The organism is Hadarchaeum sp. (SeqCode) (assembly GCF_038871235.1).
Taxonomy (GTDB): domain Archaea; phylum Hadarchaeota; class Hadarchaeia; order Hadarchaeales; family Hadarchaeaceae; genus Hadarchaeum.
Genome location: NZ_JAVZIN010000008.1, coordinates 1 through 55,281 on the forward strand (window position 1 = coordinate 1; position 55,281 = coordinate 55,281).

Consider the following 55,281-nt stretch of genomic DNA (forward strand, 5'->3'; position numbering starts at 1 on the left):
TGGCCCGGCTTCCCTACCTTCCCTTCGGGATGCCGGTGGGCGCTATATTGGTCGCGCTGGGTCTGATCAGCATGGTCGTCGGGGTCCTCATGGCCCTCATGCAGCGGGACTTTAAGCGCATGCTCGCCTACCACGTCATCAGCCAGAAGGGCTACATGGTCCTAGGCATCGGCCTTGGCACTCTGGGGGCAACTCTAGGCACTCAAGGAGGTCTCTTCCACCTTCTAAACCATTCAACTTACAAAGCCCTACTGTTCATGTGCGCCGGAGCCGTCCTTTACCAGACTAAGAGCCAAAAGTTCGATGAGCTGGGTGGGTTGGGCAAAAACATGCCCATTACCGCTCTGACCTTCCTCATCGGCGCCCTTGCCATCTCCGGGATACCTCCTCTGAACGGCTTCGTCAGCAAATATATTATTTATCTAGCCGGCCTCCAAGCGGGTATGCCTTGGGTAACCGCCATCGCTGTGCTGGTCAGCGGTCTGACGCTGGCCAGCTTCATGAAGGCCTTCAGCTCAGTATTCCTGGGTCAGAGGCCGCGGCATCTGCAGGGTACTATGGAGGCTCCCAAGCCCATGCTCTTCGCCATGATTGCAATGGCTGTGATCTGCGTGGCCATAGGTCTGGTTCCAGACCTAGGATTCAATATCGTGGGTCCGGCGGCGGAAGCGGCTAAAAACGTGGTTAGCTATGTAAGTCAAGTGCTGGGGGGAACCTGATGTTTGACCTGATCTGGCAACCGATAATCGTCACGGCCGCAATCTTGCTCTGCTCGCTGGCCACCTATGGGTTAATTGCGATTGGGAGAAAAACCACCAAACCCCAGCCGACCCCGGAGAAGATGAAGAACTATGCCTGCGGAGAGGAACTGGAGCCTGAGGAGATCCACGCTGACAGTGCTCAATTTTTCTCCGCGGTGCGCCGGGTTCTGCGGCCGTTTTATCGCTACGTTCAAGCCGCCCACACGGGTGAAGTCAACACCTATCTTCTCTGGATACTTGTTGGCTTTGTAGTCATCCTAATAGTAATCCTGCTCACAGTGTGGTGAAATTATGGGACTGACAACCTACTTCAGGAAAAAATCACCCTGGCTGTTACACTTCAACTCAGGAGGGTGCAACGGCTGCGACATCGAGCTGCTGGCGGCTCTCACCCCGAGGTATGACGTTGAGCGCTTCGGGGTCAAGCTAAAGGGCTCGCCAAGGCACGCCGATATCATGGTGGTCACCGGCCCAGTCACCAAACAGACGAGGGAAAGGCTAATCAGAGTCTATGAACAGATGCCTGAGCCTAAAGCAGTAGTAGCGCTTGGTTCTTGCCCGGCATCAGGATGCGCCTTCCACGATTGCTACAACACCTTAGCTCCGCTAGATAAACACATCCCGGTGGCCGCATATGTGCCTGGCTGTCCGCCGAGGCCTGAGGCAATCATTTTTGCTCTAGTAAAAGTGCTGGAGGGCATGGGAAAATGAACGCGCAAGAAGTGGCTGATCTCATCAAGCCGGAAGTGGACGAGATTAAGATCATCAGCGAGAGGTGTCTCTTCGCCTCAAGCGACAAGAAAAGGTTCCTGAACATCCTGAAGTCACTGAAGGACAACGGCGTCACCCATATCTCCACCATCACCGCCCTTGACAACGGCAAATCAATCGAGCTGATCTACCACTTCGACTGCAAGCCAGCTCTGCTGAACCTCAAGATCTTCTTGCCGATGGATGACCTGAAGATACCAACCATAACCGACCTTTTCCCCGGCGCCGTGCTTTACGAGCGCGACATCATGGAGATGATTGGTGTAATTGTGGAAGGACATCCTGATCCCAGGAGGCTGTTCCTGCCCGAGGACTGGCCCCAGGGCAAATATCCGCTGAGAAAACAGAAGGAGGAGAAAAAAACATGACGATGGTAGTGCCCATAGGACCGCAGCACCCGGCACTAAAGGAACCCGAGTACTTCAGATTTGAGGTCAAGGGCGAGGAGATAGTTGATGTGGACATCTACTTCGGCTATGCCCACCGCGGCATCGAGGAGACCTTCGCCCGGCGCAACTATAAGCACAACATCTACCTCTCAGAGAGGATCTGCGGCATCTGTAACATCTGCCACTCGACCTGTTACTCCATGGCGGTTGAAAGGGTCGCTGGGATTGAACCTCCTGAGCGGGCCAAATACGTCCGCTCGCTGATCCTAGAGCTGGAGAGAATTCACAGCCACCTGCTCTGGCTTGCTGTGGCGGCACACCAGATCGGCTTTGACACCCTTTTCATGCTGGCCATGAGGGACCGGGAACACGTGATGGACATGCGGGAGATAATCTCGGGAGGCAGGGTCCACTCAGCAACCAATGCCATAGGTGGGGTGAGAAGGGACGTGACCCGGGAGCAGATACCCAAGCTGCTGGAAAAGCTGGATAAGGTGGAGAAGTCAGTAAAATACTACATCAATCTTTTCCAGACCGACCGAACGATAAGGTCCCGCTGTGAAAACGTTGGGGTTCTCACGAAGGAGGATGCCATCAAGCTCTGCGCCGTTGGTCCGGTAGCGCGCGCCTCAGGGGTGAAAACCGACATCAGGGTGGAAGACCCCTACGCCGCCTACCCGAACCTCTCCTTTGAGGTCATCACTGAAACCGACGGGGATGTCATGGCCAAGGGAATGGTCAGGTTAAGAGAGATGGTAGAATCCGTTAAAATGGTGCGGCAGATCTTGAAGGAGATGCCGAACGGTCCACTCAGGGTGCCTGTGGATCTGAAAATATCGCCCAACGAGGCCGTGCAGAGGGTGGAGGCGCCGCGCGGTGAACTCCTTTACTACATCAGGTCAAACGGCACTGAAATTCCTGAGCGGGTGCGCGTCAGAACCCCCACCTACGCCTCAGCACCGTCCCTGAAACCGATGTTCGTGGGGGGAACGGTGGCAGAAATCCCAATCGTTCTCTGGAGCCTCGATGTCTGCTTCGCCTGCAACGATCGGGTGACTCTGGTTGATGTGAACACAGGCAAGGCCAAGATTGTCACCATGGAGGAACTGAAGAGGTGGCGCAAGTGAACTTTATCGATATCCTCCAGTTCATTTACAACTCGCTTGTCTTTCCCGGGCTACTCTTCGCTTCCATAATCGGTCTGCTGTACGTTGGGATCGACCGAAAGGTGACTGGACACCTGCAACACCGCATAGGCCCACCGATATGGCAGGAATTCCTCGACTTTGGAAAGCTGATGACTAAAGAAGACATCACACCTGCTGCTGCGATCAGACCCGTCTTCGCGGCCGCACCTTTGTTCGCCTTGGGCTCGTTGGCGGCGGTAATGCTACTCTTGCCTGTGGTCTCGGCCCAGCCTGCGCTTTTGCTAACTGCGGATCTCATCGTTATCATTTACCTGCTTAATCTTCCGGCCATCTCAATGATACTGGGTGGATATTCCTCCGGAAGCCCGTTCGCCATCGCTGGAGCAGGACGCTACATCGTACAACTCTTGGGCTACGAGTTCGTCTTCATACTGTCGATTGCAACCATAGCCGTGAAAGTTGGAACTCTCAATCTGACGGATATCATCAACTATCAAAGGACGAGCGGGTGGCTGTTGCTAGACTGGAAACTTCTGCCGGCGATTATAGCCATGCTCATCGCGGCCCAAGGAAAACTGCTCCGCACACCATTCGATATACCGGAGGCCGAGAGCGAGATCGTCGCCGGTCCACTCACTGAGTACTCTGGCCCCAAACTGGCCATCTGGAGAACCGCATACAACGTGGAAACCATCGCAGTGGCTGCCCTTTTGGTCTCCCTCTTCTTGGGTGGTCCAACTCCATATATTTTTGGAAGCATACAGATACCAGCCATCGTGGACTTCCTCATCAAGACATTCTTGATAGTGATGCTGACCACGATAGTGAGAAACATCGTGGCTAGAGTGAGGATCGACCAAGCACTGAAGTTCTACTGGACCTTTGGCACACTTCTCGCCGCAATCAGTCTAATACTCGTGATGGTGGTGCCCTAATGGTGAAAATACTGCCCAAGGTTCTGGCCAACCTTTTCCGCAAGCCCTTCACGGTGAAGTACCCGTATGAAAAGGTAGAGCCCGCTGATGGTTACCGTGGAAAGCCATCAATAACCAGAGAGAAATGCATCCGCTGCTGGCAGTGTATCAGAGCCTGTCCAGATAGGGCAATTAGCATCGACAAGGAAACTAAAACCCCAGTCATCTGGCTGGGCAGATGCACCTACTGTGGAGAGTGTGCCGAGGCCTGCCCAACGAAAACGATCGTGATGACAAAGAACTTCGAGTTCTTGGACCAGTACGAGAAATAAGGCGCTAATTAGAACTGTTTAAATAGCTCAGTCAGAATTTTCAGAACCATATTCATAGAGTTTTTCACCGCTTCGCACATTTTTGAACCTAGACCGACCTGTCCTGGCTGAATCCCCAACAAGACTACCTCCGCCCCCGTCTGCTCCTTAAGGTAGCCCGTCAGCACGGAAAGAGGTATGGTGTGTGTGGAAACTGGGCGACCGGCGATGGCCTCGGGATCAGCAACAATCATATCTCCAGCCCTAGCGCCGAAATCAGCCGCATCAATAAGTATGATATGGGATGGTCTGAAACGCCGGATCTGAGAGGTATAGTTCTCAGGAGCCACACCACCCTCTAAAAGCAAAACTTTTGGTGACTTTATACGGTTACGCAACTTCCTGACTATCTCAACGCCGACAGCATCATCTCCCCGCAAATCGCTGCCGACGCCGACGATCGCTACCCGCGTGGCCCGATTTAAAAATGAGGACAAATCCACGACCAAAATTTCACCTGACAAAATTATCGTAAATTAAATCCTCTCGCTTTGCCCCAACCCGCTTCAGTGCTGAAAGTGCCCAATCAATCTTCCCAACCTCTGAAATCCGGTGGGCATCTGAACCAATGCTGAGCTTTACCCCCTTTTTAAGACAAAGCCTGATGAAAGCATCGTCAGGCACTTTATATTTCACGTTAACCTCCATCGCCACATTTTTCTCCGCCGCTAGGTCGACGAAGCCCTCAATTTCCTCCCACGAGAGGCTCGGCAGCAGATCTACGTTGAAGAAAAACGGGTGACAGAAGACATCAACCCTTTGTCTTTCTATCGCACGAGTTGCACGGAAGAGGTATTCATGGGCATTATCACTCAAGTGAATCTTCCCAATATCGTGAATCCCTATCAAGAGAATGTCGATTTTTTTGACAAAATCATCCTCCACATCTAAACTGCCATACCTGCTGACCACGTTGGCTTCAATCCCGGCCAAAACAGGTGTTTCGACATCCTCAGCGACGATTTTTATATCCTCGAGCATCTGCGTCATTTTCTCCCGACCCACACCAACGCTGAGCTCAGGACCATGATCGGTGAAAGCTAAGGCCTCCAAACCCCTGGTTGTTGCCGCCTCGACCACCTCGGCATGGCTGCAGGTGCCATCCGAATATCGAGTATGTATGTGAAAATCGAACTTTTTTAGCATACTAAACCAAAACCGAATTGTACCTAAAAGGCTTAATTATACCTACTGAAAGGATGTTTCAGAAAGAAATTTTAAAAACGGGTGAAGCGGGATGGTGGAAAATCAAAGCGATAATATGTCGAAGAGAATAACCCTTTCGCACGGCGCTGGCGGAAAAATTATGATGGATTTCATAAAAAACATCATTTTGAAGGAAATTAACCTCAAAAGCGCCGGAGAGGTGGGGCTTGACGCTCTTGACGACGGAGCCAGTATTTCCCTAGGTGACAAGACCCTGATATTCACTACCGACTCGCACACGGTAAAACCACTATTTTTTCCCGGAGGGGATATCGGAAAGCTGTCTGTATCGGGAACAATAAACGACTTGGCAATGATGGGGGGGAGGCCGCTCGCCATGGCCTGTGCAATAGTGGTGGAAGAAGGATTTTCCATCGCCGATCTGGAACGAATATTTCGCTCAATGAACATCACTTCCCAAGAAGTTGGTTGTCCCCTAATCACAGGTGATTTTAAAGTTATGGAAAAGGGATCGCTAGATGGGATGATTATAACTACCACAGGTGTAGGTCTAGCTGATAAAATCATCACCGATCGGGGGTTGAAACCGGGAGATAAAATCATTGTTACGGGAACCATCGGTGACCATGGGATGACAATAATTGCTCAGAGAGAAGGGATAAATCTAGCCACGGATTTGGTCTCCGACGTTGCACCCCTGTGGGAAACTATTGAGGCCGCTCTGAAGGTGGGTGGAGTAACCGCAATGAAAGATCCCACGCGAGGGGGCCTAAACGGAGCTTTGAATGAGATGGCGGAAAAGGCAAGAGTGGGCATAATCATCAAGGAAAATGAAATCCCAATTTTAGATTCTGTCAGGGCTGCTAGCGAAATGCTGGGTATTGATCCTCTCCAAATCACCAATGAAGGAAAGGCTGTTATATCTGTGGAACCGGCAAAGTGCGACTTAGTGCTGGAAGCAATTAAAAAAACCAAATATGGTAAAAATGCTAAAATAATAGGTGAAGTGATAGCAGATTACCCTGGAGATGTGATTCTTGAAACCAGCGTTGGAGGTAGAAGACTATTAGAAACCCCAATCGGGGACCCAGCTCCAAGAATATGTTAATATACATTAATTGACAAATAATGACAAAAATAGAAAATTAAATATTCAGAAAAATATGTACATAAGTGGGCAATAGACAAATATAGACATATAAAAACGTGAGACTTCGGGCAACTGCTCACTGTCATTAAAAAATTATTAATGGGGGCTTTTTGGCCTTTCCAAATGCTTTTAAATAAATTTATAAAGGATGAACATTGGAATCATGATCCAATAAAAATCTAAAAATAGACAAAACTGGACAGATGTAATTAAATTTATATATTTAGACATAGATTGACAAATGTGGACATATGGAAAAAATGTATACGCTGAAAGAGGCAAGAGAAATCCTTAGGGTGTGTACTAAAACCATCCAAAGGTGGGATAAACAGGGAAAAATAAAGTGTATTCGCACTCCAGGAAATCGTCGACTCATACCAGAAAGCGAGATTTTAAGAATAATTGGAAAAATTACTCCTTTAAGTGAAGAAAAAGAAGAAATTAAAACTATAAAAGTCAAAATTGGGCCAAAAAAAGAAACATCACCTCTTGAACCTGAAACGCAAGCTGAAAAGGAAAAAATTGAAAAACCCGCGAAAACCGAAAAGATCCAGCAGTCGGCACCACCAGAGCCAAAAATACCTGAACAGCCGCCCAAGCCCAAAGAAATGACACGATACGCGATACTCGACGCTCTTGAACCATCCGGGCTGGCTATCCGCTCTGCATTTGGCGACCTTTTATCCGCAGCCATTCTTCTAAAAAAATTTACTATCAAGGACCTATCTGCAAAGGCCCGTTGTCCTGAAACCGTAGCAAACATGTTTTGCCAGCGCATGAATTCGCTCGGCTATATAACTGAAAAAGATGGGGTTTTTGAAATGCAGATTGAGGTTATTAAATGACAACTTTTGATGAAAAAATCGGGAGAGATCAACGTTTTGAAGCCTTTATTCAGCGCTGGGGGCTAAAAAAAGACCCTTTTAGTTTTGAAATACCATCAATTGACTCTTTTGCGCCAACACAGCAAGAAGACATCAGAAAAATTAAACAATTACTCTTAGAAGGTAAAGTTGGGGTGCTCACAGGCGACTTGGGAATGGGTAAAACCACTCTTTGCGAATTCATTGTTTCGGCTTTAAGAGAAGAAAGCCTGTCAATAACGGATCCCTCCAAACAAACCATACCTGTCCTCGTCCATGGTGCGGCCTACAAATCGTCGGGAGAAATTATCCGGGCGATACTGCTCGCGCTGGAAATGCCTGTGGATAAAGACGACGCTAGTCTTTTTGACGTTTTAAGAAGATGGCACCACGATCACCAAGAGCGCCTGATCATCATAATTGACGATATCCCGGAAAGCGGCGCAAATGTGCTTGAAATAGGTGAGTTTCTGCGCGTTCTTTCAGATATCCAAAACATATCCATCTTGATCAACGGAGAAAAAAATCAGATGCAGCGATTTTTGGAGAAGGTTCCATCGCTCAGGGATAGAGTCCAACTATACGTAGAGCTTAAACCAATGAACAAAGAAACTATAAAAGACCTCCTAAAACTGCGGTTAAGGGCCGCCGGATGCTTGAATTACGACGCTTTGATAACTCCTAACGGATTTGACGCGATTTACAAGCTGAGCAATGGCAATCCACGGTTGGCGCTTAAGGTCGCCGACAAAGCGCTACACCTGGCCGCAGCTTTAGATGTTCCAATAAATGAAAGAGTGGTGAAAAAGGCAAACAAGGTTTCCTTCTGGAGGCGTCTGTTCGGATAGGGCCGGTAAACTCTCGGCGGCAACTATTTATTTTTGTTTCCTAAAATAGGAAACAAGGAGATGACATCATTGGAAGCCGAAAAAACGCCAAGGGCAACAGACTGGCTTCGTGATAACCTCCTAGTAAAAGTTCTATTGGAGCGATCACATTTAGACGAAAAAACCTTGAAAGCAATGCTGCTCTACTATTGGTCTGAGAACCCAACTTTCGAAATTATTGCCAAAAAACTCAAAATAAAAAGATCTGGGGCCTGGAAAAGGTGGAAAAAGGGCCAAGAAGCCATAATGCGCTCATTTTACACGATTGAACTGGCGATCTACTCAGGAATTCTGGAAAGGGAAACCGCAGAAATCCTGATTGATGACCTAATTGACTACAATGAACTGGCCAAAGGAGCCGCAAATGTTGAAGAAATCAGGGATAGGATTGAACGCCGGATGGTTCAACTGGTTAGGAATCTGCGTAGCTAAAAAAATTATTCAACCAAATTCCTCGGCATCGAAAGGTATTTATTGGTTCCAAAACGAGGAAAAACTACAAACAGACTAAGGAGGCAAAAGACTATGGCAGAACAAAAGACCGCCGAGAATGTGGTTTTTATTGGAGTGAAACCAGTGATGAACTACGTTTTGGCAGTAATCACACAGTTCAACCAGGGCATCAACGAAATTACCCTCAAGGCACGAGGTAAAGCGATTAGCAGAGCTGTCGATGTCGCAGAGATCGTCAGAAACAGATTTTTGCCGAACATGGTGGTTCGAAACATTTCAATAGGAACCGAATCCATGCAAGCGGAAGGCGGCACCACAAACGTTTCAACCATAGAGATAGTGCTCGGAAAGGGGCAATAAACTCTTTCCGTGCCTTTTTATTTTTTTACCCAAATCTCCACAGCTAAGCGTGTTTTATTTGAATTAATTTAAAAGGTAAGGAGACTAATCACTATTGATCAGCTTGCAGACGCCGATTTGCAAAATATGCTTGAAGAGCGGCATCCTCTGCCAAGGCTGTAGCCAGAAACTTAAAGAGGGAAAGATATCAAAATTAGAACTCAACATCTCGCTGGCTCTTTTCGAACTTTCAAAGAAACATAAAGAACTGGATCAACTGATTTTCAAACGCGCGGTCGATTCCGATGGATTGATCATTCTGGTGGTTGGGGCCGGACAGATACCACTTCTCATCGGAAGGAGAGGCAGGATAGTTCAAGAACTTGAAAACATCCTGAAAAGTAAGGTTCGGATAGTTGAAGAAGGATCAACGGAGAAAAAACTTATTCAGGACCTTTTAACGCCCGCCGATGTGCTCGGAATTAACATCCTCTATACCAAATCCGGAGATGAATACAGGGTCAGGGTGCCACGACAACACATGCGGCGTTTGCCAAAAAACAAGGAAAAACTTGAAGCAGCTCTGAGCAAGCTAACTAATAAAAACTACACTATAATATTCGAGTAGTGATTTTATGCAGCTCGATGATCTTGGCAACTGGAGGCGCACTCATAAATCCAACGAGATACGCGAGGAACTAGATGGCCAAGAGGTCATCCTAATGGGGAGGGTCGGTGACATCCGTGACCTAGGTGGAATCAAGTTCTTAATCCTGCACGACATCAGTGGCTCAGTCCAAATTACGGCGACAAGAAAAAAAACTGATCCTAAAATACTTTCAAAGCTGGATGCCCTTACACAGGAGTCCTCGGTTGCCATCAAGGGAAAAGTCGTTAGAGGTAAACAAGCGCCTCGAGGTGTCGAGGTCGTCCCATCCGAAATCAGAATACTCAACTTGGCCTCCACGCCACTACCTCTAGACCCAAGCGGCAAAGTTAAGGCCAACCTAGATACTCGGCTCGATGCCAGAGGGCTAGACCTTCGTAGGTCGGAAGCAATTGCGATCTTCAAGATTCGCAACCAGGCGCTGCAGACGATCAGGGAATATTTGATATCGCAAGAATTCATCGAGGTCCAGACCCCAAAAATCGTGGCCACCGCGACGGAAAGCGGTGCTGCTCTTTTCCCCATATCTTATTTCGAAAAAGAGGCCTTTCTGAGCCAGAGCCCCCAGCTTTATAAAGAGGTGCTAACTGGAGCATTTGAAAGGGTTTTTGAAGTTGGGCCAATCTTCCGGGCTGAGGAACATGACACTCCGAGGCACCTTAACGAGGCGACCTCAATAGACATTGAGGCTGCATACATGACCGCCGATGACGTGATGAAAATACTGGAGGAATTAGTCTGGCGGGCTTTTGACAGCGTGAAGAGGAACTGTGCCGAGGAGCTTAAGGTGCTTAACCATCATTTGGAGACCCCAAAGAAACCCTTCCCACGCATTACCTATGATGAAGCACTTGCGAAACTAAGCCAAGAGGGAGTTGTGCTAAACTGGGGCGATGATTTACCCACGCCTGCGGAAAAGAAGCTGGCTGAAATTGTCGGGGGCGCCTTTTTCATTGTCGACTGGCCGCTCACCGTGAAACCCTTTTACACCATGCCAAAGGGCGACAAACTGAGCGACGCCTTTGATCTCATGTACGGGGAATTGGAACTGGCCTCCGGAGGCTCGCGCATTCATTCGGAAGAAATGCTAATAAAACAAATGAAGGAAAAAGGGCTGAACCCGGAGAATTTTGAATCACATCTTTTAAATTATCGCTACGGGTTGCCACCCCACGCCGGCTTTGGACTCGGACTTGACCGATTGACAATGGTCCTGACCGGTGCCGAAAACATTCGGGAAGTCGTGCTGTTTCCGCGGGATAGAAAGAGAATAACACCTTAAACAGGGCTATTTCCCCTTGATTTACCTTGACCTGTGGAAATTGCCCTGATGCCACGGCCTACGAGACCCTGCCGGCCATGGCCCTAAAACAGAAGTTGGACCATCAGAAAGAATTAACAATTAAAAGAAAACAGTTTCTTGTGAAAATGTATGATATCCGAAGGCGAGCGAATAATTCTAATCGACGAAGAAGGCAGAAAATACTTGGTCCAGGCCAGCCGACAAAAACATCACACTAAATTTGGTGTGATTGACTTAGCCGAAACAATCGGGAAAGAACCGGGAACCCGGTTAAAATCCCATCTTGGTAAGGATTTTATAGTGCTCCGACCTTCAATTGTGGATTTCCTGCAAAAGCTACGCCGGGTTCCACAGATCATGCTACCCAAAGATGCCGGACAGATAGTCGCCCATACTGGAGTTGGTCCTGGTAGCAGGGTGGTCGACGCTGGAGCTGGCTCTGGGGCGCTATCCATTTTTTTAGGCAACTTGGTGAAGCCAAACGGATGGGTTATAAGCTACGAGGTGCGGGAAGATTTCGCCAAAATAGCTGAGGAAAACATCAGAATGGCGGGGCTCAGCGACATCGTGAAGGTAAAAAACAAGGATATTTATCAGGGTATTGATGAAAGCGAGCTGGATCTGATCACACTGGACCTTCCACAGCCAGAGCTGGTGCTTCCTCACGCCCACCGAGCTCTGAAACCGGGCGGATATCTCGCTGCCTTCACGCCTTGTGTAGAACATCTGCAAAGACTATACCGGGAATTTGCTAAATTTAGCTTCACCAACATCAGCACGATCGAGTGTCTTGTCAGAGAAATAGAAGTAAAAGCTAACTGCACCAGACCAAGCACACGTATGATCGCCCACACGGGTTATCTGACGTTCGCGAGACGCATTTAATCAAACACAACCTATGGTTTTCGGCAAATCCTAGGAAAATTTTCCATCAGACTTTCTTGAACTTGAAACCATAGTAAATGACTCCATCTTCATTATCGGAGCCTATGCGCCGAAAAGTCAATTCCACTTCATCTCCTATTTTCACATCATTGGGGTCGCAATCCACCACCTGCGTCGTGAGCCTAGGACCATCCTCAAGCTCCACTATGGCTAGAACGTAGGGGACCTGATCCTCAAAACCCTCCGGGGCCACATGGACCACACCATAAGAGATTATTTTGCCCCGGCGGCTCAGCCTGTAGGGCTCAAGTTTTCCCATCCTGCGGCACTGCGGGCAGATGTAGCGCGGAGGAAAGAAGACCTTGTTGCAGTTGCCACACCTGGTACCGATGAGATTATACCTATTTGGAATTTCCCTCCAGAATCGCGGCGCGGCCACTCAATCACCCCTTTTGAAGATATGAACCACCGCGGTGCCACCGGTCCCGCCCACGTTATGCGTCAGACCTATCTCGGCACCTTTAACCTGTCGCTTTCCCGCCTCCCCGCGCAGCTGGTGAACTATCTCCACAACTTGGGCGATCCCAGTAGCTCCAACTGGATGGCCCTTACCCTTGAGGCCTCCGCTGGTGTTTATCGGAATCTTCCCACCTATCTCAGTCTGCCCTTCTTCTGTCAGCTTTCCTCCCTCGCCCTTTTTACAAAAACCGAGATCCTCTATCGCCATGATCTCCGCTATGGTAAAGCAGTCGTGGACTTCTGCCACATCAATATCATCCGGCCCGACCCTAGCCATCCGGTAGGCCATCCTAGCCGCCTCAGTAGTGGCCCTCAAACCAGTAAGAGACTGCCGACTGTGGAGGGATATTGTATCACTGGCCTGTCCCGTGCCTGCAACAATTACGGGTACCCTATCCATCTTCCGCGCCTTCTCAGCAGGTGCCACAACTACACAGGCCGCGCCATCGGTGATTGGCGAACAATCCAACAGTTTAAGGGGGAGAACCACAGGAGGGGATCTCAGAACATTCTCAACTGTGATTCTCATATGATACTGGGCGCAAGGATTCATACAAGCATTGCTGTGGTTCTTGACCGCCACCATTGCCATCTGCTCCTCGGTCGTGCCAAATTCATACATGTGGCGGCGGGCCATTAGCGCGTAAAGTCCGGGAAAAGTCCCCCCGGCGTAAACCTCCCATTCTTGGTCGGCCGCCGTTGCTAAGGCACCAGTGGCCTGCTCGGTCATGACATCAGTCATTTTCTCGATGCCTGCGGCCACGACATAATCATGAACCCCTGAGGCAACTGAAATGACCGCCTGTCGCAGGGCCAAACCACCAGAAGCACAGGCCGCCTCAACTCTGGTGGCCGGTATTGGCACCAAGCCAGCATGATCGGCGATTAACGAGGCAATGTGCTCCTGACAGATGAATTGCCCGGCTGACATGTTTCCGATGTACATGGCGTCTATCTGCTTGCCATCGATATTGGCATCCTCTAAGGCCCGGGCTCCGGCCTCAATAATCATCTGACGGAAAGAGAGGTCCCAGAGTTCACCGAACTTGGTTATCCCAACGCCAATTATAGCCACATCGCGCATCATCTCACCAAAAGGCCTTTGTACTTGGCATATGTTGAGTAATCAATGTAAATCTTATCGTTGAGAAATTGCTCTACCTTAGGTGCCAAGTCACGTTTTTCCTCTATCGCCTCCTTAACCCGAATGCTAAAGGCATCACTTCCGGCACCTGAACCGTATGAAACGACCAAAATCCTGTCGCCGGGTTTGGCTTTGTCAAGAACTGCCGCCAGACCTATCATCGTGGACCCTGAATAAGTATTGCCTATTTTAGGGACAACAAGTCCACAGGTTATCTGCGCCTTGGAAAATCCGAGTTCTTCGGCTACCTGATAGGGGAACTTTCCATTGGGTTGATGAAAAACAGCGTGGGTAAAGTCCTGTGGTGTGAGTTTCAGCTGACGAAGAATGCCGTGAGCGGCTGAAACAACATGCTTGAAATAAGCTGGCTTTCCTGTGAATCTTCCACCATGCTTAGGATAAGGTCGCATCTCCCGGCGCCAAAAATCCGGTGTGTCTGTGGTGTATGAATAGGTTCCCTCTATCTCCGCCAACGCTTCACCGTCATTCTTTCCGATGATCACCGCACCGCCTCCGGCAGCGGCCGTATATTCTAAGGCGTCTCCTGGAGCCGCTTGTGCCGTATCGGCTCCTATAGAAATCCCGTATTTTATCTGCCCCATCTCAACCAAACCGGCGCAGGCTTGGATCCCAGCCGTCCCGGCCTTGCAGGCAAACTCCATATCGGCCGCGGTGAGGTTCGGAGTGGCCTCAATGGCCTCGGCTACTATGGTCGCGGTGGGCTTTACTGCGTAGGGGTGTGACTCCGACCCGACGTAAACAGCCCCGATATCTTGGGGATTTATCCTCGCCCTTCTCACCGCGTTCCGAGCCGACTCGACTGATATAGTCGCAGTATCCTCATCGGGTGCAGGAACAGACTTTTCTTCCACCATCAAACTCTGCTTAACCCTGAAAGGATCCTCACCCCAAACCTTGGCAATATCGTCCAGCCGGATGCGGTACCTCGGTATGTAAACACCATAGCCCACTATGCCAACATTCACCCTGAATCACCCGATTCCATCCCATTCTTTTTTACCCTGATTTAACCGTTTAAAAAGCTTTTGTTTGTCGTTAAAAACAACGTCATTTGTCGTAAAAATTTAAAATTTCAGGGGGAGCATTTTCTTAGTTCTGAGAGCAGCTCATTAACGGTTGGAACCTTTGCTACAACAAGGGGTAGTTTAAGTATCTCCGCAATTTTTACGCCGACTTCATCTACTGCCTTTAAATCGCCGTGGAGAACCACCATGCCCGGAGTTATCCCAATAACCTTGACCGCCACCAAAGGTGACCGCCCTGTGGTCACGCCGGTGAAAACAAGGGCGCGCTCAGTAGTCAGGCCGTAGAGGCGCCTGAAATCGTCGGCCGAAAGGGCCAGTATCGCCTTATGGCTATCGATAACTGTGTAGCCGAAGATCTTTCTATCCAAGAGGTCCTTGTTTGCCACCACCTCCCCCGCCACGGCCTTGACTATTGCCCTGCCGTCAACTGGTATGGTATACTCTCTGATTTCAAGGACAACGTCTGGAGGTAACTGGGTGCCAAAAACTTGAGAAAAAACATGAAACATTTTTCCGCCGTGTTGCTCGTCGACCTCCAGCAGCGCTTCAACGATCCTCTTTATAGTTGCAGCCCCGGGAGATTTTCTTCTACCGGCTTCGTAGTCACTAATGACTGAAGGGGAAACCCGCATCACCTTGGCTAAAGCGGGCTGGTTGACGCCGAACCTCTCCCGCCACAGTTTAATGGCCAGTCCGGGTGAATCCGACAGAGTGATGTCGCCGGCTATCCAGCGGGCAATCCTGTCCCTAACTTCTTCGGCCATAAAATTCAACTGATTTTAATAGGTGTAAACTTTTAAAGACTAAGGCTTCACAGCCAACTTGAAAACATCGGCTTTGGTGATTATCCCGGCCGGTTTTCCGTGATCCATGACTAAGATTGCTGGTGCATGCTCAAGAATCGAGTAGACTATACCCACGTCGGCATCCTTGGGGACTGTGGGAAAAGGTTTATCCATTATCTCACCCACATTGCGGCGCAGAAGTCTGGACATATTCTCCCCTGAAGCGATTCTCTGTACAACGCTGGTCTCAGAAATGGAACCAACTTGAACATCCCGATCTAGAACAGGCAACTGGGAGATGTCGTGAGCTTTCATCGTCTTGATGGCCGTTGCCACCTTGTCGCTGGGTCTGGTGAAAACGATCGGGGTTGACATGATTCGTTCAACCAAAATCTGCTTTGTCGGCGCGCTCGCCTGCTCCAGCACCTTCGATATTCTCTCCAAGGTTGAAAATCTAGGATCCGCCTTTCCCGACTCTATTTTGGCTATGTAGGCCTGAGTGACGCCCGCCAATTTGGCCAGCTTCGACTGGCTGAACCCTAGGCGCATTCTCATGGCTCTGACTTCAGACGGCTTGATGATGCCCATACAAACCCTTCATTCCTATGAGTTATATTATCTGAGAAACCTATAAATATAAACGTGACCTGTTAAAATCTAAATTCACGGGGCATGACTTGATGAGAAATATAATTGTTGAGGAAATCAAACAGGTACCGCTCGTGGAGCAAAACTTGGAAATAGTTGAAAGGAAGGGAATTGGGCATCCGGACTCGATTTGCGACTCTATACTTGACCGTGTTTCGGTTGAACTATGTCAAGAATACCTGAAAAGATTCGGCGCCATCATGCACCACAACACCGACAAGTCCCTTCTAGTGGCGGGGAAGGTGGAAACGAGGTTTGGCGGGGGCGAGGTTAAGGAGCCCATGCTTTTGATCTTCGGCGACCGGGCCACCGATGAGGTTGAAGGCGAAAAAATAGATGTGGCCAAAATAGCGATTGACGCGGCAAAAAAATGGATCAAGAAAAACCTCAGATACGTTGACCCTGACAAACACATGCGCTATCAGGTGGAATTAAAACCGGGTTCGGCGGCATTAACGGATATCTTCAGGAGGAAGGGAAAAGTCCTCAGTGCCAATGACACCTCGGCAGCGGTTGGCTATGCTCCCATGACTCCAACCGAGGAGATAGTTCTCAAAACAGAACACTATTTGAACTCAAAAAAATTCAAAAAAGAATTCCCGGAATCCGGTGAAGACATTAAAGTGATGGGGTTCCGAAAAAACAACGATCTATCACTGATGATCGGAATGGCCTTTGTCGACCGTCACGTCAAGGACGAGAAAGATTACTTCAGGAAAAAGGAGGAAATCTTAGAGAGGACCCGTCATTTTGTGGAAGAAAACTCAAACTTTGAAAGGGTGGATCTCAAGCTCAACACACTCGATACTAGAGGAAGAGGAGTAGATGGAGTTTACCTTACCGTTCTAGGTACGAGCGCCGATGGCGCCGACTCAGGCCAAGTCGGCAGGGGCAACCGGAGCAACGGTGTCATCCCATTAAACAGACACGTTGGATCAGAAGCTGCGGCTGGGAAAAATCCGGTAAGCCACGTCGGTAAAATCTACAACCTTCTGACGCACAAAATAGCCAGCGAGATTTACCGCGAGGTTAATGGGCTGAAAGAGGTCTACGTTTGGCTCGTAAGCCAGATAGGAAGCCCCATCGACCAGCCCGCGATAGCTGCGGCAAGGGTTCTCACCGAGCCGGGCGTTAAACTGGACGACGTGAAAAAACAAATCTCTGAAACTATTGAGAGGGAACTGGAAAAAATTGACGAGTTCACCAAATGTCTCTCCAGAGGGGAGTTCCCCGTCTGTTAAAAACAGGCAAAAAATTTTTGCCCCGCCGAACTCTTAAGATATGGTGATTACATTTTTCAGATACTAAAGCGGGACGGCATGGGTAGGATTGGTAGGGTCTCCACCGTCCACGGAGATTTTACCACACCCACGCTGATGCCAGTCATTGATCCCACCGACATTGTCCTGAAACCCAAAGACATGAAGCGAGAGTTCGGCACAGAGCTGATAATAACCAACGCCTACTTAACCATGCTCCATTTCGGAAAAAATCCCGCATTAAAAATTCATCAGCTCTTGGATTACGACGGTCCGATCATGACTGACAGCGGCGGCTACCAGATCCTTCGCTATGGAAACATTGATGTCCCGCCGGAGGAGATAGTTGAATACCAAGACTTGATCTCACCCGACATCGCTACCATACTGGATATCCCTACCGGAGTAAATGCCTCACGAGAGTATGCTGCGGAAACAGTCCGGGTTACGCTTGAAAGGGCAAGACAGGCGGCACAAATTCGATCCAATCCTGAAGTTATGTGGTGTGGTCCCGTTCAAGGCGGCCTCTATACCGACTTGGTGGAGTATTCAGCGAGAGAGATAGGTAAGTTGGATTACCAATTTCACGCAATTGGCAGCCCTGTGGAGTTATTGAACGAGTACAGATACGCCGAAATCGTGGACCTAGTCATGGCAGCGAAAAGAAATCTTCCGCTCGACCGCCCTGTTCATCTTTTTGGCGCTGGGCACCCGATGATGCTGTCGCTGGCCGTAGCTATGGGGTGCGATCTCTTCGACTCGGCGGCTTACATCCTCTTCGCGAGGGATGAAAGATACATGACTGCGGAGGGCACGCTACACCTGGATGAGCTGGTCTTTCTCCCATGCGAGTGCCCGGTGTGCACCAGCACAACCGCTGAGGAGATAAAACGTAAAACTAGGGAGGAAAAAATTAAGTTGCTCGCGCGCCATAACCTTCATGTTACCTTCGGCGAGATTCGGAAAATTCGGCAGGCGATAGTTGATGGTAGGTTGTGGGAATATGTCCAGATAAAATGCCGGGCACATCCTAGTCTCTTGGAAGCGCTCAGGAGATTTATGGACTACAGCGATTTTATAGAGCGGTTTGACCCGGTAACAAAAAAATCAGCTTTTTACTATTCAGGCAATGAATCGATCAAACGCCCAGAAGTACTTCGATACAGACAGAAGTTGAAAGACAGATATACGCCACCTCGGCTAGACACCTTGATCATACTCTCGAGGCCACGTGAAGACACAAAGGTAGATGTAGAAGGCGCCCACGTTTTGAAGATAGTCCCACCATTTGGAGTCGTCCCTGAGGAACTTGAAGAGATATACCCACTATCGCAGAATCAAACGCCAAGGAGGCTCGACGCTGAGGCTGCTAGAACCACTGCCGAGTCCTTAGAGAGCTACTTAACAAGCTGGGGAAGCTTTTACCAACAAGTTATCTTGTTCAATGACAAAAACCTGTGGGGTAATATGTTGATAGAGGCCTGTCATCCTGTGGCTAAAAAGCTGGAAGTAATTCAACTCAACGAAAAAAATTTAAATAGATTATGACAACGAATTTAGCGCGGAGTGGACCGGGATTTTTAATGGACAGCGTGGATCTGAAACTACTGAAGATTCTGGCCGAGGATGCCCACACACCGCTTCGAAAACTGGGCAGAGAACTAGGTCTTAGTCCCTCTGGCGTGAGGAGAAGAATCAAGCAAATGGAAAAAAATGGTCTGATAATAAAATACTCGGCGGTCATCGATCCGAAAAAATATGGATATGGTGTAACAGCATTCATAAGCGTGGATGCAGACTCACGAGAACTTGGAGAACTGACCAAATCGCTTTCCCGTCGTCATGAGGTGTGTGAACTTCACAGGACCATAGGAGGTCATGACTTGATGATCAAAGTGAGGGTTAAAGATGTGGACACGCTAAACAAGTTTGTTGACGATCACATCAGGTGTTTTGATTCGGTGAAGAGCGTGAGAACTACTCTGGCTATGGAAACTATCAAGGAAACTCTTGTCAATCCCTAGGTGATGGGATGAAGGAGGAATACAAGAAGATCATGATCGAGTCCCTAACATCGGTACGGCCTTATATCGCATTTCTTGGGGAACTGAGAGATTTCATAGAAAAGGAAGCAAGCGAATGCGAGAGCATCGAGGCATTTATTGAAAAATTGAAAAAACAAAACGAAAAATCTGACATCATCCGGAGAACCGACGGGCAGATATTTTTGTCCGAGCTCAGGCGCAACTTGGCCAAGCTCCACTCCGATTGATTTTAATTCTGACGACCCGATTTAATCTCAGATTTAAATGGTAAACGAAAAGATCAAAAAAATAGCCCAGGACATAAAAACAATGCGTATACGTGGCGCGGGAAGAATTGCCCGTGCGGCCGCTAGAGCTCTGAAGATTGCCGCGATTGAGTCTCAAGTTAAAACGCCTGCTGAATTCTCCCATGAGATGGAAACGGTATCCAAAATTCTACTCGAAACCAGACCCACAGCAGTTTCTCTGCCCAATGCAATAAGATACGTCTTGTTGGGATTAAAACAAGCACACGGCGCTGACCTTTGGACGATGAAGAAAACCATCTGCTCTCGCGCGGACGATTTCATCAAAAATTCGCTGGAGGCTGTGAAAAAAATCGGTGAAATCGGAGCCAATCGAATTTCAAGCGGTGATGTGCTCCTAACCCACTGCAACAGCGAGTGCGCGCTGTCGATAATAAAAACCGCCTTCAAACAGGGAAAGAATATTGAGGTTATCACGACAGAATCGAGACCGGTCTGGCAGGGACGCCTCAGCGCCAAGGAGCTGCTCAAGGAAGGGATCCCGACGACGATGATAATAGACTCTGCTGTGCGCCATTTCATCCGGGATGTGGACAAGGTGATAGTTGGCGCTGATAGTATAGCGGCAAATGGGGCAGTCGTTAACAAGATCGGGACGTCAAGCATCGCGCTGGCAGCCCATGAGGCAAGGGTTTTATTCTTCGTTGCCGCCGAAACATACAAGTTTCATCCGGAAACCTTGGTCGGCCGATTGGTGGAGATAGAGGAGAGAGATCCAAACGAGATAATTAACCTGAAACGTTATCCGGGGCTAAAGGTAAGAAATCCTGCGTTCGACATAACTCCTCCGGAATATGTGGACTTAATCGTTACCGAGCGCGGGATAATACCTCCTTATGCCGCCTATGCCATAATTCAGGAGATATTTGAATGGAAACCTGGTAACGGGCCTCGTCACACCGCAGACAAATTAAAACCGTCAATCTAGGGTCCACAAAATCTGATAAAAACTAACTGAAAAGCGCCGCCTGATGGACAACTCGAGAAATTATGTTCAACTAGCTGATTTTATAGACCAAATCTCCTTCCCTAACCTTCTGCTGAACCTTAAGCCCTATCGATTCACCGGCCTTGGCGCTACTCAAATTCTTGTGCTCAATTTGGATTGACTCCACGGTCTGTTGGAAGTTCGTGGTGGTGCCCTCAATAGAAATTTTGTCTCCCACATTCAACTCCCCGGTCAATTCAACAACAGCTACGCTGATCTTAGAATAATAGTGAACCACTTTCCCAACAAGTTTTTTCTCGCCAGCTTCCATCACCCTCACCCTATTAAAGTTGAACCCCTTAATTAAATCCTTTTTCGGTGCCAGAGTGAACAAACTAAATTTGGAACGCTGATCTTTTAACAAAAATTTCGCAGGCAGATAAATGCGTCTACTGTGGTTTTGATAATATTTATATAGATAAAAATATTACTGCTAATGGATCAACATGCACATACCGGATGGTTTTCTAAGCTGGGAAGTCTGGGCGCCTCTGTGGGCATTGGCGGTCTTGATCATTACCTTCGCCGTATGGAAAACCAACAAAAAACTTAGTGACAAACACGTTCCTTTGCTGGGCGTTCTGGCGGCCTTCATCTTTGCAGCCCAGATGTTAAACGTCCCGGTGGCCGGAGGTACAAGCGGACATTTGCTTGGAGGAGTTCTCGTCGCGGTCTTCGTCGGACCTCTGGCTGGTTCTATCGTGATGAGCTCGATTTTTGCTGTGCAAGCAATTTTTTTTCAAGATGGTGGGATAACAGCGTTGGGGGCAAACATCATCAACATGGGATTAATCGGGACAATTATTGGATTCTACATCTATCTTGCTTTTACAAAAATATCAAAAACAAAAGGCGTGATTATCGGAGCTGCCGTAGCCTCTTGGATCTCGGTGGTTCTGGCATCCGCCGCCTGCGCCCTTGAACTGGCAGCTTCCGGGACCTCGCCACTTTGGATAGCCCTTCCTGCCATGGTAGGCATTCATTCCATTATCGGTGTTATTGAAGCAGCCATGACAGTGACAGTAATCGGATTTGTCATGAAGACAAGGAGCGACTTGCTCAATCTGCCGAAAATATAGGTGAAAGAATGAAGGGAAAAAATTGGTGGGTAGCTGGCGTGATAATCGCCTTGTTTATGGCTTCGGTGCTATCACTCTTTGCCTCCACGGAACCCGATGGTCTTGAGAGAGTAGCTGAAGATCACGGCTTTGCTGAAAAGGCTGAAGGACAAGAAGTTATCCGAGCCCCGATACCGGACTACGTCATCCCAGGAATTGGGGACGAAAAAGTCGCCGCATCACTTGCGGGCTTAATCGGAGTCCTAATTATTCTTGGTATTACTTTCAGCTGGGCAAAGTTACTAAAAAGATAAAAAGGATAAAAATGAAACACAGCTTTCTTGACCAATACAGCAACCTGAAAAGCCCGATTCACAAACTCGACCCGCGGGTAAAGATAATCGCATTTTTTTCTCTTCTCTTAGTTGTGGTTTTTACCCCAATAACACTGGGGCAAAAATTCGTCCTTTACGGGGCGGTTTTGTTATCGCTCATCCTGATCTCTAAAGTACCTATCAAATTCGTGTTAAAGAGATCTTCAATAATAATTCCGTTCGTCAGCTTAGTCGTGATTGGACTGCCCTTTCTGGGAAACGGCGGCGGTTCGCTGAGTCTTGGTGTCTTAACTTTAACCCGATCGGCGGCCTTGATTTTTTTAAACGTGTTGGTGAAATCCTGGCTCTGCGTGCTGGCCATGATAGCGCTTACCTCCACAACACCATTTTCAAAGCTTCTAAACGGTTTTCAGAAGTTAAAAATTCCGGCTGTTTTTGTGATGATTCTTTCTTTCATGTATCGATTTGTCTTTATCATGGAAGATGAACTTGATAGGATGATCAGAGCGCGAGACGCCAGAACCTTCAGTCCGTCTTGGCTCCAATCAGTAAAAACTGCTGGAAATATGATTGGAACTCTTTTCTTGAGGAGCTATGAAAGGGGAGAGCGTGTCTATGCGGCTATGTGTTCGCGGGGCTATGACGGGAAAATAAAACTAACTAAAGAACTCAAGCTGAGCGGTTACGACATTTCTTTTATTTGCGTCTTTTTATCGCTGACGATTTTCATAGCGGTGGTCTTATGATGGCGGTGGAAGTAAAGAACCTGCAATACAAATATCCTGACGGTACCGTTGCCCTCCGCGGTGTTAACTTCTGGGTAAAAAAAGGTGAGAAGGTCTATCTACTCGGCCCAAATGGTTCGGGAAAGTCCACGTTGCTCTTACACTTCAATGGAATTCTAAAGCCTCAGAGAGGAAAGGTGATGATCCTCGGCAAGGAAATCAGCAAATGGGGTGAAGAGGTAAAGAGGATAGTTGGGTTAGTGTTTCAGAACCCTGATGATCAGCTCTTTATGCCGACGGTTTATGAAGACGTGGCTTTCGGTCCGGTTAACTTGAAGCTTGATGAGTCTGAAGTCAAAAAAAGGGTGGAAAATGCGCTGAAAACGGTGGGGATGAAAGGATGTGAGGAAAGAAGTCCCCACCACCTCAGCTATGGTGAGAAGAAGAGAATCGCAATAGCCACCGTGCTGGCCATGGATCCCGAAATATTGGTGCTTGACGAACCGACTCTTTCCTTCGACCCTTGGATAAAAATGAGCTTCATCAAGTTGTTGAAGGAGTTGGGGAAGAACAGGACAATTATAATTTCCGGTCATGACTTCGAGGTAATGGAGCTCTGCAACCGTGTTTACCTTATGAAAAACGGCAGAATAGCTGGTGAGGTTAAAAACAAAAGAAATCTTCAAGTGTTATTAAATCCAAGAAGAACGGCAAAAATCCTTGAAAAGGGACGATAATTTTAATGGTGATCTTTTTGCCAAAGCTATCGATTTCAAACGGGAAGCTCTGTTATAAATATACGGGGCCAAAAACTGCTTTGCGCCTCGGAATGGCAACTATTTCTGCTAAAATCAGTTAACGTTAATTCGTCAATGGATAAAAATTAAGTGGGATTAAATGTCAGAAAAGATAACTCGCGTAAGCCTAACCTTGCCGGAGAAGTTGCTCGATGAACTTGATGAATCCCTTAAAGCCCGCGGCTACGCGAGCCGATCCGAAGCCGTCAGGGATTCGCTTCGGGATTTCCTTTCTGAATATAAATATCGAAAGAATCTGAAGGGCTACATTACTGGCGTCTTAGTTTTGGTCTACGAGCATGATGTCAGGGGGTTGACCGATGCCATAATTGACATCCAGCACTCCGCTGGTGAAATAATAACTACCGTTCAGCACATTCACCTAGATCATAAGAACTGCTTGGAAACTTCTGTCGTCAGGGGGCCTGCTAAAAAAATTGAAAAACTCGTGGAGCGCTTGGAGGGACTAAGGGGTGTCAAACAAGCAAAATTGATGATAGTAAAAAAATAAAGATGAACACTATGAAACTCACCGAACTATTGCTGAGGCTGAACCGACTAAAAAACATCCCACGCACAGGTTGGCTCTTCTGCGACATTTCCACCATGGATGTCGAGGATGTGGCTCAACACTCATTTGAGGTGGTCAGCATCACTATGTTCCTTGCCGACGAACTGATGAAGGAAGGTAAAAAAGTTAACCGCGAAAGAGCTATCAGCATGGCTATACTGCACGATTGGGCTGAATCCGAGGTGGCCGATTTTCCTTATACGGCAAAGAAATACCTGAAACCAGCTAGGGCTAAAGAGCGAATGGAACACGACGCCTTAGTGGATTTGTTAAAGGATTTGCCGGAAAAGGAAGGGTACTTGAAACTATGGGAGGAGTATAGGGAAGAAAAAACTGCAGAATCGAAGTTAGTTCACGCGGCCGATCTTCTCTCCATCATGGTGCAGGGAATCAAGTATCGAGAAAGAGGTATAAAATCAAGGGGACTGAACGAACTCTGGCGGGCTGTGAAGGAGGATCTGAAACCCTATGCTGAAGAGTTCAAAATCGTTGGTGAACTAATCAAAGAACTGAACTCGTCTTTTACTTCACCGTCAAGTTTTTAAAAGACCAATGGTATATAATTGAAGATACTATGAAAGGCATCAAATGGGTAGTCGAGGATCCTGTAGAAAAAGAAGTTTGGTGGCCATCGGAGGAACTCAAGCGAAGGGCTTGGGTTAGCGATCCGTCAATATACGAAGAAGCTGATAAGGACCCGGTTGCTTTTTGGGAAGCCAGAGCGCGGGAGGGTCTGGAGTGGTTCAAGCTGTGGGACAAAGCTTACGAGGAAGACTTGCCTTACTACAAGTGGTTCATCGGCGGCAAAATTAACGCCTCCTATAATGCCGTTGACCGGCACGTAAAGGCGGGCAAGGGCAACAAACCCGCGATAATCTGGGTCCCTGAACCTCCTGAGGAGCCAGATAGAATAATCACCTATCAACAGCTAAAAGATGCGGTCTGCCGCTTTGCCAATGTGCTGAAAAAGCTCGGTGTTAAGAAAGGTGACCGAGTAGGGATATATCTTCCTCTAATTCCTGAGGTCCATATCGCCATTTTGGCCTGTACCAGAATCGGCGCTGTTCACAGCGTCGTCTTCTCTGCCTTCAGTGGTGATGCATTAAGAGTCAGGCTCGAAGACGCTGAGGCCAAGGTATTGATAACGGCAGACGGTTACTACCGCAGGGGAAAAATTGTCAACTTGAAAGCTAATGCAGATGAAGGAATCCAAGGCACCAAAGTTGAAAAAGTCGTTGTGGTCAAAAGAGCGGGAAATGAAGTAAACATGGTAAAGGGGAGGGACTTTTGGTGGCATGAGCTGGTGAAGGAAGCTGATACCCACTGTGATCCAGAACCCATGGACAGCGAAAGCATGATGTTCCTGCTCTATACCTCCGGCACCACGGGAAGACCAAAAGGTGTAATTCACACGACTGGAGGATACCTGACCCAAGCCTACTGGACCACGCGCTGGGTATTTGACATCCATGATGACGACATATACTGGTGTACCTCAGACATAGGCTGGATAACGGGACACACCTATCTGTGCTATGGACCGCTGCTCAACTGTGCCACACTCATATTGTATGAAGGGTCACCCGACTACCCGGCAATAGATCGCTGGTGGCAGATTATAGAAAAATATAAAGTAACGATATTTTATACCGCCCCCACCGCCATCCGCATGTTTGTGAGGGCCGGTGATGAATGGCCCAAAAAACACGATCTCAGCAGCCTTCGCCTTTTGGGGACGGTGGGTGAACCGATTGACCGCGAGGCTTGGCTGTGGTACTTTAACAACATTGGCGGCGGGCGTTGTCCAATTACTGACACGTGGTGGCAGACTGAGACTGGAGGAACATTGATGATGAGTCTGCCAGGGATCGGGCCGTTCATCCCAACTGTTTCTGGAAGACCATTCCCGGGAACTAGGAACGCAATTGTCGACGAAGAGGGCAACCCATCACCGCAAGGTGGTTACTTGGTGCTGGTTCCACCGATGCCACCGGGAATGCTGCGGGGCCTTTACAAGGCCGACGACAAATACCGCGAAACCTACTGGAGCCGATATCCAAAGAGGTACTACTTTACTGGAGACGGCGCAAGGGATGTGATCAACGAACATGCCCCCCACATTAAGGAAAAGGGAAAAATTAAACACTTCATCCGCGTCACTGGCAGAGTCGACGATGTCATGAAAGTGGCCGGGCACAGACTATCCACGGCTGAGCTAGAGGATGCGTTTAACCGACACCCGGCTGTGACCGAAACCGCAGTTGTTCCACAACCCGACCCCATGAAAGGAGAAGTTCCTGTCGCCTACGTGGTATTGAAAAGCGGGTACCGGGGTTCGGAAGAGTTGAGCAAAGAGCTAGTGGAACACATAAGCAAGACGGTGGGACCAATAGCCAAGCCCAAGCAAATATTCTTCGTTGACGAGCTGCCCAAGACCAGAAGTGGAAAGATAATGCGTCGCATCCTTAAAGCCCTGATCACTAGGGATAAAATAGGAGATACCTCCACATTGGTTAACCCTGATGTCGTTGAAAACCTGAAAAGAATAGTCGGTTACTCGGCTTAAACTAAAAATTGAGCTGCTATTGATGCCTTTTCAGTCTTTGAAAATCAAGAGTAACTGATAGCAATAGATCTGATGATATCACTAACATCCTCACAAAGATCAGCGATACTTTCCATATTTTCTGTAATTTCTTTCATAAGCAGCGACTGGCCTATATCCTTTACCTTCTTGTACCATTTCAAAAGACTCGGAGTCAGCTCTTCGGCGCGTAGATCGTCTATCTTCTCCTCCAATTTTTCAACTTCATGTGAAAGGGCCACGGCTGCCTTTGGGTCTCTCTCCAGAGAAATAAAGGTTTCATGAGTTCTGATAGCTGTCTCCAAAACTGCCGTGGAATAAGTCTTCATCGTTTTTTTAAGATCGCTGGGGAGTCTCTTAGCGTCGACGTATTTCAGCTTTCTGGCGGCCGCCTTGGCATTGGCAGCGACCTCGTCTGCCGTCATCGTCAATCTGATTATCTCGTCCCTGTTTATCGGATGAAAGATGCCCTTCGAGAGCTCCTCCAAGATATTTCTCTTGATAACATCAGCGTCTCGCTCGCTCTTAAAAGCCTCTTGAAAACCCTCTTCCATTTTTTTGGCGTCCAGATCGCAAAAAGCTTGAACCGCTTTGTTCATGCCGGCAACTGTCTTGACGATCCTTTTTATGTGTTCGTCGCAGATATCAAGGATTTTTCTTTCCCTTGATTCTCCCATCCATGTTAGCGGTCCTTTGGCCATCATATCCCTGCCATTTTACTAATTAACCAAAACAAAGACATACTAATTAAGATTACCGCAGGTATGGTCAAAATCCAAAAGGCTATGATTTTGCCGGTGACGCCTTTGCTCACCCCCATCAATCCCTTCGTGGCCAGACCAACGCCAATCAGAGAACCAACCGAGGCATGGGTGGTGGATATCGGTAGGCCGAAACCGATAAGCAGTGAAGGTAACACCGTGAAGAGAAAAACCACGATTGCGTTTGCGTACTCCGCGGCGGCACCGCTCAGTATGTCCAATCTGGTTACTTTGTAGGCAGTGACCTCCAGAACCTTGTATCCCCACGTAAAGGCTCCGAGCGCTATTCCCGCCGAGCCCAGAAGCGAAAGCAAAAACATCGTGGTGAAAGTCGGATTGCCGGTTATCTTCTGTGTTGGCGTCACAAAAACACCGGTGGCGTTTGCCATGTCGTTGGCACCGAAGGAAAAAGCGGAAAAACAAAGGCCGATTATCAAAAGGGCATAAAGGAAATTGGATGCCCCAAACCCGCCGCATTTGGCCCTGAGAACGTAAACCAAAACAGGGGATAAAACGGCCGCGACGGGAAACGTCATTAAAATAACATCAAACGACCTCAGCCCGAGTGTCTGGTAAAAAATCATTAGCAACGCAGAAAAAGAGAGAATAAATACCAAAATTGAAATCGTAACTAGATTTGTCTTTTCCGTCCTCTCCTGTTGGAAATACCTTTTCAGAAAGAAATACAACCCGGCCGCAAAGAGTATCGCCAAAATTGGTGAGGCGATTAAACTTGCGATGACTACATAGAGGTTCCCCAACCTCAGCGGGGTTGAGGTCGCTAGGCCAAAACCGATTACGCCGCCGATTATCGAATGGGTCGTCGAAACCGGCATGCCTTTGTAGGTGCAGAAGGTTATCCACAACCCGGCTGAAAGGCAGGCTGAAAAGCTCCCCAGCGCCAAAACCTCGACACTCAGACTTTCTCTGTCGACTAAACCTCGGTCGACGGTCTTCATCACCATCGGCCCCAACAGAATACCGCCCAAAGCCGCAAAAATAGCGAATAAGATTATGGCTTTTCTCATGCTTAGGGCTCCGGCACCTACCGCACAATCGGTGGGGTTAGCGGCGTCGTTGGCTCCCAAACACCAAGCAATGTAGAAAGACAAAGCCAGCCCAACACCGTAAACCACCAGCTCTATCATCTGAACACCTTCAGCCCAAAGGTTTTTTAGAATCTAATATAAAAAACACCAGCCACAACACCTCAACTTTTCTCCACAGTGGGCTTTTTTCGTCTCTGCCCAGACCTTTCCAGAAGGTGGCCATACCCGCGAGCAGAGACGATTTTCCTTATTTCCTCGTCAGCGGACTCTGGTAAAGGTGGCGGCGTGGTTCTTCCAGCCAACCTGTTGCCCAAAGCCCCAATAATTCTACCTGCGACCAGAGAAAATAACATGACCAAAATTGCGAAGTAAATAGGTTCCAGATTGAAAAACATGGAAGCTCCGATGCCCAAACTAACTATAACAAGACCGAGCCCGTAAGCGAGCAAAAAAATCGTTCCTCTCCGACGACGCAGGAAGAGTAAAATTTTGCCTCCAAAACCGAAACACATGGCCTCCAAACCAAAAGCCAAAGAACCAATCAAGAAGATGAGGTAAATGGTTTCAATGACGCTCAAGCTATCCACAGTCCGATTTAATCATGCTGAGAATTTAAAGACTAAGCGGCGGCGCATGACTGCAATCCTGAACAAATTAGGCGAGGTATTCAATCATTGGCGCATCTCTAGAGAAGATCCCTTTCTGTTGCTCGTCAGAACGGTGCTATCCCAGAACACAAACGATCGCAACAGCTTCGCCGCCTTCAGCAACCTAACCTCGAGATTTAAAACCCCGGAACAGCTGGCAAACGCTACGGTTAATGAAATCAAGGAGCTGATAAAAGTCGGTGGGCTTTATCAAGAGAAAGCTAAAAGGTTGAAAGAAATTTCAAGACTGGTGCTGGAGAAATACCGAGGTAACCTAAAACCAGTTCTCGAAAAACCTATCCAAGAAGCTAGGGAGGAGCTACTCTCAATGCCAGGCGTGGGGCGCAAAACTGCTGACATCATGCTGGCTTTTTGGTCAGGACACGATATCATCCCAGTCGACACCCATGTCTTCAGAGTTTCAAAAAGATTGGGCTTTGCTAAAAACAAAGACAATTACGATGAAGTGAAAGCTAAACTTGAGCTGGCAACTCCGCCGGGTAGAAGAATCGAGGCCCATATACTACTGATTCAGCTGGGGAGAAATTACTGCCGCTCGAGAAACCCGTTGCATAACCAGTGCCCCATCAACCGGCTCTGTCCAGTTGGAACTCGCTATGTAGAGCCCTCACGGCCTTCACGGCGTCGCGCTCATCCACAGTGAAGGAAATATTGAGCTCGGAGGAACCTTGGGCGATTGTCAATATGTTAATTCCGCTCCGGCCGATGGTTCCAAAAACTCTGGCCGCCACCCCGGGTGTACCTTTCATACCAGCACCAATGGCCGCAATGACGCTCACGTTCCTTTCACAGCTAATATCCCAGCTAATCTTGCGCCTTTCGAACTCTGAACGGAGGGCGCGGAGAACTAAGTCCACTTCCTTGCGATCAACTACGAAGCTTATGTCGGCTTGTGATGAACTCTGTGAGATCATCAGGACCTTTACCCCGGCTCGGCCAATGATGTCAAAAACCGTCGCGGCAACTCCTGGAACACCGATCATCTCCGCCCCGCCCACCGTTATCAGGGAGACATTTTTACTCATAGTAATTGACTTGACGATGTCCTTAACCTGATTCGGTTTCTTGATGATCAAAGTGCCACCTTGGTTAGGCTTGAAGGCATTCAAAACCCTGACCGGTATGTTTGAATCCATGGCCGGTCTGATCATCTTGGGGTGCAATACCTTGGCCCCGAAGTAGGCGAGCTCTGTGGCCTCAATATAGGAGATGGTCTTGATAACGCGGGCATTTGGTTCAACCTTGGGGTCGGCGGTCATTATGCCATCGACATCAGTCATTATCCAAATTTCATCAACACCCAATGCGGCACCAAGTATTGAGGCGGTGTAATCGGATCCACCTCGCCCCAAGGTAGTTATGACTCCATCCTCAGTGCCGCCGATAAAACCGGTTATGACCGGAACCTCATTCGCGGCCCACATTTTATTAATACGCTGTTTTGCAATTCTGCGGACTTTTTCCATCAGGGGGCGCGCTTCGGTGAAGTGGTCATCGGTGATCAACCCTGCCTCGAAACCTGTCAGCGCTCTTGATTTTACACCCAACGACTCTATGGAACCGGACAAGATGGGGGCAGAAAGCCTCTCTCCAAATGATAAGATAAGGTCCTGAGAGCGCGGAGACAGCTCACCTAAATAAGAGATTCCTGTGAGGGCTCGCTCCAAAAGGTCGATGGTCTCCCGGACAGTACGAGTAGTTCGGCCCAAAACTTCTTTATTTTTTATCGCGTCCTGGCAAGCCTGATAATGTCTGATTGAAATTTGCCGCAGGAACTCTGGGATCTGTTCTCTAGGATTGGATCGAGGTTCTACCAGCTTACGTGCTATCTCGAGAAGTTGATCAGTCACTCCCGCCATGGCTGAAGTCACAACCGCGATCTGGTCTCCCTTCTTATGCCTAGAGACGACCAGCTCGGCATCCTTCTTAATACTCTCGCCATCCTTGACCGGAACGCCGCCAAACTTGATAACCAGCTTCAAACTACCGCCTCTTCAAAACTAATGTTCTGGCTCAACGACATAATAAGAGTTGAGCACTTGGCAGATGTTCTTAGCCAAGGCATGATAACACATATCCACGCCCGCTTTCCCAGTTGATATGTTCATCACGTAGTCGCTGCAGGTACAAAAATTCTTCACAACTTCGTATTCATCGTTCTTTCCTCTGACAAACCAGCGCTGCCCCCGCTTGATCACGCGCCTACCCTTTACCGCCTCGATAGCACGCTTGCCCCTTTTCCGGTACACCTCAATTATCTCATTTTCCAACTCTGGGGACAGTGACGCAGCGGTTTGTAGTTTTTTGAAAAGATTCTCCTTGCTCTCCCTGAATGATTCGGAAATCATTTCTCTCCAAATGTCAAAATACCTGCTGAGGAGTATATAATTGATGCTAACCGAAACCAAGCGACTCCTGTGTAGGGATGGAATATGGCTGGACAGACGGCTGGGGCAAAATCAAGTCATCGACGCCTCCATTCTGAAAAAAATGATTGATTACGCTGAAGTGACAAAAAATGACAAGGTCTTGGAAATCGGAGCCGGAGTTGGCAATCTAACGGTTATGCTCGCCGAGGCGGCTGGAACCGTAACTGCCATTGAAAGAGATAAAAAATTAATTCGAATACTGAAAGAACGCCTGAAAGGCCGAACCAACGTCAAAGTTCTTCAAGGAGATGCTCTGGAGATGGAACTGCCCGAATTTAACAAAATAGTTTCGAATCTGCCCTTTTCAATATCCTCAAGAATAACATTCAAGCTCTTGGGGCTAAAGTTTGATATAGCGGTGTTAATGTTTCAAAAGGAATTTGCCGAGAGACTAGTTGCGTCGCCTGGATCTAAGAATTACGGACGTCTGACAGTCAACGTTTACTACCGAGCCAAAGCGGAATTGTTGGATGAAGTTCCACCCTCGGCATTTTTCCCCCAGCCCAAAGTTAGCTCGGCAATCGTCCGCCTGAAACCCCGTCAGCCCCCGTTTGAGATCAAAGATGAACAACTCTTCTCGAGGGTTGTCCGGGCCTTATTTCAGCACCGGAATCAACGGGTCAGAAACGCGCTCCTGCATTCTTTTTCGGAAATTTTTCCAAAAACGAAAATGACTAAAAACGAAATAAAATCGTTCATTGGTAGTACTCTACCTGGCAAATTTCTGGAAGCCAGAGTTCCAGAACTGACTCCTGAGGACTTGGGTGAGATTACCAACCTACTTACTTCTCCATGAATTCCTCGGGCTTTGGTGGCTCCGGCTTCAGACCTTTGCGCTTGCGTGTGTCTCGGATAATTTGCTCTTGAAGTTCCTTTGGTGTGACATCGAACTTCTCGAACTCGGTTGCCCAAATGGCCCGGCCCTCGGTCTCCGAACGAAGATCGGCGGCCAAACCAAACGAGTTGGCCACAGGCAGTAATGCCTTTATTATCGTGATGTCCTCCTCAGCCTCCATGCTCAAGATCCTTCCCCGGCGGCCCTGAATCACTTTGGTAGCCCCACCCATGAACTCCTGAGGAACGCGCACCTCCAGCCTGAGCAAGGGCTCAAGCAAGGTCGGTTCTGCCAGAAGAATGGCGGCTTGTATCGGTCGCCTCACAGCTGGAATTATCTGTGCTGGGCCCCTATGCACTGAATCCTCATGTAAAGAAGCATCGACTATCATGGCCTTCAAGCCACGCATTGGTTCCCGCATGATGGGGCCCTCCTCAACCACTTCCTTAAAGGCCTCAATGATATAGTCCTCAACTTCATTCATATACTGGACCCCTTTTGTCGCGTCCACCAGAACGTTGGGGCCTATTATAGTAACGATATTGCGAGCCTCATGCGTCTCCCAACCCAACTCCCTCAGCAGGTTGGCACGTTCTTTCCTTTCCTGTTTGTCGTTGATCTTTCCCTCCTCAATGGCCTTGATGACCTGCGGCTCCAGCGGCTCAACGACAATCATAAAGCGGTTATGTTTGTTCGGAGATTTACCCTCAACGGGGCCTGCCCTTTTGGTCGGGGTTTCACGATAAACTACGATAGGCTCTGACGTCTTAACCTCCAGACCAGCCTGCTTCAGCTTGTACTCAACTATCTCGAGGTGTACCTCACCCATCCCGGAAACGAGGTATTCCCCCGTCTCCTCATTTATCTTCACCTTGACGTTAGGGTCCTCACGGGATATCCTCTTCAGCTCGTTAACAAGTTTAGGTAGATCTTGGAAATTCTTAGGCTCGACCGCCACCGTTACTACCGGCTCGCTTATGTATCTGAGCTCCTCAAATCCTTTACCCTCGACGCCGACCTCAATTAAAGTCTCACCAACAAAGGCGTCCTTCATCCCAATTATCGCACCGATGTTGCCGGCCGGAACCTTATCAACCATCACCCGGTCTGGCCCCATGTAAACGTTAACCTGCTGGATGCGGGCTTCCTGCCCCGAACTCACCAGTTTAACGGTCTTACCTTTTTCCAAGGTGCCTGAGAAAACTCTGCCGGTCGATATCACCCCAGCCTGCTCGTCAACGATAATGTCAGTAATGACCATGCAAATCTTTCCATGGGGGTTTGCGGTCAGCATGTCACGTCCAAGTTCGCTGTTGAGATCCCCTTTCCAGATGACCGGAATCCGGCTGGCTTGGGCCTCCTTAGGGTTGGGAAGGTGCCTGATGACCATATCCAAGATAACCTCATAGACTGGGCTCTTCTTCGCTAGTTCAGCTTGGTTTCCCGATTGATAAGCGCTGATGATGTCCTTGAAGCTAATGTTCTTCTTTCTCATCTGGGGGATAGACAAGGCCCATTTCTCCTTGGCTGAACCAAAGGCAACCGACCCTGCCTCAACGTTCACCAACCACTTATCGGCGACGCTTGAATGGGCGTATCGCTTTATTAGCTCGTTAAATTTAGTTATCAGCTTGACAAAGCGGGCTTGCATCGCCTCTGGAGTCAGCTTGAGTTCATCGATGAGGCGATCGACTTTGTTGATATAAAGGACTGGGCGCACCCGCTCGCTCAGCGCCTGCCTTAACACCGTCTCCGTCTGCGGCATGACGCCTTCAACGGCATCCATCACCACGATGACACCATCGATCGCGCGGAGGGCCCGGGTTACGTCGCCACTGAAGTCCACGTGTCCTGGGGTGTCAAGAAGGTTGATCAGATACTCTTGGCCATCAAGGGTGTGGGAGAGGCTAACGGCGGAAGTCTGAACGGTTATACCCCGCTGCTGCTCGATGTCCAAAAAATCCGTGAAAAGTTGTTCACCAGCAAGTTCGAAGCTTATTATCCCTGAAGCGGCGACTAGGGAGTCCGTTAACGTTGTCTTGCCGTGATCGACATGGGCGACTATGCCGATATTCCTGATGTGCTCTGGTTCCCACATCAGCTTTTGGACTTCCGCCAGGTGCTTGTAACGCCTCATCTAAACCACTCCACGACATATGAACTCCATTATTTAAATAACATCATCGTACCGGAAGATAAGTTGACTCGATCTCATCCTTTTTCTCCTCTGGAGGGGTGGGGAACTCTGTGGGTAAATCTTTGACACTCTGCCCAATACCAATGGTGTTGCCAATTCCGGCCACGATTACTGTGTCTCCCGGCTTGGTGCGCAACCTGATGGCATTTTTGACCCGCTCCACGGCCTCGTCGACTCCGCGTACCAGCCTCTTATTGAGCGGCTTTAACGACTCAGTGTAGGACTCTTTGATCACGATGGCGTCGATGGGTATCTTTCGTTTTACTGCGATTTCCTCTATCTTGTATTTTTCAACTGGAGGGCCGCCGATAGCAGCACCAACTCCTTCAACGACATCGCCGCTGGCCTCGCCCTCTAGCTTTCCAGCCGCGTCGATCATGATTATTCGCGCCACCTTTCGCTTTTTCGCCAATCTGGCTATCAGCTCGCCTGGCTTGCCAACTCTGCCCCCTGGACCCTTGGCCTTTACGATGAGAAGTTTCCGCCCTTCGAACTCAGTCTCGGAATAGACGGTGTCCTCCACCGGCTCGTAAAATTTAGCTTCTTTAACCAGTTTTACCACAGTTAGTGGCCCGACACCATCACCTATCGGCTTGCCTTCAACGAACGCCTTAGTGGCATCGACAAAGGCCTTGGCAAATGTCTTCAGGAAGGGAATATTCATCTGAACCAACATGACGATCTGGATGTTTTTCGTCTTCTCGGCTAAAACCAAGAAGTGACGGACCAACCGATAAAGGGTGTAGTTAGCCATCGCGCCCTCCATCGCCATCTCCAAGTTGGCGGCGGTTTCAGGGTCGGCGTTTGGCGCCAGCCTAGCGATCGCATCTTTGAAACGCTTGTTTCTTACATCGAGGATGTGCTCCAGCCTTTTTAAGACTCCAACTGGATCCTCGCTGACCGGCTCGATGGCGAAGAAGTCCAAAAAGTCGTTGAACTCCTTTTCCACATCTTGCTTTGGCTTACCGTGTTTTATTATCGCCTTCAACGCTGTTTTCTTGCTCTCCTTGGCCATTTTATCTAGTTCAACAACTGCTTTCTTCATCTGGGTAAGACCAGCACGCGCCTGAAGCCACATCATCTGCGGGCTGAGGAGAGTTACCACTGCAAAGAAGATGATGCTCGCCACTATCCACCAGACTATGTCAATCTCTGGCATAATACCACTAAATTAATCTACTCGTTTTTTGATAAAGGTTGCTGCTAACCTTTAAAGCTTTGCTGTGAAAGGATTTTCACGAGCGGGGGTAGCCAAGCCAGGTTGAAGGCGCTGGCTTCAGGAGCCAGTCCCGTAGGGGTTCGGGGGTTCAAATCCCCTCCCCCGCACCTATGTGAGATCTAAGCGGTCCAAAACAAATGATGAAATTATTGTTGGTTTCCGCGGTAAATCTCCGCAAAATTGCTGCGGGACTATAAATTTAAAAATTACAATTTTTCGTTTTCATTTGGAACAAAGATATCTTCAATCTTAACTTTAAAAAATCGGGCTATCTTAAATGCCAGAAGCAACGAAGGGTCATACTTCCCTTTTTCAATGGCGATAATGGTTTGCCTCGTCACGCCCAACTTTTCCGCAAGATCTTCTTGGGTTAAATCGTGCATTGCCCGATAAACCTTGAGTTTATTTTTCATGACTGCTAATCCCCAAATTTTTTGGAATAGTATCGGTAGAGCATGACATACACCAACATCAAGATCGCCGAAAAAAAGGTAAGCGAGAGGCCGGCCTCTAAAAGCTCTGGATATCCGATCCTGCTCAAACTAACCAAGCAAAGACCAACCACTGCAGAGGCTATGCTAACAATCTGAACCGTCCTTCTGGATGCCTTCTCACTTATTTTATAAGCTCTTTCATCAACCAGCACCGGCTCAGCTTTACTTCGGATTAAAAACAAAAACAGCAGGCCTGCCACTACTGAAAACAGAGCTATTAAAAATTCGCCTGAGAGTGCAGATAAAGCAACGAAAATTCCAACAACCCCCATTACTGCCAAACGATATGATTTGTAACCGTTTTTCATTCCCCTCCCTTAAGTAAAACATTAATTACATTATGTTATTTAAACTTTACTATTTATTAAATTTACAAAACAAGACTCAAGATTGGCAATTTCTTTTTATCCTGACGTTGAAGCAAAATTGGTGGTAATGTGAAAGTTAAGCTCTCCGTTGATGGTGAGGAGATCGATCTGAACGAGTTCGTCGTGAAAATATTAAGCGGTGCTATAATCGGTGCGGTGACCTCACTTCGCGGGATAAAAAAGGACTGGAAGAAAATAGAAATCGAGGTTGAGAAGTAACCTCAGATGAGATCCAAGGTGGCTACGTATCCCTCCTCAGACGGTCTGATAGTGAAGCCCATCTTCTGCGCCAACCGGATCATCTTCTTATTCTCTCGCATGATAATGCCATAGATACTCTCCAATCTCTTCTCCTGCGCGATTTCAATAAGCATGTCCATCAGTTTCGTGCCCAAGCCCTTCCCCTGATACTTATCTGCTAAAACAATAGCAAACTCGCCGCGCTTTTTGCCCGGCTCGGTGATCAACCTAGCCACCCCAATCTCCTTTTTCACGCCTGCCTCTGTGATCTCCGCGATTATCGCCATCTCCCGGTCATAGTCTATATTGCAGAAGCGCACCAGATCCTCATGAGACAGCTCCTTTATTATTCTAAAAAACCTGAACCGGCTCGTCTCCTCAGAAAGCCCTTTGATGAACTCATATTCGATCTTTTCATCCTCTGGTCTTATCGGTCTGAGAAGAACTTCGGTGCCATCCTTCAACCTCCAAGGAACAACATACTTCGTGGGGTAAGGTAATATGGAAAGGTGCGCGTGGGGGTCGGTCTGTTTTAACGCCTCGACATCGATGGTGGCCCGAGCATCAAGAGCGGTAATGTCATCCCTTGAAGCTGCAAGAGGGTTTATATCGATCTCAGCGAACTCGGGGAAGTCCACTATCAAGTTGGAAAACCGGACGACGATTTCTTCGAGTGCCTTCATATCCACAGGGGGCTTGTTTCTTATACCGTGGGATAGAGCGCGGTAAATTTTGGTCTCCTCCATCAGCCTTCGAGCCAACGTCTGGTTCAGCGGGGGCAGAGCTATCGAGAAGTCCCGGTAAAACTCAACACCTATTCCCCCTTGCCCGAACAGAATCACTGAGCCAAAGTCCTTGTCCTTTTTAGCACCGAGGATCAGCTCATAATCAAACTTCTTCATTTTTTGAACGTAGACGCCATCAATCCTAGCCTTCGGCGCAGCGTTCTTAACCGATTCCAGCAAATTCCGGTAACACTTCCTCAAATTTTCCTCGGAGCTTATTCCGACGACCACCCCGCCAATGTCGGTCTTGTGAATTATCTCCGGGGAAGCGATCTTTAAGACCACTGGGTAACCCAAGCGAGAAGCGGCGGCAGCGGCTTCATCCTCATTCTTTGCCAGATGGGCCTCAGGCCTCGGGATCCGATAAGCATCGAAAAACTTGTCGATTTCTGCCTGAGTCAGATTGGTTCTTCCCTCAGCAACGGCTCTTCTGATGATAAGCTTTAGGTGACTCTTCGGCGGGGAGAGGTCAACAGAAAGCTCTTCAGGTGTCTCATAAAGGAGTTCCAAATTACGCTTGTATTTGTACATATACATGTAGGTCTTAATCGCCTTTTCCGGGGTGGGGTAAGTGGGCACATCGTTTTCATAAAATATCCTTCTTGCCTCCTCAACTTCATTTTCACCCATCCAAACCGTCAAAATGGGCTTAAGCTTTTTTTTGGCGATCTCGACGATCCTCTTGGCCAAGTCAGTGGACTTAGCAGCACCCTGGGGGGTGTAAAGGACCACTATGCCATCTATTTTGGGATCGTTAAGGCAGGCTTCCACCGCCTTGCTATATCTTTCAACGTCGGCGTCTCCAAGGATATCAACAGGATTGCCCCGACTCCATTGCGGCGGTAAAACTTTGCTCAGGGCGGCTATGGTCTCGTCGGAAAGGTCGGCTATTTCTCCAAAATTATCCATGATAGCATCGGCGGCGATCACCCCTGGGCCACCGGCGTTGGTTATCACAGCGATGTTCGGCCCTGCCGGCAGATATCTTGAATCAAGCACGCTGGCGCAGTTGAAAAGGTCCTCGATCTCATCAACCCTTAACACGCCAGCTCTTCTGAATGCGGCTCTGTAGACCTCGAAATTACCGGCAAGCGCCCCAGTGTGTGATTTTACCGCCTTAGCACTCTCGGCATACTTTCCGGGCTTGAGAATGATGATCGGCTTGTTTCTGGCAAACCCTCTGGCGGCGCTCATAAACTTCCTAGCCGAACCAACCCCTTCCATGTAGATGATTATGCTCCGCGTGCGTGGATCTTCCCCTAGATAATCTATCAAGTCACCAAAATCCACATCGAGCATCGAGCCCAACGAGGCGAACATGCTGAAGCCGATGTGGGTGCTGACCGCCCAATCCAAGATCGCGGAACCAAGAGCCCCGCTCTGTGAAATGAAAGCTATCTCTCCAGGCTCAGGCTGGCTTCTCAGAAAAGTAGCATTAATCGAATCATGAGGCCGAATAAACCCGAGGCAGTTGGGACCTAGAACCCTGAACCCATATCTTTCCTGTAATTTCTTTATTTCCTGCTCCAGCTTTGCTCCCTCTTCCCCGGCCTCCCGGAATCCTGAGGAGATGATGACGATGCCATCAACGCCGCACTTTCCACATTCCTCAACAACGGCTGGAACGCTTTTGGCCGGTATCGCAATCACGGCCAAATCTACATGCTCCGGAACCTGGGTTATGCTCGCAAAGCACTTTAAACCCAATACTGTTTGATAATTGGGATTTATGGGGTAAATTTTCCTTTTCTCTTTTCCAGCCAGAAGATTTTTCATGATTTGGTTACCGATCGTCCCCTCTTTTTCACTAGCACCAATCAAAGCCACGACCCTGGGGCTCAACATGCTCTCTAGTTTACCCATTAGCATCACCATCTATCCCAATGGCTGGGATTGCATTTATACCATCAACGTAATTAAGAATTGCCAAGTCGAACAACCAATTACAGAATAATATTTTATTTCAGCCTAGGCCATGCTATATGCTTGTTTCTCAGGCTCCTTTGACTTCAGCGCGGCGTGGGCAGCTGCCAGCCTAGCCACTGGTATTCTAAAGGGAGAACAGGAGACATAGTTCAACCCCAGCTCGTGACAGAATTCTATCGATTGGGGGTCACCGCCATGCTCTCCGCAGATTCCTATTTCAAGGTCAGGTCTCTTGCTTCTGCCCAAATCCACCGCTATCTTCATGAGCTTCCCCACGCCTTTTTGATCCAGCTTCTGGAAGGGATCAGCTTCCAAAATCCCCCGCTCGATATACTGGAAAAGGAACCGACCTTCAGCATCATCCCTAGAATAAGCAAAAACCATCTGGGTCAAATCGTTTGTTCCGAAGGAGAAGAATTCAGCGTACTCTGCGATCTCGTCAGCAGTAAGTGCCGCACGAGGAACTTCTATCATAGTACCAAACTTGTATTTCAGATCCACTCCGTGCTTTTGCATCACTTCATGCGCAACTTTCTCCAGCTGCTCCCTAACGACTTTCAGCTCGTTAACATGACCAACCAGCGGAATCATTATCTCTGGCCTTGGATCCTTACCCTCCCGCTTCAGTTCACAGGCCGCCTCAAAAATTGCCCTGACCTGCATCTCATTGATATCAGGATAGGTTATGCCAAGCCTGCAGCCGCGAAGGCCCATCATAGGATTGGCCTCGCGCATGTTTTCGACCCTCTTCAACATTTCTTCTTTTTTCTTGAGTCCATCGGGATCGGTGCCTTTAAGCCTGAGCTCGATAACCTCCTCCAGCAATTTTTCATACTTAGGTAAAAACTCGTGAAGCGGTGGGTCCAGCAATCTTATTATCACGGGAAGACCGTCCATGACCTCAAGTATTTCCTTAAAGTCATTCTTCTGAATCTGGAGAAGTTTTTCGAGTGGCTTCTTCCTTTCCTCAACAGTTTTTCCCAAGATCATTTCATGCACGAGGGGCAGCCTGTCCTCTTCAAAAAACATGTGTTCGGTGCGGCAGAGACCTATTCCTTGAGCTCCAAGTTCTCTGGCCTTTTTAGCGTCCCTCGGGTAGTCCGCATTGGCCCAGTTCTGAAGCTTTTTCACCTCATCGGCAAAGGAGAGAATAGTCAAAAGCTCGGGTGACATCCTCGGCTCAATCAGGGGGGCCTCACCGAGGATAACCTCCCCAGTGGTCCCGTTTATCGTTATCAGATCTCCTTCTTTAACAGCGATCCCATCTACCTCAAAACGGCGGGCCTCAGCATCTATTTTTATGGCCTCACAGCCCACGACCGCCGGCTTCCCCAGTCCTCTTGTCACAACGGCCGCATGGCTAGTGACCCCACCTCTGGATGTCAAAACACCCTGTGAAGCAATTATGCCGCCAACATCATCGGGGCTTGTTTCCGGGCGCACCAAAATAACCTTTTCACCAGCTTTGCCCATTTCCTTGGCCCGCTCAGAATCGAACACCACCTTACCCACCGCTGCCCCTGGGCTGGCATTTAAACCCTTCGCTATAACCGTAACTTTGGCCTTGGGATCAACCTGCTTGTGGAGAAGCTGTTCAACGTGGGCGGGTTCGATACGCAACAGTGCCTCCTCTTTTCTAATCAGACCCTCGACCACCATGTCAACCGCTATCTTGACCGCAGCCTGAGCGGTTCTTTTGCCGGCTCTCGTCTGGAGCATGTAAAGCTTGCCCCGCTCCACGGTGAACTCAATGTCCTGCATATCCCGGTAGTGGCGCTCCAGTTTCTCCGCTATCTCCACCAGCCTGTTGTAAATCCAAGGATATCTCCGGTTCAAATCCTCTATCTTGAGCGGAGTTCTGATGCCGGCGACCACGTCTTCGCCCTGCGCGTTGAAGAGGAACTCGCCAAAAAGCTTGTGCTCACCGGTTGATGGATCACGCGTGAAGGCCACACCAGTTCCTGAGTCCTCCCCGATGTTACCAAAGACCATCGTTACAACATTAACCGCGGTTCCGAGATAATCTGGAATCTTGTAAAATCTCCGATACTCAACGGCGCGCTTGTTTTGCCATGAAGCAAAAACCGCCCCGATGGCCAGCTCAAGCTGTGTGTAAGGATCAACTGGAAAATCTCGATGTGTTTCCTTTCTTACTAACTCTTTAAACTTGCTAACAATTTCTTTGAGGTCGCTGGCTTTTAAATCAGTATCAAACTTAGCCCCTACCCTTTCCTTCTGCCTCTCAAAAATTTCCTCAAATTTCTTACCATCAACACCCAAGACTATCTTTCCAAACATCTGGATGAAACGACGATAAGCATCATAGGCAAATCTCTCATTGTTCGTAAGCCTGGCCAAGCCCTCAACGGTTTCATCATTCAAACCGAGATTAAGTATTGTATCCATCATGCCTGGCATTGAATACATGGATCCAGACCGCACGGAAACCAGCAATGGATTCTTGGGGTCACCAAAACCCTTGCCAGTTATCTTTTCAAGCTTTTTCATTGCCTGCACGACTTCTTCCATTAGACCGTTCGGAAGCCTTCCTCCGGCTTCATAGTACTCCCGGCAAACTTCGGTGGTAATCACAAAACCCGGAGGAACCGGCAATCCCAGCTGGGCCATCGTGCACAGCCCTGCTCCTTTGCCCCCCAACAGCCTCTTGTTGTTGCCGTCGCCCTCATCAAAGAAATAAAGTCTTTTTGGCATGCCATCCCTCAAGAGGTTTACCGTGGTATCAGACTTAAAAATCTTTGCCCCTATAAGGTTAAACGCAGTCGGGAGGATTCGTGAGCAAGATGTCATTCGAAGATTTAATCCCAGTGAAACCTGGCTTTGGTGGTTTCGATTTCCCCTATGAAAAATCCCAAATCGTTTTCTTGGGCGCACCTGTAGATGTCACCTCCAGCTACCGTCCCGGCTACAAATTCGCCCCTGCAAAAATAAGGGAAGCCTCAGCGAACCTTGAAACCTATATAATGTCAGCTGGCGTTGACGTTTTCGAAAAGATCAACATCACCGATATTGGAGATATAATAGTCACGCCTGCGGACCTTGAACTAACCGGGCGTAGAATTACCAACGTCGTTGAGAAAATTCTGACGGATGGCAAGATTCCGGCGATTATGGGTGGGGAACACACAATTTCCTACTTCACCTTAAAAGCTTTTGAGGATGTATTCGTGATCCAGCTTGACGCTCACCGAGACCTCCGTGACAATTACTTAGGTGACAGGCTCTGCCACGCCACAGTTATGCGCCGAGTTCTTGACTTACTACCCGCTGACCGGTTGATACAACTTGGGATAAGATCCTGCTCGAAGGATGAAGCTGAATTTGCTAGAGAAGCCGGAATATTGGCCTATTCGACGGAGCAAATAAACAAGGGGCTTGTAAAAATTACTTCTCAAGTAAAAGAAATCGTGGGGAGCTCAAAGGTTTATCTTTCAATCGACCTCGATGTTCTGGATCCCGCTTTTGCCCCGGGAGTTTCAACCCCTGAACCTGGTGGCCTGTCCACGATCGAGCTCCTCCGGATTCTACGGGAAATTGGTAAGTTAAACTTATCAGGATTTGATGTTGTCGAGCTGGTCCCGCCTCACGATGACGGAACCACTTCGTTCGTGGCGGCGAGAATAATCTACGAGTTGCTGGCTACACTAGGATCTCAAAGATGAGAGCTCACTGCAGATATTCCTGGCCCTTTTCAACAATTATCTTTGTCTTAAAAGGAATTTTCAAGTTAGCCCTGTGTAGAGCCTCCTTAGCTACCCTAGCGAACTCCCTCTTGCAGCTCACCGTCATCAATTTCTGCCCCACGCTGACTCGAGCGGCGGCCCCTATCGGCTTTCCGAAGGCCCGTCTCATCCCGTCTGAAACCCGGTCCGCACCAGCACCCATGACGATCGGATTCTCACGAAGAACTTGATGAGGGTAAACTCTGAGCTTCAGATGATAATTTTCTTTACCGGCCTTTTGCTCCAGCAAACGGTTGGCCGCAACCCTTGCCGCCTCAAGGCTATTATGCCTTATTTGGCCGGCTTCGGCTAAAACCATCGACATCACCACATCAAATTCTCCTTTTGGGTTGCCCATGTCAAAGAAAGTCACCCGTACCGGAGGGACGCCCTTAACGAACTCGCGTCTAGTGTAGGCTGGACCGCTGAATTTTCTGTAGCTCCTACCCGGTCTCAATGGCATTTTTACCCCTCCCCAAACCAATAATTTTCTCGTACTTAATAGAGTTGCCGCTTTCAAAAGTTGTCTTACTGTATATATAATCCTTTACGAAAACGAACAAGACAATTAGATATGTAACTCGACGACGTCCCTGTCTTCCAGCACGTAGTCCCGCGTGACCTGTTGACCTGGGAATCTGGTCGAACCCCAAACCCGCGCGAACTTCAGCTCCTTGGCAAAATCCTTATGGACTGAGCGGGCCACGTCCATGACTGTGGAGCCCCGAGGCAAAACTAAAGGGCGTCCCGCTGGCTTCTCGTCTGGTTTCTTGGTGTAGACGCGAATCAAGTCGAGCTGCTGGTAAATCCTTCTCTTCAGGTCATCTGGTTTTTCGCCCGTATGCAGCACTTCAAGCAGCCCCCCGAACTCCCGCCTAATCACTTCCAACTTTTCGGCGGCGTTAGGTGTGTCAAATTTAGTCAACAAAATAAAGCCTCTAGGGTAAACATTCGACTCGGAAAGGGCTTCCTCAAAGTCCTCAGGGGTGATGGGTTCTTCAATCACAACGAAAGCATTGTGGATGCGGTGCTCCTGTAGAATTCGCTTTATTTCTACCTCCCCGCCCTCAACCAGTTTCGCCCCTTTTATTTCGATGCCACCACTGGAGCGTTTTTCGATGCTGACCTTTGGTGGCCTGCAATTCAGCTTGACGCCTACGGCCTCCAGCTCGTTAAGCAAAATTCTGATTTGGTTGACTGGTTCATCGGAAGCATCGACGACAAGCGCGATGGCGTCGGCGTTACGAGCCACGCTCAGTGGGCGAGCGCCGAGACCTCGACCATAGCTTGAACCCTCAACTATGGCGGGCACCTCGACTAACTGTACTTGCACGTCCTCAAACTGCATCATGCCTGGAACAGGACATCTAGTCGTGAACGGATAATCGGCAACCTCGACGCGAGCGCTGGTAAGGTCCCGCAGAATTTTTGACTTGCCTGAGTTTGGTAGGCCCACTAGAGCCACCTGCGCTGCTCCCTCCTTCTTAACTGAAAAGCTGGGCCCACCACCTCGACCAATTTTTTTCTCGCGCTTCTCTTCCAATTCCAACCGCAATTTTGCCAGACGGTGCTTAAGCGTCTTTAACAGCTTCTCCGAACCCTTATGCTTCGGCGCTACTCGGATCATTTCCTCTGTGGCTTTGATCTTTTCCTCCAGCGTTCTGGCCTGAAGATAGCGCTCCTCCGCTTTTTTATATTCGGGAGTAACATTGGCCGGCAAGATGATCAATGAAAATTTAATCTTTCATAGACAAAAATTTGCCGAAACGGTTTAAGCTAACTTTTACCTAAATATTGGAAGTCTAATTCCTAAACTGGAAATATCTCCATTTTGCAAAAAATCCTTAAATAAAAACAAACTCTAATCTTAACTTGGCGGGGATGGTAGCCCGCAGAAGAGGTCGAACCGGAGCCTACGGGCAACGGGGATCCGTGCAAAAACCCGGGCTAAAAACCGGGGAAGGGCGCGGATAATTCCTGTGGAAGAACAGGATGGGACAAACGCTGCGGGAAGAAGACCCTGACGAGAAAAAATGGCGAGCAAGCGAGGTGGTCGAGGTTCGCGAGCTCGTTAGGAGAGTATTGGAGGGGTCGAAATCCCCGCCGCTTTTTTTAGGTTAAGTGAGAAACTTGAAATATTTCAATGCTCTTCTAATCCCGATGGATTTCAAGAGTTCTGGCGCCTTTGCAACCAGCGCAATGATTAACTTTTCGTGATGGTCAAAATCAAAATTTTTCAACACCGTCTCTCTGACTTCCTCATCCATCAAAAAGGTGGATAAAAAATTAAGATCCTCATTTGACATCTGATCAAACAATTTCTTGATCTGGATGCCAACGCTGAACTCCGTGCCGAACTTTTTCATGACCGCTTCCTGGTAACACTCAAGTTCTTCCATTCTGCCGCTTTCGAGAGCGTTTATCACGGCCTCGGCCGCAAGTTTGGCACAGGACAAACCGATGTAAATGCCTCCGCCAGTGAGCGGCTTAACCTGCCCGGCGGCATCCCCAACTAGAAGCACCGCTCCCTTTTGAATCTTACGGGACATACATTTCGGGATCACACCCGTGCATCGGCTGAAGATAGTTTTACCAACCTTTTTGGAAGCTACTGGGTGCTCGGAAAGAAATTTTTTAAACAATCGAGTTGGATTGCCACTCTTAGCGCCTAGGCCCACTCTGGCAACCCTGCCGGCTTTAACCATCCAACTAAAGAATCCTGGTGAAAAATTGTTATCTAGATAAATTTCAGCGACGCCGTTATCTAGGTCCGCCTCCGCCTCTACCTGTGCACATTTGATGTACTCATTGCTGACCAAAAGACCTGACTTGCGAGCAACAACGGAAAGTGGACCATCAGCTCCAATCACAACCCGAGCTTTTAACTTATCCACATCTTGGGTTTTTACCATTGGCCCATCATTGAACGCAATATCAACACACCTTTTGTTCAAAACTAGGTCCGCGCCGGCCTTGACCGCGGCATCGGCTAGCGAACGGTCAAATTTCACCCGGTCTATCACCAACGCCTCAACTTTCCCTCTTGTCAATTCAATGGGGACATTAGAAGGGGGATAAATCTTGGCTCTTCTTAACTTGCCCAACACCCATTTTCCGGGTTTGATACCGAGCTCTCCAAGGCCACTCGCGCCCACTATGCCAGTACAGCAAGCGGGTTTGCCCACCTCGGAGTGCTCCTCGACTATCGCCACCCTGAGCCCGCGCGCTGCCAAGATTTTCCCGGCAAAACACCCCGCCGGCCCTGCGCCAACAATTAGGACGTCAGTTTCCATTTGGTTACCTCATCATTTTTTAGGTTACAATTAGATAACGCTAACGAGTGGTGCCATGCTGGAAGCGGTTGGTTATGTCATTCTTGGTGTTTTCTTGGTGCTGTTGCCCGGTTTCCTGTTTTCAATAGTGCTTTACCCAAAAAGGGAACACCTCGATTTCTGGTCCCGAGTGGGCACTAGCTTGGGTTTAGGCGCCATGATGGGGGCTTTATTGGGTTATGTAATCTCAATACCCGGTCTAAGCACCCTTTCACTCGAGTCTTTCACGCTGGCGACCTTGATAGTCTCCATCATCTTAGCAATTGCGGCCTTTCTGCGCGGAGGTTTTGACGTCCTCTCTTGGTATAAAAATCAAATTCTCTGCAGATTCCGTAAACCGAAAAAAGAAACAGACTTACAAAGCAGCATCCGTGGAGAGTCGACCACTGGTTGAAGGTGGCTTGGATGTTTAAGTATAAACAGGTGATCGTGGTGAGGATCGACATAGAAATGAGTCCTGGAAAGCTAGCCGCCCAAGTTGCCCACGGTTCGGTCGGGGCTGCCGAAGAAACCAGAAAAAAACACAGGGGATGGTTCCATAACTGGTTCTCTGAGGGGCAAAAGAAAGTTGTTGTGAAGGTGGGGGGTGAAAGTGAACTTCGAGAGCTAAAGAAAAAAGCCGACAAACTTGGCCTACCAAACATGCTTGTCGTGGACGCTGGACTGACGGAGCTTGCTCCTGGAACTGTCACCGCTCTAGGAATTGGACCAGCACCCAATGAAATTTTGGATCAGATCACAGGAAATCTTCCACTGCTTTAGGTGATTGGGGTGAAGCTCAAAGAAGTTGGCGAAAAGGTCCTCGTCGAAACCGCGAGGAAGACGTTCAGAAAGGGAAAATCAATCAGAATCGGCATAGGTGACGACGCGGCAGCCGTAGATTTGCCCGGTAAAAAATGCTTAGTGGTTACGACTGATATGCTGGTGGCTAGCACTCATTTTCCTGCGGGGATGAAACCTGAACAAATAGGGATAAAGTCCGTTGTGGTTAACCTCAGTGACTTGGCCTCAATGGGTGCCGAGCCGCTAGGCCTCGCTTTCTCCGTGGCTTTGCCCAGAGAACTCGAATTTGGATATGTTAAGAGAATTATGCGAGGAATGGAATCTGCGGCGAAAGAATATGGGACATACGTTGTGGGGGGTGATCTCGATGAAGCCGAAGAAATCACTATCGCCGGTTCGGCCTTTGGTCTTGCCGACAAAAACAAACTCCTCAGAAGATCGGGGGTAAGAAAAGGAGATATTTTGGCAGTTACGGGGGAGCTTGGTGCTGCCTCTGCCGGGCTAAAAATAATCATGGAAAAAATTCCTGCTAAGGGTTATGGGGAACTTGTAAAAGCACAGCTAGAGCCGAAGGCTCGGGTGATGGAAGGGATGGCGCTGGCCAGAAGTGGTCACGTCAAAGCAGCTATAGATGTGTCTGATGGTCTTGCCGCCAACCTCTGGCACTTGTCTAGGGAAAGTGGTGTCAAAATTATTATAGACAGAGAAAAAATACCAGTTCATCGTTTGGTCAAAAAATTCTCCGCACAATATGGTTATGATATCGACGAGTTCGCGCTTTATAGTGGTGAGGACTTTGAGTTGATCTTTGCAACCCAACCGAGATTCTGGGAAAGTGTTAAGTCCGCCCTCAAACGTACTGGAACAAAAGCCACACCAATTGGCATGGCGGTCGAAGGAAGCGGAGTGTTCATCAAAATTGGAGAAAAAATAGATGAACTGGAAGACAGGGGCTACGAACACTTTAAATAGGCATTACTCTTTCTTCAACTTTTGGTACATTTTCCAAGTCAAAATTGGCTCACGCGACGCCCTCGCCTCATCAAGCCTGCCAACCGCGGTTGCCACTGGTGCAGATTTAACCTTCTCAGGGTCTTCTCTCGACTCCCGAGCTATAATCCTCATCGCTTCTATGAACCTATCCAGCTCCTCTTTCGACTCAGTTTCGGTGGGCTCGACCATGAGGGCCTCTGGAACTATTGGGGGAAAATAGTATGTCGGGGGATGAACCCCAAAGTCGAGCAGCCGCTTGGCGACATCCTTGGCCGTTATCCCAGTCTCCTTCTTAAGCGGCTCGGCGCTGAGGACCACTTCGTGCTTGCAGGGGCCATCGTAATTAACTTTGAAACTTTTCCCGTCGTTGAGCTTCTTCATCAGATAATTGGCGTTCAGAACGGCTGTCTCGGCTGCTTCCTCCAAACCATCAGCACCCATGGAGAGTATATAGGCATAAGCTTTCACTAGCACCCCGAAATTACCGAAGAATGACTTTATTTTACCTATCGAGTGGGGGCGGTCATAGTTGAGCCAAAAACGTTCACGTTTCTCATCGTATTCAATCACTGGCACTGGCAGGAACCTCTCAAGCTTTTCGACAACACCTACAGGTCCAGCGCCCGGTCCGCCGCCGCCGTGGGGTGTAGAAAAAGTTTTGTGAAGATTTAAGTGGACTATGTCAAAACCCATGTCGCCGGGACGCGCCTTTCCGATGATTCCATTCAGGTTGGCGCCGTCATAGTATAGAAGGCCGCCGACATCGTGAACAACTTGGGCTATTTTTAGAATTTCGTCCTCAAAGAGGCCCAGGGTGTTCGGGTTTGTCATCATCAGTGCTGCAGTGTTTTCTGAGACCGCCGCTCGGAGCGCCTCTAGGTCAACCCTCCCGCGGCTGTTCGAGGGAACTACAATAACATTGAATCCTGCCATACCAGCGCTAGCAAAGTTGGTTCCGTGAGCAGAATCGGGCACGATGACTTCCTTCCTTTTTTCCCCCTTTGACTTAAAGTAGGCGCGAACAAGCAACAACCCCAAAAACTCACCATGTGCGCCTGCCGACGGCTGCAAACACATTCGAGACATGCCAGTTATCTCGCACAAAAAGTTCTCAAGACGATACATGATCTCCAAAGCCCCCTGGACCGTTTCCACATCCTGATCTGGATGAATGTTCGCCACCTCATCCAAGTCAGCCAGTTCTTCGTTTATCTTGGGGTTGTACTTCATCGTGCACGAGCCAAGCGGATAGAATCCCGTATCAACGCAGAAGTTCATTTGCGATAGCCTAGTGTAGTGCCTCACGATCTCGGGCTCAGATAGTTCCGGGATATCGATCGACTTTCGCAACAGTTTTTCCGGAATATTAAAATCGGGCGTGACCACATTCGGCAACAGGCTACCTTTGGCACTTTTTCTCCCCATCTCAAAAATCAACGGCTCTAAACCAGATTCACAGACCCAGCGAGCTTGGTGATAATTCATTTTTCTCCCCCATAATTTCTCGCACGGCTTCAGCAAAATCATCCAAATTCTTCTTGGAATGAAGTTCTGTAGTACAGATCAGAGCTGACTCACCCAGCTCCGGAAACTCTCTGGAGAGCGGTTTTCCACCTTGGATACCTCGTTTAAGCAACTCAACATTAAGCTGAACCACACTACCAACCGCACACTGAATGGTAAACTCATTAAAATGCGGCGATTTAAAAATCGGAACTTTTAATCCATCAATACCGCCCAAGCGCTTCATCAAATAGCTCGCATTGGACGCGCAGACTTCCGCGAGCTGACGCAGGCCCTTTGGCCCTAGCGTGGCCAAGTATACCGCCGCCGCCACCGCGCAGAGCGCCTCATTAGAACATATATTGGATGTGGCCTTCTCCCGTCTGATGTGCTGCTCACGTGTTTGAAGAACCATCGTGAATCCGCGGGCGCCACCTTCAACGGTCTTAGTCATGCCGATGAGGCGGCCAGGGAGCTGTCTCAACAACCTTTGTTCACCACGGCAGGCAAATATCCCAAGAGTAGGGCCGCCAAAAGAGACCGGATTCCCTAGAGGCTGTCCTTCCCCTATAACGATATCGGCCCCATAATCTCCGGGTGCTTTCAGCAGACCTAAAGAAATTGGATTAACACCGACCACAAATAGAGCGCCATTTTTGTGGGCTACTTCGGCAATCTCTTCCACCTGCGTCTCGATAAAGCCTAAATAACTTGGATTCTCCACATAAACTCCGGCCGTATTTTTGTCCACCATTTGATCAAGCTGATTCAAATCCACTTGGCCGCTTTCCGTGTTGTAGCCAACTTCCATTATTTCAAGGGACGGGCCCGCGGTATAGTTCGTAAGAACTGAAAGGCGATCTTTGGCGATAATCTTCGGAACAATGAACCTGCTCCTTCCTGTCACTCTGGCGCACATCAGAGCCGCCTCACCGAGTGAAGTTGCCCAGTCATACATCGAAGCATTAGCAACATCAAGCCCGACTAGCTCGGCAATTAAGCTCTGATACTCAAAAAGGGCTTGCAACATCCCTTGACTGGTCTCTGGTTGATAGGGCGTGTAAGAAGTTAAAAACTCAGAGCGCTTCACAATCTGACGAACATGAGCTGGAACATAATGGGGCCAGACCCCACCACCCAAGAAGGAAGGCATCTTGGTGAAAGGCTTATTTTTGGAAAGAAGTATCCTAACGTGATTTGCGACCTCCAGTTCTGACATCGCCAGAGGTAAGTTTAACTTTTTTTTCAACCTTACCTCCTGCGGAATATCTTTAAAAAGCTCACCAACATCTGACAGCCCAATCTCGCGAAGCATCTGTTCGCGAGTTTCCTTCGTATTTGGTATGAAAGGATGAACCATTTTCACCAGTTACTCGAGTTTTTTCAGATATTCGGAATAAGCTTTGGCATCCATGAGCAACTTAAGCTCCTCATTAAGCGCGCTAGGAACGATGGTGCAAATCCAACCCTCATCATAAGGGCTGGTGTTAATCAATTCAGGGCGTTCTTGAAGGACTGTGTTCACCTCTTTGACTTTGCCGCTAATGGGGGCGTAGACCGTTGAGACGGCCTTTACTGACTCAACCGCGCCCAGTTCCATGTCGCGGCTCTTCGGTTCTCCAATTTGCTTGACCTGTCTACCAACCACGGGTAGCTCAACATAAACCACATCCCCGAGTTTGTCCTGAGCGTAATCGGAGACGCCAACCCGAACCTGTCCATTTTCCACTTTTAACCATTCATGCTCTTTGCTGTAGTAAAGTCCTTCACGAACCTCATGTTCTGACATTCAAACATCACCTCAACTGCTAAATTTTGCGCGCTTTACTTAAATGTTTGGGGTCGACAGAATTACAGCGGCTCAGATTTTAACAATTTTTTAATTTCCTCGATATCTCTTCGGCTTGGTTTTCGAGGATAGTTGTAAATTGGGCCGCGAGGGGACTCGTTATAAAAAGGGCGATTGCATCCGGCGCAGCCTGAAGTAACAAAAGGATCACCGGACTCTATAATTTTTCCAAGCAATTCGTTATCCACGCCAAAATTTGAGATGCGGCCTTCTTCAAAATTCATGTTCTCCACCCTGCTAAGGTCATTAGCTATCAGAAACCTGGCCAGCTGAAGCCTGCGATAACTAGCGACATCAGGCCGGGGGCGCTTGGAGAAAGGAGTTCCCGGAATGGGGGTAAAGGCAAAAAGAGCCACCGTGATACCGTTATCATGGAAAAATTGGAAAGCCTGGGCCATTTCCTCCTCCGTCTCCCCCAAACCAGCGATCAAATGGGTTGAAACTCTGTCACCAAAGACCGCCTTGGCGTTTCTCAGTGCTTCCATATGACCCTTCCAAGAATATTCAGAACCCTTGACATTTCTGAAGATCTCTTCAGTTGCGGCATCAAAAGCCAAGCCAACCCTCTCCACTCCAACGCTGGCCAATTTTTTCAAGTCTTCAAGCATAAGTGGCTGACAAGAGACTGACACTGGCAGGTCACAGACCTCCCTTAGGCGTGCAACCAGTTCACAGATTACCTCAACCACGCCGGAAAAATTGACCGCCTGAATACAAACCCTTTTGAATTTTTCTGAATTTTTTTTCAACGCGGCTAAAACCGATTCTAGGTCAAACTTAGGCCAGAGGACACGCGACAACATCTCCAAGTCTGCCGTACTCTCGCGTGCTTGCGGGCAGAACCTACAATTACCACGGCACCTGCCCTCAAAATAAGTGAGAAAGTGTGCTGTTGTTGGGGCCTCCACCAATCTACCTCGCCATAGCTCAAGTAACACCCCGGTGCCAAAAGCCACCCTCACCTTGGTCAAGCCTTGCTGACGTTCATGCATGGAGTCGCGCCACCTTCAACTAATTCAATCTGTAAAATATTAACAGTTAGGATCATGATTGAACCACGTCATCCGGAACTGAACAGCAGGCGTGTAGTCTTTTAACTACCATTCCCATTTTCCGAGCCGCTTCAAGAGTTCGTTCGTCGGGTAGCTCGATCCTGTCCACGCCCGATTGAAGTGCGGCGAGTTCCAGCTCATGACGGTTGTGAAAACGAGGTCGCACGCAGCCCAGCGCGATATCAATTCCTGGGAACATCAACCTCGCTTCAATAGCCACTTTTTTGAAAACTTCTACCGAGGGTGGAGCCAGCTTTTCGAAGACAGTTCCAGATGTCGGCGACAGGACGAGTAAAACTAGTAGAGATGGTTTCGCCTCTGAAGCCAACTCCAGAGCTCTGAACTCACCTAACAATTTGCCGAAATGCAACCCGACGCAGATGTGCGGTACCACATAAGATATATGCTTAGTCAGGGAACTCAACGAGCTCCGATAATCCTTAACTGTTTTTTGAAGACCAAGAACCGACTTAATTGTGCTGTCATCACCGACTAAATCAAAATCAGCCAAGTCGACGCCCGCACGACCCATTTCCTTGGCAAGCCACTCTGGAACTAATCCTGTGTGAGCGCTGATGAAGAGAGTGGTTTGCTCCTTTATCTTTTCTATAGTGTCTAAAAAAGGCTCAAACGGAACATAACCCTCGACATTAAAACCACCACTGAGAAGAACCCCCACCGCGCCCTTCGAAGAGAGTTCAAGACATTTTTCATACAGAGTGGCCGGTGTGGTGCACGAAATCATGCTTTTCAGATAATGGCGGCCGCAGTGTTTACAGCTTAACGCGCAATCTCCACCAGTGATGGATATGGTGGTAAACGCTGGATGGGGATAACAGGCTAGAAGTTCACGGCGATGCTTCAGTTTTACGGATAAAGCTTTTCCATTTTTGAACGACATTAACGTTTCCTCAGCCATTCTTGTGAAGCATATTTGGGTCGAAGTTCAGCGGCGAGATCCAACTCGGCTTTTTCCATTTCTTCCTCCGACAGCTCAACATTCAGGGCAGTTTCAAAACCCTCTGTCATCACTTTCCTAACCTGCTCAAAACTTGGTCTCTTACCCAACTCGCGTTCCACTGTGGTCACTCTCTCAAAAACGGAGGAAATGAACTTATCCGATATCTTCTCCGGACTTACCTTGAGGAGCTCAAACATTAACCTGATATCTGGGGAGATCAAAATTGTTCCATGCTGGAGAACCGACCCCCATCGCCTCGTCTGGGCACTTCCAGAGATCTTTCTACCGTTCACTTGGACATCATTAATGGGCCTGAATTCGGCTCTAAGCCCCAAATTTTCCAAACCTCGGACAATCCCGCCACAAATTACCTTGTAAGATTCAATAATGTCGCGAGGCAAATCATCCCCCCTGCAGACCACGCTATAAGTCAGCTCCCCGTGATAATCATGAAAAACTGCACCGCCCCCAGTAATTCTTCTGACCACATCAACCCCATGTCGCCTAGCCGCTTCCAAGTCGACCTCACGTTCCAAGCTCTGAAAACAGCCCAGAGAAACTGCGGATGGATACCAGCGCCAAAATCGAACCGTATTGGGTGCTTTTCCCTCCGAGTTGAGCCGCAGTAGGGCCTCGTCAATTGCCATGCTCGTGAAAGCATCATCCACCCGTAAAGGCAGTAATCTCCATCTCATCAAATCAACTCCTCACAGCTCTCAAAATTGCTTCCACCCAGTGCTCAGGACCAATCAACGGAGTCGATACCCCGGTTTTTTGATAAAAATTTTTAATTACCGACATCAAACTGCTAAATTCTGCTTTGATTCCTAAAAGACTTTTTTCAAGATGCTCCAGTGCCTCTTCAGGATAAATGAAAAAATCGCCGCTTAACGAGATCTTGGAGATGGTATTATCATCTGAAAGCGAGAGTTCGACCTTTATGACGCCCTTGGGTGCTTTGAACTCGGAGTACTTCAACCAATCACCTTTCTATTTCCATTTAGTTAGAATTTCCTCTCTACGGAATGTCATCTTGCTCAGATAATAGAGACCCAAATCGGCAAAAATCAAAAGCGCCGCGAATATAGCCAGCTCAACCCAGTTTAGTCTCAGAAATCCACCCAAAAACAGGAAGTAAAATCCTAATACAGGTATCGTGGTAACTCCACTGAGCTGCGTCGCGGCACGGACATCATTCACTTTGGAGGAAATAAACACAG

Annotated in this window: 64 protein-coding genes and 1 tRNA gene (1 of these 65 only partly in view); 35 read left to right on the forward strand and 30 right to left on the reverse strand. The window is 48.5% G+C overall.

Annotated elements, in window-relative coordinates; all coding sequences use genetic code 11:
* The 7 genes from QXT02_RS04705 to QXT02_RS04735 all read left to right on the forward strand — a co-directional run.
* The coding region (locus tag QXT02_RS04705) for a proton-conducting transporter membrane subunit (RefSeq protein ID WP_342812227.1) at positions 1-719 on the forward strand (719 nt) is incomplete at its 5' end.
* Complete coding sequence (locus tag QXT02_RS04710) at positions 719-1,048, forward strand: hypothetical protein (RefSeq protein ID WP_342812228.1); 330 nt, start codon at positions 719-721, stop codon at positions 1,046-1,048. The genes QXT02_RS04705 and QXT02_RS04710, both read left to right, overlap by 1 nt.
* A gap of 4 nt (positions 1,049-1,052) precedes the next feature.
* On the forward strand, positions 1,053-1,472 hold the full coding sequence (locus QXT02_RS04715) for an NADH-quinone oxidoreductase subunit B family protein (RefSeq protein ID WP_342812230.1): 420 nt from the start codon (positions 1,053-1,055) through the stop codon (positions 1,470-1,472).
* A complete protein-coding gene (locus tag QXT02_RS04720; protein ID WP_342812232.1) occupies positions 1,469-1,900 on the forward strand; it encodes an NADH-quinone oxidoreductase subunit C in 432 nt (143 codons plus the stop codon). The genes QXT02_RS04715 and QXT02_RS04720 overlap by 4 nt, the downstream gene beginning before the upstream one ends.
* Positions 1,897-3,048: a nickel-dependent hydrogenase large subunit gene (locus tag QXT02_RS04725; protein ID WP_342812233.1), complete on the forward strand. Its 1,152-nt coding sequence runs from the start codon at positions 1,897-1,899 to the stop codon at positions 3,046-3,048. The genes QXT02_RS04720 and QXT02_RS04725 overlap by 4 nt, the downstream gene beginning before the upstream one ends.
* A complete protein-coding gene (locus QXT02_RS04730; protein ID WP_342812235.1) occupies positions 3,045-4,004 on the forward strand; it encodes a complex I subunit 1 family protein in 960 nt (319 codons plus the stop codon). The genes QXT02_RS04725 and QXT02_RS04730 overlap by 4 nt, the downstream gene beginning before the upstream one ends.
* Positions 4,004-4,315: a 4Fe-4S binding protein gene (locus QXT02_RS04735; RefSeq protein ID WP_342812236.1), complete on the forward strand. Its 312-nt coding sequence runs from the start codon at positions 4,004-4,006 to the stop codon at positions 4,313-4,315. Before QXT02_RS04730 ends, QXT02_RS04735 begins: the two co-directional genes overlap by 1 nt.
* Positions 4,316-4,323: 8 nt before the next feature.
* On the opposite strand, the gene hycI is transcribed toward QXT02_RS04735, so the two are convergent.
* Complete coding sequence (gene hycI, locus QXT02_RS04740) at positions 4,324-4,797, reverse strand: hydrogenase maturation peptidase HycI (RefSeq protein ID WP_342812330.1); 474 nt, start codon at positions 4,795-4,797, stop codon at positions 4,324-4,326.
* Between the two features lie 10 nt (positions 4,798-4,807).
* Positions 4,808-5,500: a PHP domain-containing protein gene (locus QXT02_RS04745; protein WP_342812237.1), complete on the reverse strand. Its 693-nt coding sequence runs from the start codon at positions 5,498-5,500 to the stop codon at positions 4,808-4,810.
* A 91-nt stretch (positions 5,501-5,591) separates the two neighbouring features.
* Between QXT02_RS04745 and hypE the strand changes: the two genes are divergently transcribed.
* The 8 genes from hypE (at position 5,592) to QXT02_RS04785 (ending at position 12,068) form a co-directional block, all read left to right on the forward strand.
* Entirely contained in the window at positions 5,592-6,629 is a 1,038-nt protein-coding gene (gene hypE, locus QXT02_RS04750; protein WP_342812238.1) for a hydrogenase expression/formation protein HypE, read from the forward strand.
* 293 nt (positions 6,630-6,922) lie between these two features.
* Positions 6,923-7,516, forward strand: coding sequence for a helix-turn-helix domain-containing protein (locus QXT02_RS06750; protein ID WP_404980438.1), 594 nt, complete (start codon positions 6,923-6,925; stop codon positions 7,514-7,516).
* Positions 7,513-8,382, forward strand: coding sequence for an AAA family ATPase (locus QXT02_RS04760; RefSeq protein ID WP_342812239.1), 870 nt, complete (start codon positions 7,513-7,515; stop codon positions 8,380-8,382). The genes QXT02_RS06750 and QXT02_RS04760 overlap by 4 nt, the downstream gene beginning before the upstream one ends.
* 60 nt (positions 8,383-8,442) lie before the next feature.
* Positions 8,443-8,853: a hypothetical protein gene (locus QXT02_RS04765; protein WP_342812240.1), complete on the forward strand. Its 411-nt coding sequence runs from the start codon at positions 8,443-8,445 to the stop codon at positions 8,851-8,853.
* 93 nt (positions 8,854-8,946) lie between these two features.
* Positions 8,947-9,234: a DNA-binding protein Alba gene (gene albA / locus QXT02_RS04770; protein ID WP_342812242.1), complete on the forward strand. Its 288-nt coding sequence runs from the start codon at positions 8,947-8,949 to the stop codon at positions 9,232-9,234.
* Between the two features lie 103 nt (positions 9,235-9,337).
* Positions 9,338-9,841, forward strand: a complete 504-nt coding sequence (locus QXT02_RS04775) for a transcription elongation factor NusA (protein ID WP_342812243.1) — start codon at positions 9,338-9,340, stop codon at positions 9,839-9,841.
* A gap of 7 nt (positions 9,842-9,848) precedes the next feature.
* On the forward strand, positions 9,849-11,162 hold the full coding sequence (gene aspS / locus QXT02_RS04780; RefSeq protein ID WP_342812245.1) for an aspartate--tRNA(Asn) ligase: 1,314 nt from the start codon (positions 9,849-9,851) through the stop codon (positions 11,160-11,162).
* Positions 11,163-11,312: 150 nt separating this feature from the next.
* On the forward strand, positions 11,313-12,068 hold the full coding sequence (locus QXT02_RS04785; protein WP_342812246.1) for a tRNA (adenine-N1)-methyltransferase: 756 nt from the start codon (positions 11,313-11,315) through the stop codon (positions 12,066-12,068).
* Between the two features lie 46 nt (positions 12,069-12,114).
* On the opposite strand, the gene QXT02_RS04790 is transcribed toward QXT02_RS04785, so the two are convergent.
* The 5 genes from QXT02_RS04790 to QXT02_RS04810 form a co-directional block, all read right to left on the reverse strand.
* Complete coding sequence (locus QXT02_RS04790) at positions 12,115-12,507, reverse strand: Zn-ribbon domain-containing OB-fold protein (protein ID WP_342812247.1); 393 nt, start codon at positions 12,505-12,507, stop codon at positions 12,115-12,117.
* A complete protein-coding gene (locus QXT02_RS04795; RefSeq protein WP_342812249.1) occupies positions 12,508-13,671 on the reverse strand; it encodes a thiolase domain-containing protein in 1,164 nt (387 codons plus the stop codon).
* Positions 13,671-14,717, reverse strand: a complete 1,047-nt coding sequence (locus QXT02_RS04800) for a hydroxymethylglutaryl-CoA synthase (RefSeq protein ID WP_342812250.1) — start codon at positions 14,715-14,717, stop codon at positions 13,671-13,673. Before QXT02_RS04800 ends, QXT02_RS04795 begins: the two co-directional genes overlap by 1 nt.
* Before the next feature lie 107 nt (positions 14,718-14,824).
* Complete coding sequence (locus tag QXT02_RS04805) at positions 14,825-15,541, reverse strand: helix-turn-helix domain-containing protein (RefSeq protein WP_342812251.1); 717 nt, start codon at positions 15,539-15,541, stop codon at positions 14,825-14,827.
* Positions 15,542-15,580: 39 nt separating this feature from the next.
* Complete coding sequence (locus tag QXT02_RS04810) at positions 15,581-16,150, reverse strand: CBS domain-containing protein (protein ID WP_342812252.1); 570 nt, start codon at positions 16,148-16,150, stop codon at positions 15,581-15,583.
* A 92-nt stretch (positions 16,151-16,242) separates the two neighbouring features.
* Here QXT02_RS04810 and QXT02_RS04815 point away from each other — a divergent pair, with 92 nt between their 5' ends.
* Genes QXT02_RS04815 through QXT02_RS04835 form a run of 5 tightly spaced genes read left to right on the forward strand, consistent with a single transcriptional unit; the run spans position 16,243 to position 20,747 of the window.
* Positions 16,243-17,451 (forward strand): methionine adenosyltransferase, encoded by a 1,209-nt coding sequence (locus tag QXT02_RS04815; protein ID WP_342812253.1) that lies wholly within the window; start codon positions 16,243-16,245, stop codon positions 17,449-17,451.
* 60 nt (positions 17,452-17,511) lie between these two features.
* Positions 17,512-19,017 carry a tRNA guanosine(15) transglycosylase TgtA gene (tgtA, locus tag QXT02_RS04820; protein ID WP_342812331.1) on the forward strand — a complete coding sequence of 502 codons (1,506 nt, stop codon included), beginning with the start codon at positions 17,512-17,514 and terminating at the stop codon, positions 19,015-19,017.
* Between the two features lie 44 nt (positions 19,018-19,061).
* On the forward strand, positions 19,062-19,493 hold the full coding sequence (locus tag QXT02_RS04825) for an Lrp/AsnC family transcriptional regulator (protein ID WP_342812255.1): 432 nt from the start codon (positions 19,062-19,064) through the stop codon (positions 19,491-19,493).
* Between the two features lie 8 nt (positions 19,494-19,501).
* Positions 19,502-19,741, forward strand: a complete 240-nt coding sequence (locus QXT02_RS04830) for a hypothetical protein (RefSeq protein WP_342812256.1) — start codon at positions 19,502-19,504, stop codon at positions 19,739-19,741.
* Positions 19,742-19,778: 37 nt separating this feature from the next.
* A complete protein-coding gene (locus tag QXT02_RS04835) occupies positions 19,779-20,747 on the forward strand; it encodes a ribose 1,5-bisphosphate isomerase (protein WP_342812257.1) in 969 nt (322 codons plus the stop codon).
* A gap of 70 nt (positions 20,748-20,817) precedes the next feature.
* Here QXT02_RS04835 and QXT02_RS04840 read toward each other — a convergent pair whose 3' ends face one another.
* The gene (locus QXT02_RS04840; protein ID WP_342812258.1) at positions 20,818-21,078 is read right to left on the reverse strand and encodes a translation elongation factor-like protein; all 261 of its coding nucleotides are present in this window, start codon (positions 21,076-21,078) and stop codon (positions 20,818-20,820) included.
* A 175-nt stretch (positions 21,079-21,253) separates the two neighbouring features.
* Between QXT02_RS04840 and QXT02_RS04845 the strand changes: the two genes are divergently transcribed.
* The 7 genes from QXT02_RS04845 (at position 21,254) to acs (ending at position 26,859) form a co-directional block, all read left to right on the forward strand.
* Positions 21,254-21,886, forward strand: coding sequence for an energy-coupling factor ABC transporter permease (locus QXT02_RS04845; protein ID WP_342812259.1), 633 nt, complete (start codon positions 21,254-21,256; stop codon positions 21,884-21,886).
* Between the two features lie 8 nt (positions 21,887-21,894).
* Positions 21,895-22,179, forward strand: coding sequence for a PDGLE domain-containing protein (locus tag QXT02_RS04850; RefSeq protein ID WP_342812260.1), 285 nt, complete (start codon positions 21,895-21,897; stop codon positions 22,177-22,179).
* Between the two features lie 11 nt (positions 22,180-22,190).
* The gene (cbiQ, locus tag QXT02_RS04855; protein ID WP_342812261.1) at positions 22,191-22,946 is read left to right on the forward strand and encodes a cobalt ECF transporter T component CbiQ; all 756 of its coding nucleotides are present in this window, start codon (positions 22,191-22,193) and stop codon (positions 22,944-22,946) included.
* Positions 22,943-23,662 (forward strand): ABC transporter ATP-binding protein, encoded by a 720-nt coding sequence (locus QXT02_RS04860; protein WP_342812262.1) that lies wholly within the window; start codon positions 22,943-22,945, stop codon positions 23,660-23,662. The genes cbiQ and QXT02_RS04860 overlap by 4 nt, the downstream gene beginning before the upstream one ends.
* Before the next feature lie 160 nt (positions 23,663-23,822).
* Positions 23,823-24,233 carry a nickel-responsive transcriptional regulator NikR gene (gene nikR, locus QXT02_RS04865; protein WP_342812263.1) on the forward strand — a complete coding sequence of 137 codons (411 nt, stop codon included), beginning with the start codon at positions 23,823-23,825 and terminating at the stop codon, positions 24,231-24,233.
* An 11-nt stretch (positions 24,234-24,244) separates the two neighbouring features.
* On the forward strand, positions 24,245-24,838 hold the full coding sequence (locus QXT02_RS04870; protein WP_342812265.1) for an HD domain-containing protein: 594 nt from the start codon (positions 24,245-24,247) through the stop codon (positions 24,836-24,838).
* Positions 24,839-24,867: 29 nt separating this feature from the next.
* Positions 24,868-26,859, forward strand: a complete 1,992-nt coding sequence (acs, locus tag QXT02_RS04875) for an acetate--CoA ligase (RefSeq protein ID WP_342812266.1) — start codon at positions 24,868-24,870, stop codon at positions 26,857-26,859.
* A 44-nt stretch (positions 26,860-26,903) separates the two neighbouring features.
* On the opposite strand, the gene QXT02_RS04880 is transcribed toward acs, so the two are convergent.
* From QXT02_RS04880 to QXT02_RS04890, 3 genes are all read right to left on the reverse strand, one after another.
* Complete coding sequence (locus QXT02_RS04880; RefSeq protein WP_342812268.1) at positions 26,904-27,578, reverse strand: DUF47 domain-containing protein; 675 nt, start codon at positions 27,576-27,578, stop codon at positions 26,904-26,906.
* Positions 27,578-28,786 (reverse strand): inorganic phosphate transporter, encoded by a 1,209-nt coding sequence (locus QXT02_RS04885; protein WP_342812269.1) that lies wholly within the window; start codon positions 28,784-28,786, stop codon positions 27,578-27,580. The genes QXT02_RS04880 and QXT02_RS04885 overlap by 1 nt, the downstream gene beginning before the upstream one ends.
* Before the next feature lie 62 nt (positions 28,787-28,848).
* Positions 28,849-29,265, reverse strand: a complete 417-nt coding sequence (locus QXT02_RS04890) for a hypothetical protein (RefSeq protein ID WP_342812271.1) — start codon at positions 29,263-29,265, stop codon at positions 28,849-28,851.
* A 55-nt stretch (positions 29,266-29,320) separates the two neighbouring features.
* Here QXT02_RS04890 and QXT02_RS04895 point away from each other — a divergent pair, with 55 nt between their 5' ends.
* The gene (locus QXT02_RS04895) at positions 29,321-29,998 is read left to right on the forward strand and encodes an endonuclease III (RefSeq protein ID WP_342812272.1); all 678 of its coding nucleotides are present in this window, start codon (positions 29,321-29,323) and stop codon (positions 29,996-29,998) included.
* Here the strand turns inward: QXT02_RS04895 and QXT02_RS04900 are convergent.
* On the reverse strand, positions 29,922-31,337 hold the full coding sequence (locus tag QXT02_RS04900) for an aspartate kinase (protein WP_342812273.1): 1,416 nt from the start codon (positions 31,335-31,337) through the stop codon (positions 29,922-29,924). The genes QXT02_RS04895 and QXT02_RS04900 overlap by 77 nt on opposite strands.
* Before the next feature lie 18 nt (positions 31,338-31,355).
* Complete coding sequence (locus QXT02_RS04905; protein WP_342812274.1) at positions 31,356-31,703, reverse strand: hypothetical protein; 348 nt, start codon at positions 31,701-31,703, stop codon at positions 31,356-31,358.
* Between the two features lie 43 nt (positions 31,704-31,746).
* Here QXT02_RS04905 and rsmA point away from each other — a divergent pair, with 43 nt between their 5' ends.
* On the forward strand, positions 31,747-32,580 hold the full coding sequence (rsmA, locus tag QXT02_RS04910) for a 16S rRNA (adenine(1518)-N(6)/adenine(1519)-N(6))-dimethyltransferase RsmA (RefSeq protein ID WP_342812333.1): 834 nt from the start codon (positions 31,747-31,749) through the stop codon (positions 32,578-32,580).
* Here the strand turns inward: rsmA and QXT02_RS04915 are convergent.
* Both QXT02_RS04915 and QXT02_RS04920 read right to left on the reverse strand, forming a co-directional pair.
* Entirely contained in the window at positions 32,567-34,756 is a 2,190-nt protein-coding gene (locus QXT02_RS04915; protein WP_342812276.1) for an elongation factor EF-2, read from the reverse strand. The genes rsmA and QXT02_RS04915 overlap by 14 nt on opposite strands.
* A gap of 43 nt (positions 34,757-34,799) precedes the next feature.
* Positions 34,800-35,975 (reverse strand): DUF1512 domain-containing protein, encoded by a 1,176-nt coding sequence (locus QXT02_RS04920; protein ID WP_342812277.1) that lies wholly within the window; start codon positions 35,973-35,975, stop codon positions 34,800-34,802.
* Between the two features lie 82 nt (positions 35,976-36,057).
* Between QXT02_RS04920 and QXT02_RS04925 the strand changes: the two genes are divergently transcribed.
* Positions 36,058-36,142: transfer RNA gene (locus tag QXT02_RS04925), tRNA-Leu, on the forward strand.
* Positions 36,143-36,241: 99 nt separating this feature from the next.
* Here QXT02_RS04925 and QXT02_RS04930 read toward each other — a convergent pair.
* Together QXT02_RS04930 and QXT02_RS04935 are read right to left on the reverse strand one after the other, a co-directional pair.
* Positions 36,242-36,448 (reverse strand): helix-turn-helix transcriptional regulator, encoded by a 207-nt coding sequence (locus tag QXT02_RS04930; protein WP_342812278.1) that lies wholly within the window; start codon positions 36,446-36,448, stop codon positions 36,242-36,244.
* Positions 36,449-36,453: 5 nt separating this feature from the next.
* Positions 36,454-36,837 carry a DUF2178 domain-containing protein gene (locus tag QXT02_RS04935; protein ID WP_342812280.1) on the reverse strand — a complete coding sequence of 128 codons (384 nt, stop codon included), beginning with the start codon at positions 36,835-36,837 and terminating at the stop codon, positions 36,454-36,456.
* 129 nt (positions 36,838-36,966) lie between these two features.
* Here QXT02_RS04935 and QXT02_RS04940 point away from each other — a divergent pair, with 129 nt between their 5' ends.
* Positions 36,967-37,116 (forward strand): hypothetical protein, encoded by a 150-nt coding sequence (locus tag QXT02_RS04940; protein ID WP_342812281.1) that lies wholly within the window; start codon positions 36,967-36,969, stop codon positions 37,114-37,116.
* Positions 37,117-37,118: 2 nt separating this feature from the next.
* On the opposite strand, the gene QXT02_RS04945 is transcribed toward QXT02_RS04940, so the two are convergent.
* Both QXT02_RS04945 and ppdK read right to left on the reverse strand, forming a co-directional pair.
* A complete protein-coding gene (locus QXT02_RS04945; RefSeq protein WP_342812283.1) occupies positions 37,119-39,785 on the reverse strand; it encodes a bifunctional acetate--CoA ligase family protein/GNAT family N-acetyltransferase in 2,667 nt (888 codons plus the stop codon).
* A 105-nt stretch (positions 39,786-39,890) separates the two neighbouring features.
* A complete protein-coding gene (gene ppdK / locus QXT02_RS04950; RefSeq protein ID WP_342812284.1) occupies positions 39,891-42,560 on the reverse strand; it encodes a pyruvate, phosphate dikinase in 2,670 nt (889 codons plus the stop codon).
* 89 nt (positions 42,561-42,649) lie between these two features.
* On the opposite strand from ppdK, the gene speB reads away from it, so the two are divergent.
* Positions 42,650-43,528: an agmatinase gene (gene speB, locus QXT02_RS04955; RefSeq protein WP_342812285.1), complete on the forward strand. Its 879-nt coding sequence runs from the start codon at positions 42,650-42,652 to the stop codon at positions 43,526-43,528.
* 4 nt (positions 43,529-43,532) lie between these two features.
* Here the strand turns inward: speB and QXT02_RS04960 are convergent, their stop codons facing one another.
* The 3 genes from QXT02_RS04960 to QXT02_RS04970 form a co-directional block, all read right to left on the reverse strand.
* Positions 43,533-44,051, reverse strand: a complete 519-nt coding sequence (locus tag QXT02_RS04960; RefSeq protein ID WP_342812286.1) for a 50S ribosomal protein L16 — start codon at positions 44,049-44,051, stop codon at positions 43,533-43,535.
* A 105-nt stretch (positions 44,052-44,156) separates the two neighbouring features.
* Positions 44,157-45,308, reverse strand: a complete 1,152-nt coding sequence (locus tag QXT02_RS04965; RefSeq protein ID WP_342812287.1) for an OBG GTPase family GTP-binding protein — start codon at positions 45,306-45,308, stop codon at positions 44,157-44,159.
* Positions 45,309-45,705: 397 nt separating this feature from the next.
* Positions 45,706-46,881 (reverse strand): NAD(P)/FAD-dependent oxidoreductase, encoded by a 1,176-nt coding sequence (locus QXT02_RS04970; RefSeq protein ID WP_342812288.1) that lies wholly within the window; start codon positions 46,879-46,881, stop codon positions 45,706-45,708.
* 55 nt (positions 46,882-46,936) lie between these two features.
* Here QXT02_RS04970 and QXT02_RS04975 point away from each other — a divergent pair, with 55 nt between their 5' ends.
* From QXT02_RS04975 to thiL, 3 genes are read left to right on the forward strand one after another with little or no spacing between them, the layout of a single operon-like run.
* On the forward strand, positions 46,937-47,314 hold the full coding sequence (locus QXT02_RS04975) for a hypothetical protein (protein WP_342812289.1): 378 nt from the start codon (positions 46,937-46,939) through the stop codon (positions 47,312-47,314).
* Positions 47,315-47,325: 11 nt separating this feature from the next.
* Positions 47,326-47,682, forward strand: a complete 357-nt coding sequence (pth2, locus tag QXT02_RS04980) for a peptidyl-tRNA hydrolase Pth2 (RefSeq protein WP_342812291.1) — start codon at positions 47,326-47,328, stop codon at positions 47,680-47,682.
* A 9-nt stretch (positions 47,683-47,691) separates the two neighbouring features.
* A complete protein-coding gene (gene thiL / locus QXT02_RS04985; protein WP_342812292.1) occupies positions 47,692-48,675 on the forward strand; it encodes a thiamine-phosphate kinase in 984 nt (327 codons plus the stop codon).
* 3 nt (positions 48,676-48,678) lie between these two features.
* On the opposite strand, the gene gcvPB is transcribed toward thiL, so the two are convergent.
* From gcvPB to QXT02_RS05025, 8 genes are all read right to left on the reverse strand, one after another.
* Positions 48,679-50,181, reverse strand: coding sequence for an aminomethyl-transferring glycine dehydrogenase subunit GcvPB (gene gcvPB, locus QXT02_RS04990; protein WP_342812294.1), 1,503 nt, complete (start codon positions 50,179-50,181; stop codon positions 48,679-48,681).
* Entirely contained in the window at positions 50,150-51,559 is a 1,410-nt protein-coding gene (gcvPA, locus tag QXT02_RS04995; protein WP_342812295.1) for an aminomethyl-transferring glycine dehydrogenase subunit GcvPA, read from the reverse strand. Before gcvPA ends, gcvPB begins: the two co-directional genes overlap by 32 nt.
* Positions 51,560-51,568: 9 nt before the next feature.
* Positions 51,569-51,988 carry a glycine cleavage system protein GcvH gene (gcvH, locus tag QXT02_RS05000; protein WP_342812297.1) on the reverse strand — a complete coding sequence of 140 codons (420 nt, stop codon included), beginning with the start codon at positions 51,986-51,988 and terminating at the stop codon, positions 51,569-51,571.
* Positions 51,989-52,050: 62 nt separating this feature from the next.
* Entirely contained in the window at positions 52,051-53,040 is a 990-nt protein-coding gene (locus tag QXT02_RS05005; RefSeq protein WP_342812298.1) for a radical SAM protein, read from the reverse strand.
* 52 nt (positions 53,041-53,092) lie between these two features.
* On the reverse strand, positions 53,093-54,019 hold the full coding sequence (locus QXT02_RS05010) for a radical SAM protein (RefSeq protein ID WP_342812300.1): 927 nt from the start codon (positions 54,017-54,019) through the stop codon (positions 53,093-53,095).
* A complete protein-coding gene (locus QXT02_RS05015; protein WP_342812302.1) occupies positions 54,001-54,756 on the reverse strand; it encodes a lipoate--protein ligase family protein in 756 nt (251 codons plus the stop codon). The genes QXT02_RS05010 and QXT02_RS05015 overlap by 19 nt, the downstream gene beginning before the upstream one ends.
* Before the next feature lie 4 nt (positions 54,757-54,760).
* Positions 54,761-55,039, reverse strand: a complete 279-nt coding sequence (locus QXT02_RS05020; protein ID WP_342812303.1) for a lipoate protein ligase C-terminal domain-containing protein — start codon at positions 55,037-55,039, stop codon at positions 54,761-54,763.
* A 12-nt stretch (positions 55,040-55,051) separates the two neighbouring features.
* Positions 55,052-55,281: the 3' end of an ABC transporter permease subunit gene (locus QXT02_RS05025; RefSeq protein WP_342812304.1), read on the reverse strand. It continues 550 nt past the right edge of the window; 230 of the gene's 780 nt are visible here — the last part of the coding sequence; its start codon lies off the right edge, out of view; its stop codon occupies positions 55,052-55,054.

What these genes read in the sequence shown, in the direction of transcription:
- QXT02_RS04710 (WP_342812228.1), top strand. Translation starts at nt 719, where the DNA reads ATGTTTGACCTGATCTGGCAACCGATAATCGTCACGGCCGCAATCTTG.
- QXT02_RS04715 (WP_342812230.1), top strand. Translation starts at nt 1,053, where the DNA reads ATGGGACTGACAACCTACTTCAGGAAAAAATCACCCTGGCTGTTACAC.
- QXT02_RS04720 (WP_342812232.1), top strand. Translation starts at nt 1,469, where the DNA reads ATGAACGCGCAAGAAGTGGCTGATCTCATCAAGCCGGAAGTGGACGAG.
- QXT02_RS04725 (WP_342812233.1), top strand. Translation starts at nt 1,897, where the DNA reads ATGACGATGGTAGTGCCCATAGGACCGCAGCACCCGGCACTAAAGGAA.
- QXT02_RS04735 (WP_342812236.1), top strand. Translation starts at nt 4,004, where the DNA reads ATGGTGAAAATACTGCCCAAGGTTCTGGCCAACCTTTTCCGCAAGCCC.
- QXT02_RS04745 (WP_342812237.1), bottom strand. Translation starts at nt 5,500, where the DNA reads ATGCTAAAAAAGTTCGATTTTCACATACATACTCGATATTCGGATGGC.
- hypE (WP_342812238.1), top strand. Translation starts at nt 5,592, where the DNA reads ATGGTGGAAAATCAAAGCGATAATATGTCGAAGAGAATAACCCTTTCG.
- QXT02_RS06750 (WP_404980438.1), top strand. Translation starts at nt 6,923, where the DNA reads ATGGAAAAAATGTATACGCTGAAAGAGGCAAGAGAAATCCTTAGGGTG.
- QXT02_RS04760 (WP_342812239.1), top strand. Translation starts at nt 7,513, where the DNA reads ATGACAACTTTTGATGAAAAAATCGGGAGAGATCAACGTTTTGAAGCC.
- QXT02_RS04765 (WP_342812240.1), top strand. Translation starts at nt 8,443, where the DNA reads ATGACATCATTGGAAGCCGAAAAAACGCCAAGGGCAACAGACTGGCTT.
- albA (WP_342812242.1), top strand. Translation starts at nt 8,947, where the DNA reads ATGGCAGAACAAAAGACCGCCGAGAATGTGGTTTTTATTGGAGTGAAA.
- aspS (WP_342812245.1), top strand. Translation starts at nt 9,849, where the DNA reads ATGCAGCTCGATGATCTTGGCAACTGGAGGCGCACTCATAAATCCAAC.
- QXT02_RS04785 (WP_342812246.1), top strand. Translation starts at nt 11,313, where the DNA reads ATGATATCCGAAGGCGAGCGAATAATTCTAATCGACGAAGAAGGCAGA.
- QXT02_RS04795 (WP_342812249.1), bottom strand. Translation starts at nt 13,671, where the DNA reads ATGCGCGATGTGGCTATAATTGGCGTTGGGATAACCAAGTTCGGTGAA.
- QXT02_RS04805 (WP_342812251.1), bottom strand. Translation starts at nt 15,541, where the DNA reads ATGGCCGAAGAAGTTAGGGACAGGATTGCCCGCTGGATAGCCGGCGAC.
- QXT02_RS04810 (WP_342812252.1), bottom strand. Translation starts at nt 16,150, where the DNA reads ATGGGCATCATCAAGCCGTCTGAAGTCAGAGCCATGAGAATGCGCCTA.
- QXT02_RS04815 (WP_342812253.1), top strand. Translation starts at nt 16,243, where the DNA reads ATGAGAAATATAATTGTTGAGGAAATCAAACAGGTACCGCTCGTGGAG.
- QXT02_RS04830 (WP_342812256.1), top strand. Translation starts at nt 19,502, where the DNA reads ATGAAGGAGGAATACAAGAAGATCATGATCGAGTCCCTAACATCGGTA.
- QXT02_RS04835 (WP_342812257.1), top strand. Translation starts at nt 19,779, where the DNA reads ATGGTAAACGAAAAGATCAAAAAAATAGCCCAGGACATAAAAACAATG.
- QXT02_RS04840 (WP_342812258.1), bottom strand. Translation starts at nt 21,078, where the DNA reads ATGGAAGCTGGCGAGAAAAAACTTGTTGGGAAAGTGGTTCACTATTAT.
- QXT02_RS04845 (WP_342812259.1), top strand. Translation starts at nt 21,254, where the DNA reads ATGCACATACCGGATGGTTTTCTAAGCTGGGAAGTCTGGGCGCCTCTG.
- QXT02_RS04850 (WP_342812260.1), top strand. Translation starts at nt 21,895, where the DNA reads ATGAAGGGAAAAAATTGGTGGGTAGCTGGCGTGATAATCGCCTTGTTT.
- cbiQ (WP_342812261.1), top strand. Translation starts at nt 22,191, where the DNA reads ATGAAACACAGCTTTCTTGACCAATACAGCAACCTGAAAAGCCCGATT.
- QXT02_RS04860 (WP_342812262.1), top strand. Translation starts at nt 22,943, where the DNA reads ATGATGGCGGTGGAAGTAAAGAACCTGCAATACAAATATCCTGACGGT.
- nikR (WP_342812263.1), top strand. Translation starts at nt 23,823, where the DNA reads ATGTCAGAAAAGATAACTCGCGTAAGCCTAACCTTGCCGGAGAAGTTG.
- QXT02_RS04870 (WP_342812265.1), top strand. Translation starts at nt 24,245, where the DNA reads ATGAAACTCACCGAACTATTGCTGAGGCTGAACCGACTAAAAAACATC.
- acs (WP_342812266.1), top strand. Translation starts at nt 24,868, where the DNA reads ATGAAAGGCATCAAATGGGTAGTCGAGGATCCTGTAGAAAAAGAAGTT.
- QXT02_RS04880 (WP_342812268.1), bottom strand. Translation starts at nt 27,578, where the DNA reads ATGGCCAAAGGACCGCTAACATGGATGGGAGAATCAAGGGAAAGAAAA.
- QXT02_RS04885 (WP_342812269.1), bottom strand. Translation starts at nt 28,786, where the DNA reads ATGATAGAGCTGGTGGTTTACGGTGTTGGGCTGGCTTTGTCTTTCTAC.
- QXT02_RS04895 (WP_342812272.1), top strand. Translation starts at nt 29,321, where the DNA reads ATGACTGCAATCCTGAACAAATTAGGCGAGGTATTCAATCATTGGCGC.
- QXT02_RS04905 (WP_342812274.1), bottom strand. Translation starts at nt 31,703, where the DNA reads ATGATTTCCGAATCATTCAGGGAGAGCAAGGAGAATCTTTTCAAAAAA.
- rsmA (WP_342812333.1), top strand. Translation starts at nt 31,747, where the DNA reads ATGCTAACCGAAACCAAGCGACTCCTGTGTAGGGATGGAATATGGCTG.
- QXT02_RS04915 (WP_342812276.1), bottom strand. Translation starts at nt 34,756, where the DNA reads ATGAGGCGTTACAAGCACCTGGCGGAAGTCCAAAAGCTGATGTGGGAA.
- QXT02_RS04920 (WP_342812277.1), bottom strand. Translation starts at nt 35,975, where the DNA reads ATGCCAGAGATTGACATAGTCTGGTGGATAGTGGCGAGCATCATCTTC.
- QXT02_RS04930 (WP_342812278.1), bottom strand. Translation starts at nt 36,448, where the DNA reads ATGAAAAATAAACTCAAGGTTTATCGGGCAATGCACGATTTAACCCAA.
- QXT02_RS04935 (WP_342812280.1), bottom strand. Translation starts at nt 36,837, where the DNA reads ATGAAAAACGGTTACAAATCATATCGTTTGGCAGTAATGGGGGTTGTT.
- QXT02_RS04945 (WP_342812283.1), bottom strand. Translation starts at nt 39,785, where the DNA reads ATGGGTAAACTAGAGAGCATGTTGAGCCCCAGGGTCGTGGCTTTGATT.
- ppdK (WP_342812284.1), bottom strand. Translation starts at nt 42,560, where the DNA reads ATGCCAAAAAGACTTTATTTCTTTGATGAGGGCGACGGCAACAACAAG.
- speB (WP_342812285.1), top strand. Translation starts at nt 42,650, where the DNA reads ATGTCATTCGAAGATTTAATCCCAGTGAAACCTGGCTTTGGTGGTTTC.
- QXT02_RS04960 (WP_342812286.1), bottom strand. Translation starts at nt 44,051, where the DNA reads ATGCCATTGAGACCGGGTAGGAGCTACAGAAAATTCAGCGGTCCAGCC.
- QXT02_RS04970 (WP_342812288.1), bottom strand. Translation starts at nt 46,881, where the DNA reads ATGGAAACTGACGTCCTAATTGTTGGCGCAGGGCCGGCGGGGTGTTTT.
- QXT02_RS04975 (WP_342812289.1), top strand. Translation starts at nt 46,937, where the DNA reads ATGCTGGAAGCGGTTGGTTATGTCATTCTTGGTGTTTTCTTGGTGCTG.
- pth2 (WP_342812291.1), top strand. Translation starts at nt 47,326, where the DNA reads ATGTTTAAGTATAAACAGGTGATCGTGGTGAGGATCGACATAGAAATG.
- gcvPB (WP_342812294.1), bottom strand. Translation starts at nt 50,181, where the DNA reads ATGAATTATCACCAAGCTCGCTGGGTCTGTGAATCTGGTTTAGAGCCG.
- gcvPA (WP_342812295.1), bottom strand. Translation starts at nt 51,559, where the DNA reads ATGGTTCATCCTTTCATACCAAATACGAAGGAAACTCGCGAACAGATG.
- gcvH (WP_342812297.1), bottom strand. Translation starts at nt 51,988, where the DNA reads ATGTCAGAACATGAGGTTCGTGAAGGACTTTACTACAGCAAAGAGCAT.
- QXT02_RS05005 (WP_342812298.1), bottom strand. Translation starts at nt 53,040, where the DNA reads ATGCATGAACGTCAGCAAGGCTTGACCAAGGTGAGGGTGGCTTTTGGC.
- QXT02_RS05010 (WP_342812300.1), bottom strand. Translation starts at nt 54,019, where the DNA reads ATGGCTGAGGAAACGTTAATGTCGTTCAAAAATGGAAAAGCTTTATCC.
- QXT02_RS05015 (WP_342812302.1), bottom strand. Translation starts at nt 54,756, where the DNA reads ATGAGATGGAGATTACTGCCTTTACGGGTGGATGATGCTTTCACGAGC.